Here is a 57,671-nt window from a genome sequence, read left to right on the forward strand (position 1 = left end):
GCGCCTACATCGTCATGGGATTGCTCTACGGCAATGGCGACTGGTACAAGACCATGACCTATGCCACGCGCGCCGGCCAGGATGCCGACTGCAATCCGTCCAATGCCGCCGGTATTCTGGGAACCCTGATTGGCGCGCACGCGATCCCGAAGGAATATACCGAACCAGTGCACAACACGTACTGGAACAGCACGCTGGCCGGCCTTCCTGACTCGTACGAAGTAGACGTGCTCGCGGGCGATACTGCGCAGGTGGGCCTGAAGATTCTGCTGGAGAATGGCGGAGAGGTTGCGTCACGTGCGGGCAAGCTGGTGTTGCTCATTCCGCAACAGCTCCCGGTTCCGCCGGCGAAACTCGAGCAAGTGAAGTGGGACGGCGACCGGGCGATCTTCTAGCGCGCGGAACAGGCTCCTCCCGTCGAATGCCAAGTCACGGCCGCAGGAGCGGCAGATCTCCTGCGGCCGAGCCATGGGTATTCGCACACGTGCCAATTCCTCACATCAGGCAGCTTTCTTACTTTCCTCGATCGCTACCTTTCTTAGGTCGTCACGAAGATTCGCAAGCCTCGGGTACACGGACATCGGGCAGTTCTTCTGCGGGCATATCGGAGCTACCTTTCGCGCCATGGCCCCATCGATATTTCGATAGAGTGCCTTCCCCAGGCAATCGAACCGGTCCGCCAAATCATGTATCCCTTCGTCGGTGAGTTCGGCGAAGATTTCTTCCAGCAGTCCGACTTCGCGCTTGGTTAAGCGGAAGCCCCAATCATCCAGTGTTTTCACAGGTTCTTTCAACAGCTTCTCGCGGAAAACGGAATCCGCTACTGCATTGCCAATAACTGTGATGAGTAGATCCATAACTGCCTCCTTTTTTGATGGTGTGTACTGCCAGGCCCGTCTTGCGGTTGAGTTCTAACGGGTTATGTTTTGCAGGGATAATTCCTGCATTTCGCGTCTAGCATCGTTGAGCAAGGGAAGCTCGTGGGCATGCTGCCGCATGCGCAGAACTTCCGTGTAGTGTTCGCTTGCAAGGTCATGTTTGTTCATCGCTCGATATACGCGAGCTAGTTGAAGATGTGCATCGACAAGATCGGGTGGAAATCCGCCCTGCAAGGTTTCCCCTTTGTTGTGGAGAACCTGTTCCCACTCGCGGGCAGCAAGCTCCCATCGCGATTGCGCCTGGTAGGCGCTGGCCAGGCCGGCGTGAGAAAAAGCCTGCGGATACTCTTGCAGCGCCGACGTGAAAGACCTCTCAGCTTCAAGAGGCATATCGGCGGCAAGCGAGATTTCTGCCTCGAGGTTGTGAAGGCAGCTCAGGTTCCAGGCGCTGGGAACGGACGTGCGGGAGCGATCCAGGCGGCGAAGAATCTGTCGCGCTTGATCGATCCTGCCCGCTCGCACGTACAGAATGCCGGCATTCAGCAGGTCAAAGGTCTGCAATCCGTTCCCCGGTTCCTGGAGGATCAGTCCGGCCTGAGCGATTGCCCCGCCGACATTGCCCTGACTCAGATGAATGCGGCCGAGTAGATACCGCCGAATAGTTTGCAGCCCGCCACTCCGCGGGGGCGCCGCTTGGATTTGTTTGGCCAACATGGCTTTGGCCGAATCCAATTTTCCCTCATAGAGATCCGCCACCACCAGATTGAGTTCCTGGAGTTCGCGGTCTGTCTCCGTCGCCCGGCCGATTCGTTGAAACTCATGCCGTGCGGTGGAAACTTCGTCCTCGGCGAGGTAGGCCAATCCCAGTCCCCAGTGCATTTGGGGCGGATCGATCCCGCGTTTCTGCGCTTCGCGAGCGGCGGCAATTGCGGCCTGGTTCTGGTTGCTATGTGCCAGATAGAACACCAGGCTCCGGAAGGCGGGTGCGGAGTTGGCGTTGAGTCTGAGGACTTCGCGCAGTTCGAGGATCGCCTTATCGATTTGGCCGGTGTCGTAGTAGGCAGCGGCGAGTTCGCGATGCGCCTCCTCATCATCGGGGTAGAGGCTGACGAGGATGCTCAGCGACTGGGCTTCGTCTTCGTATCGTTCCTGAAGGCCGTAATATCCAGCTTCGATCCTGTGCTGCTCCCGCTCCATCAGACCTTGGCGCAACTGGTAAGCGCGCTCGAGTTCCGTGACCGCTTTCTCGTTCTTGCCAACCGCTGCCGAGTAGAACTGCCCCAGCCGCAAATGTGCCATGGCAAAATCCGGATCCAATTCCAAGGCACCTCTTAGCAAGCCTTCAATTTGTTCGTCCCTGCCTTGATCCTGAGCATCCTGGGCGCGCGAGTAAAGTTGCAGAGCCGCAAGTGAAGGCGTGGTGACTCGCGCCAGGGGGCGGCTGTTTTTCTGGATGTGGTCCAGGGATTCTCCAAGATCCTTCCGTATTTTTTTCGCCAGACTGTCTGCTCTGTCGAAAAACTGGTCTTCGCGTTCGAACCGCTCGAGTTCTGCAAATAGAAATGTGCCTTGTACTGGATCCATGGCTCGCACCGTGATCTGGAACACCTGTCCTCTCCGTTCGGTGCTTCCGGTGAGCAACACCTGCAAATTCTCGCGCTGGCAGATTTCGCGGCCCAACCCTTCATCGATCCGCGGACTGCCATCTTTCTTCATGCGCTGCAGGACCTCGTATATCCGCGTTCGTGAAAAGACGTTGACGTAGCGGGATTGCTGGAGTGCGATGGTCAATCCCTCGCGCACGCCCTTGTCGGGAATGGCTCCATTGCCCGAAGTATCGAAATCCGAAATCAGCATCCACCCTCGTTCGGCAAGTGGAGGCGTCGAAGGCGGACTCGGGTAAATCACGATGGCTACACCGACCATCAGAATGATGGCCGCCGCCAGCCAACGTTTCCTCTTGCCCGGTTGCGGCAGCGGTGTTGGCGTCTCGACTTCCCTGGAGAAGTCGCCTGACTGTATCCGGTGAAGATCGCCAAGTAGTTCGCGAGCATTGGCATGGCGGTGGGCCGGCGCCTTTGCCAGCGCCTTCATGATGACGCCCGCCAGCGGCTCCGGCACCAGGGGATTGAACACGCGAATTGCCGTGGGAGTTTCGTGCAGGATGCGTTCGCTCGTAGTTACGAAATTGCCTGTGAAGAATGGTTGCTGCAGCGTCAGCATCTCGTACAACACAACGCCGAGCGAGAAAACATCAGTGCGCACGTCCGGCATCTCTTCCAGCAACACTTCCGGCGCCATGTACCCGGAGGTCCCTGCTAAGGATCGGCAGGACTCGAACGTGGAACTTCGATCAGAACGCGGCAGGTGCTTCGCCAGCCCGAAGTCCAGGATCTTCACTTGCCCTTCGGGAGTCAGCATGATGTTCTCAGGCTTGATGTCGCAGTGCACAATGCCGTGGTCGTGTGCCGCGACGACGGCGGCCACGCATTGAGTTGCGATCGGGAAGAATTGCTCCAGTGTCAGAGGCTGCCGGAGCCGGCGCCGCAGAGTCTCTCCCTCGACGTACTCCATGACGAGGAAGAGTTCGCCTTGTTCTTCCAGGACGTCGAAAATGGCCGCGATGTGTTCTGAGGCAAGAGTGGAAGCGTGCTGTGCCTCGCGAAGAATTCGACTTCTGAATACCGGATCACTCCCTAACCGGTGAGCGACACGCTTCAAGGCAACTGGACGATTCAGTTTGGTGTCTTCCGCGTGGTAGACCTCACCCATACCACCGACACCAAGCTTGGAACGGATGACATACCGGCCCACCTTGCTGCCGGTGAGGTCCTCGGGGAGAGGAAACGGTATCGGCGCTCTGCGATCGGTGCTCATAGTGCCGCACCCGCATCAATGAACCCTGTGGAGCCGTCCCCGGTGATTCCGGCAAATCAAATATGGCCACGATTCAGGCCAGTACACGACGTGCGGATGATTTCCTGACTTGTCAGTCAGCCGGCGGAACAACGGACTTCTTCTCGCGAAGGATGCTCGCGGGGGCAGGAGGAGAAACACTTCCGCCGTCCGGCCAGCACAGGTATAAGACTGACCCTGCGGACACTGCTAAGCAGTGACCTTCATCACATTAGCTTGTGCGGAGAAACGCAGAGTGCCGATCCAGGAACTACAACGAGTCGCCACGACAATCACCCGGCAGTCAGACGCATCAGAAGCTGAACATCGCTTGCAGTTCCACGCGGCGGTTCGACGGTCCACCGGAGAATGGTCCACCCGCGAGGCCGTTCGATTTTCCAAAGAGTGGGGAACTCAGGTTCCCGTTCGGGGTCGACAGGTTGACGCGGTTGAGTAGATTGCGCGCATTGATGCTGAACGTCAGACTGTAACGCCGGTTACTCGTCACACCGAAGCCGGGCCCGCCTCGTCCGCCGCCGCCCCCGCCGCGTGGCGGCCCGCCGCCGCCCCCGAATGGCCCCATGCTCGGCCCGCCTTGCGCTCCTGCCGCGCCTTTCTTCTCCGGCCCGAATCCAAATGTCTTCGATAAGCGCATGTTGAGCGTGAAGCGGTCCGGCCCAGTCAGCGAGTTAATCGGAATCGGAACGTACGATTCGCCCGGAACTGCGTAGTGGCAGGGGTTAGTCGGCGACAGGCAATCGCCCGAGATGCCCGTCGCGAGCGCGGGCCGCTCGTTGAAGATCGAGTCATTATTCAAATCCTTGCCGATCGTAACGGTGTACGGTGAGCCGGAGTTGAAAATCATGAAGGGGCTGATACGGAATCCATAGGGCATCCCCACCGACCCTCCGAGAAACAGCCGATGGCGCGTATCGAATGAGGCGCGCCCGTAATCGAGGCCAATGTCGTACGGATTCGAGGAAAAACTGGACACCCCTCCAGCATCGCTATTGGCGTAGCTCAGTGAATAGAACCCAAATAGATTCAGCTTTGTGCCCGCGCGAATATTGAAGTTGGTAATCAGTTGGTTCTGCTTGAAGAGTCCTTCGGAAACATACTGATAAATGTTCCCCGCCAAAGGGTCAGGCCGTGGCCCGTTGGAATACGGCGTTCCCGGCGTCGGCGCATTCGCGTTCACCGAAAGAAATTGGTGGACTCCCCGCGCATTGAGATAGGAGACGGCAATGTTGGCGTTCTTGGTCAGTTGCCGCTCCACGCTCACAGCGCTCTGCAGGATGTACGGCGAATGCAATCGCGAATTGATCTGGTAGATAGTTGGGACCGTCTGTGATGCCGGTAGATCACTCGGCGCGGGTACAGTCGGGAAAAAACTGATCGGCGCCTGGGTATCACTCACGACGTACTCCTGCTGGATCACGCCGTTCTGACGGTCGGCGTTGAGAACCTCCCCTTGGGGAAAGCGATCGTAGAAGATTCCGTAGCCTGCGCGGAGCACGGTCTTGGCGGCATTCTTGCCGCCACCACCGATGCCCCATGCGATCGCCACGCGCGGTGCCCAGTCCGCATGGTCATGAATCGCATTCTGCGTCTCAAAACGCAATCCGTAACTGAGCGTGAGGTTAGGACGAAGTTTCCATTCGTCCTGGATATAGAGGCCCGCGTCCGCGACAGTCACAGGGATGGTCGGCACAGCGCCGGTGGGCGAGGCCTGCAGTGAAAACAGAGTCGCTCCCGGCGCCTGGGTCGCGCCGGCTGCCAGGGCTTGCAATGCTGTCTGATAGGAATAGGTGCATGGGTTGGGCTGGCAATCTTCAACCGTAAGCGCCGGGAAACTGAAAGAACCGTTATACCCCGCACCCGAAGTATCTTCCTCGTGCACGATTCGCAGCCGTCCGCCAAATTTTATGAAGTGATTGCCCTGGGCGACGGAAGTGTAATTTTGAAATTCATAATGACTCGTGATGTCCTTCTGTAATCCGTCACTGTTCCCGCCGCCATTAAATGCGCCAATCACCTCGATCGATGGCGCAAAGCTCAACGGATTTTGCCGCTCGTTTTCCCGCATGTATTGAAATCGGGTTTCGTTCACGGCCTTCGTCCCGAGAACCTGGGTGTCGCTGACCTGGAGGGTGTGTTCGCTGGAAGCAGAATTGTACCCCGCCTCAGGCAGCGTGAATCCGCCTACTCCGGCGTTGTCTTGCGCTTCTCGAACATACTGGTAGCGCGCCGTCAGCGTATTGTTCTTGCTCACCTGATAGTCGAAGCGCGGGCTGAGATTCGTGCGCGTACGCGGGTTGGGAATATTCTCCGCCAACGTAAACGGCTGCAGATTTGCATCCAGCGCCGGCGTGTTTACGATCGCCACTTCATTGATATTGCGTCTCTGAAAATCAAAAAAGACCGAGGCTTTCTTGCCGAGTGGTCCGCCGAAGTTCCCGTTGTAGGTGGTCGTGTAGTAAGAAGGTTTTTCCTTCACAAACGGATTGCGGGCGTTGAACGCCGAACTATTGCCCTCGACGAAAAATTGCCCGTGATATTTGTCGGTACCGGGCTTGGTGAAAACTTCGATTCGGCCATATCCCAGCCGGTCGTATTCCGACGAAAAAGGATTCTGGTTGACCCGGATTTCACGAATCGACGATTTGGGTGGAAGTTGCCCACCGGTAAATCCATCGATATAGATCTGACCGCCGTTGGGTCCGGCGGAAGGTCCGGCCAATGCCTGCAAGTCCTGCGAAAGTTCGTCAGGATCGTCCGACAGCGCATCCAGATCCGCTCCCTTGAGTACGATGGAACTCGCGTTGTTCGACGGACTAACCTCAACCTGCGAACTGTTCTCTTGGACGTCGATCTTCTCTTGTTGCACCTGGATGTCGAGAGGAATATCGAATTGCTGCGCCGCCCCAGCGGTGATCACAAAGCTGAGTTGCGTGAACGGTGCGAATCCACGGGCGTTTGCGGTGAGGGTATAGGTGCCCGGGGGCAATGAAGAAATTTCGTAGACTCCGCCCGTTCCGCTCTTCGCGGAGTACACCTGCCCGTTCGAACCTGTCGCAGTCACCGCAGCATTCGTGACGACAGCTCCCGAGGGGTCCGTGACTTTGCCGCGGATCGCTCCAGTCGGACTCTGTGCCCAAACCGGAACCGCGACCACCACTAGAATTGCCAGCCAGATCAATGAGAAACGATGCTTCACCGAACACCCAATTTCTTTCTTATGAATTCTTTAGTTGCATAAAAGTTTACGGAGTCGAGTCGCCCATTCCTCCCCCGTTACCCAACGACCACGGAGAGAGCGTAAAAGAGTTTTTATTGGGGGACGCCGTGAGAATCGGCTCGACTCCTGCCAGAACCGTGATCGCAGTGACGGCGCCGGCATCACCGCCCTGCGTGGCCACGATCATGACCGCATCGCCTTTTTGCAGATCAATCAATTTCGCGTTGGGCAATCGCCCCAGAAAACGCTGCAGGTCGGGAGTACCGTTGCCGTTCGCAGCATTGCCGCCAGACCAGCCGGAGTTTTGCCCAGTGCCGCCGGTCGCTGTTCCCGGAGGTGGCCCCGAACGCTGTTGTCCGGTAGCGGCGCCAGCACCACCCTCTGCTCCCGGAACTCCCTTCAATCGCATTGCGATTCGTTGCGCCATCTCGGCAGGTAATTTTTTGATTTGCGAGTCGGCAGTTACTTTCACCGACACGGATGCTTTTCCCATGGCATCTTGCACCGTGATGGAACTTGACGCGGAGTCAATCGCCGTGACCGTGCCGGCGACATTTCGAAAGCTGCCAAAGACAATGTCTTCCGCTGTCAGTTCGCTTCCGTCGGCGTTAGATGTGCCACGTGCGCGGAGCTGGTCGCCCGCTTTGATCTGATCAATCGATGCAGAGCGCGCGTCGTCGAATTTCACGGAGTCCGGAGCATAGCGGCGGGTTTTCGTCTTCGGAGTCGAGTGAATTGCGATGTCGCGTTTTCCCGCCAAACCGGCGGACGAGATCGTAATCGTGCCAGCCGTTGCATCGACCGCCGAAACCATGCCGCCCACTCCGCGCTTCTGCCAGTCCTCGCGATCATGCTCTTTCCTGGCAGAAACATCCGACTGCTTCATGACGATGACGGCCAACGCGGCCAGCGACTTGCCGTCCGCTGAAGCCTGCCCCCGCACCAGCACCCGGTCCCCCGGTTGAAGATCCTGTGCCTGCAGTGGAGTGGCATTTTTCAAGTCTGTCTCTCCGGGCGGGACACGCAGAATTTTTGTGGTGGCGGTGAGATTCGCGATTACTTCACTGCCGGAATCGGGCGTGAGCACGAGTGAATCTCCTTGCGTGCTCTTGATCGTGCCGACCGCCCTCGTGACTTTCACATCTTGAATCTGCGGACTTGGGCTCTGCGCAACCGCGCGATACGACAGAGCAGACAACGCGAATGCAACACAAATGCTCACCGTCCAAGCGCGAGAGAACGAGAACTCCATAGCTTCACTGTAGCATCGCGAAGTCCGCCATTTATCAGCCTTTACGAACTTTTACTCACTTGGAATTGGCCGCATTCGCGGACCCCGCGAAAAGCGGCAGTCCAATTTCCTGCCGGCCGCTCATCCTACGGTGTCCTACCGTACATACCCTTCCGGCCTTTGCCCTTCCGCTCCAGACCCGCGAAGATAGTAATGGAGGCATCCATGGGCCGCTGGTGGTTCGTTTCCTTCCTGCTTGCGTTGAGCGTGATCACAACCTCTTGCGGCACAACATCTTCCGCCGGCGGCAATGGCGGAGGAGGAGGTGGTGGTGGTGGTGGCGGAGGCGGCAACAGCGCCTGTAGCCAGATGAGCGCCGGAATTGGCGGCAGCCTCAACGGGTTCATGCCGTTCCCGTCGAGCAGCTTGTGGAATCAGGACATCTCCGCCGCGTCCGTGGATTCGAATTCGACGGCCCTCATCAATTTTATCGGCGGGAACACCGCCGTCCATCCCGACTTCGGCGCCGGACTCTACGCGGGAGGCAAGATCGGTATCCCGTATGTCGTCGTGAATTCCAGCCAGAGTCCCGTGACCGTAAACCTGCTGGCCTATGCCGACGAGAGCGATCCGGGCCCGATGCCGATTCCCGCCAACGCGCCGATTGAAGGCGATCCCAACCCGAGCGGCGACCGGCACGTGCTCGTGCTCGACAACAGTCAGTGCTGGCTCTACGAATTGTTCAACGCGAGCGCAGCCGGTGGTGGCGCGTGGAACGCCGATTCCACTGCCGCATGGGATCTACTGTCCGACGAGCAGCGTCCCTACACGTGGACGTCTGCCGATGCTGCCGGGCTCCCCATCTTTCCTGGATTGGTTCGCTATGACGAAGTTGCGGGCGGCTCGATCAAGCATGCCATCCGCTTCACATTGCAGCGAAGCCGGGCTGCGTTCACCCCACCCGCTTCTCACTGGGCCGCGAATTCGAGTGATCCGAACGCAGCGCCCATGGGCATGAGAATGCGTTTGAAATCAACCTTTGATGTTTCGGGATTCTCGCAGAAAAATCAGGTCATCCTGGCCGCGATGAAGAAATACGGCATGATCATGGCCGATAACGGCAGTTCGATGTACATCAGCGGAGCGCCCGACGATCGCTGGGACAACAACGATCTGCACAATCTAGGAACGCTGAAAGCTTCCGATTTCGAAGTCGTGCAGATGAGCCCGGTGTATACGCAATCGAATGTGCCGACGGGAAACGCTCCCGCGATTGCGAGTTTCACAGCCACGCCCGCCACGGCGTCATCCGGCCAGACGGTAACGCTCAGTTGGAGCGTCAGTGGCTCGTCGTATTTGATCATTTCGCCAAACGTTGGAGCCGTTCGCGGTACCAGCGTTCCCGTGAAGCCCACGCAAACGACAACCTACACTCTCTACGCGACCGGCCCGTTCGGACGCTCGCAGAAGACTGTCACCGTAACCGTGCAGTGAGTGCCAAGACAAAATGATCCGTAGAGACGCGGCTTGCCGCGTCTCCGGAGGCGGGTGAATATAACGCGTCAAAGCCCCGCACGCCGCAACACTCCCGTAACTTTTCCTCTCCCCTCTCGAATGCTGCAATGAACGAGCAATCGACGGAATGATCCCATGAACCTGAAAGCTGTGCTGGTCCTGGCAGGCATGTTCGCGGCGCTGTGGATCCTCAAGCGCATTCCGACGACCTTGCTGATGTCGCGCGCGACTCGCCAGAAACTGGCGGAAGTGGGAACCCACGTCCTCAGCAAATTGCCGGAATTTGTCAGCCTGGTGCGGGCTGAGGATCCGCAGTGGTCACACGAGCAACTGATTCGCCAGCAAGCCGAGCCCCTCATCGCACGCGGCTTTCAAGATCTCGGCGTCTATCGCGTCGACAAGATACCCAACGTTCTCATTCGCGTTTTGTGCCAGCCGCAAACAAGTGTGGCTGCGCATATTCACGACCACGCCCAGCGCGGCGTGTGGACCGAGATGGTCACGCGTTACAACGACGGCAGCACGCACTCCATCAGCACGTTGCCACCGACCGGACTGAATCGCCCGGATTGGTTCCGCGTGATGCAAGCCTCCAAGGGAACCCCGACCAACCAGATCTACCAGCGCTACCTGACGGAACGGCGGCAACAGGGAATCAAGCCAGTGGCGCCGAGCGATGTCGTCCGGGAGTTTGAAGAAGTCTTCCATCGACTCGCAGCCTGGCGCAAGGAAGCCGGCATCTCCGCGCAGGAAGTTGCCAACGTTGCCGAGAAGCGCATTTACAAATCCAAGGGAAACACGGCAGGCGCGTAACGAACTTCTTCTCTGGCCGCAGCGCGAACCCATCTCCCCGCTGTACAATCACCGTTACGCCAGTAACTTCGTAGTTATACCTGCTGTCCATTATTGTTTACTTGGATAGCATTTTTCTCCCCCGTGCATCCCTGCGCGGATCCTGACCGTCTGTAAGCGAATGCTTGTGACCGAGAACGGACAACCAGAGCCCGCGTACCAGGAACTTCTGAGCCGGCCGATTCGTGAACTTGGCCTTAAGCTCGAAGGTTCGCCCGTGGAGCGCTTTGTCGAGCAGCTCTACCGCGAACTCGATGCCCGCGGTCTGACGAAATTCCGGCCCGCCTGCTATCTGACTGACGAGTGGGGATGTCCGTCCGGCGAGCCCGTGATCGGCATTCCGTTTTACCTGGCGCACGCTGGCCTGGCGGAACTCGAAAAAGAAACGCACGACCTGGAAGACGCGCGAGAAATCATGATGTATCTGCGCCACGAAGCCGGACACGCTTTTACCTACGCCTACCGCCTGCACAAGGCGCCGGAGTGGAAGAAGCTTTTTGGACCGTTCCGGCGGCCGTATCGCGACAACTACCAGCCTGCGCCATTTTCCCGCGACTATGTCCGCCACTTGCCGGGCTGGTACGCGCAAAAACATCCGGACGAAGATTTTGCCGAAACGTTTGCTGTGTGGCTCACGCCGCGTTCCAACTGGCGCAAGCGCTATCGCGGATGGAATGCAATCGAGAAGCTGCGTTATCTCGACCGTTTAGTCCGCAAGGTCGGACGTAGCGATCCTCCGCGCCGTCGCGGACAAACCGATATCACGGTCGACGAAATGGAAACCACGGTTGGCGAGTTCTATCATCAGTCCGCACGCGAAGAAGTTGCGGTAACCGAACTCGCGCCGGACACGGATTTGCGCGACATCTTTCGCGTTTCGAAGCGGCGCAGGACGGCGCGGCCGGCACAGGACTTTCTGCGCAAGCATCGCAAGTCGATCATCGACAAAGTGGCGCAGTGGACCGGAGCACAACGTCCATTGATCAAAACACTGCTGGCGACCATCGAAGAACGCGCCGCCAAACTCGATCTAAGGGCTGACCGTGATCGCGAGTCCGAACACCTCGCCGAAGTGACCGCGTACACGACGGCTCTGGTCATGACATATGTAACGAAAGGAAAGTTTATTCAGCCGTAGAAAGACAGGTGTCAGGTCTTAGGTGTCAGGTGTCAGGAATGCCGAATGTTCATCGGATCCTGAATGTCGCCGGCTCTTGAAACCTGAGACCTGACACCTAACACCTGAGACCTGATTTTTATGATCAACGCCAAACTCAAAGTCGCATTGCTGTATGACGTCTGGAACGAGGATCCCGTTGCCGCGGCGGCCAAGGAAGATGAACCGCCTGCTCGCAAGACTCGTCACAAGAAGACGAAGAAGAAACGCAAGGAAATGACCGACCGCGAAGAGATCTTCGAGGCTCTCGCAAAACTCGGCCACGAGCCGTCGTATTTCGAACTGGATGGGCGTCCCCAGTCTCTGCATTCGCTCTCGCGTTGCGATGCCGACTTGATCTTCAACCTGACTGAATCGTTCGATGGTGACGACACCAAGGAAATGAACGTGGTCGCCTACGTCGATCTGCTGGGCATCCCCTACACTGGCGCGGGGCCGCACGCGATCTTCCTCGCGCAGGATAAAGCCGTCGCGAAGAAGATCTTCGCGTTCCACAACATTAAGACCCCATTCTTCGCCACCGCCTACCGTGGGCACATTGAGCACGCGCACGATATTTCCTTTCCCCTGATCATCAAACCCGCGCTCGAAGACGGCTCGATTGGCATCGACGTCGGCTCCCTCGTGACCAACATCAAAGAGATGATGGAGCGCATTCAATACATTCAGGATGAATTCGATTCTCCCGCGCTGATCGAGGAGTACATCGAAGGCCGCGAGATCTACGCCGGAATTCTGGGCAGTTATGAGAGCGCGCAGGTGCTGCCTTTGGTAGAACTCGACCTCTCGCGCCTGCCCGAAGGCACGCCGAAGATTGCAACCTACGATGTGAAGTTCGAAAAAAATACCGAAGTGTACAAACTGACCAAATCTGCACTCGCCGAAGATCTGGACGAAGCGACTACGAAGCGTTTGTCTGATACCGCGCTGGCCGCGTATCGTGCTCTGAAGTTGCGCGACTATGGCCGCATCGATATGCGCCTGGCGCCGAATGGCGACGTCTACGTGATCGAAGCGAATCCGAATCCATGGCTGGCCAGCCGCCAGGAATTCGCCATGGCCGCCCGGGCTGCCGGACGCTCATACACAGAGTTGATTGGAGAGATCTGCGAACTGGCGATGGCGCGGTATCCGAAAGCCGGATTTGCTAACGGCGCGGGTGGCTAGCGAACGTTAGGGGCTAACCTGCGTGCTCGCCTTGTTGAGTCGTAGTTGGTGCGATGGCTGTTAACAACATTCACATTGCGGCACAATAATGGTGCGCGACCTTTTCTGCGGGAGACGTTCCATGCCGATGTCCCGAATACTTGCAGTCACACTCCTTCTTGTTCCGTTCCTCATTAGCCAGCAGGCCCAAAAGGCCACTTCTTCAGACTGCGACAAGACGGCCCAAACCGAAAGCGACCTGACCGTATGCGCCAGCCATGCCTACAAAGGGGCTGATGATGAATTAAACCGGATATATCAGAGCCTTCTTAAGAACGCCGCAAATGATCCAGTTGCTCTGGACAAGATCAGAGCCGCCCAAAATGCATGGGTTGTCTTTCGCGACGCACAACTTGCTGCGCTATATCCAGCCGAGGACAAGCAGAGAGAGTACGGAACAGTTTTCCCGATGTGTGCGAATCTGGCATTAGCGGACCTGACAAGGCAGCGAATAGATACGCTGAAACACATGCTCAATCGTGTTGAGGGCGATGTCTGCGCCGGAGGGTCCAAAGTAGATCAGCAGACATCATCTGATGAAGAGCATACGGAATGGATATCAAACGTGATGCGTTCGATTCAGACCATCAAAGTCGGGATGAATCGTTCAGATTTGCTGAAGATGTTTACCACGGAGGGAGGGTTGGAGTTTAAGGATGTAACCACTTCACGAAGAACCTACGTCCACCGAAAATGTCGGTACATCAAAGTTGATGTAAAGCTGGCAATCGCCAATCCCAATGACGACCTGCCCACTGACAAAATCACAGAAATATCGCGTCCCTATCTTGATTGGACAGTGGCGGACTAGAACTAGCTATTGATGAATCGCCCTTTTACAGAAAATCGGCGGAGTGCGTCTGAGTAGTGGTGCTCCTACCTGGCGGCGCCCTTCGCAGCCGGCGTCAGCTTTTCGAAGATTTCTTCCGCCCGCTGAATCGCTTCCTGCACGTTGTCGCAGATATTCTCCCGCCCAATCAACTCCGCAAATTCTGATTGTTGGATCAACTCCAATGGCTGTTCCCGCGCCCCGCAAAGAATCAGTTCCCGTCCGCTGTTCTTGAGAGTCTGGGCTACTTCTTCCAGGGCGAATAGTCCGGTTGCATCGAGTGCGTTCATGTTGCGCAAGCGCAGCACCACTACCGGCGGAAGCTTGTGAAGATTTTCCGTGACGACTGCAATCTTGTCGGTCGCGCCGAACAGGAATGGCCCGTGAATACGGAAGATCGTCGCATAGTAGGGAATGTCCTTGTCCTGCAAGATATGAACGCGGCCGTCTTCAATGTAGTCGTCCGTGACCTGCGAGACCGTGGTCGTCGCGGCCACCCGGCTGATAAACAGTAGCGCGGCCAGAATCATTCCCGCTTGTACAGCGACGGTTAAATCGGCAAACACGGTCAAGGCCAGCGTCACCAGCCACACGCTGATGTCAGTTTTCGTCAACTTCAGCAAGGACGGAATCTCGCGCCACTCGCCCATGTTGTAAGCGACAACCATCAGGATTCCAGCCAGCACCGCCATTGGAACGAAACTCACGACTGGCGCCGCAAACAGAAGAATGAGCAACAGCGTCAGTGCGTGGATGATGCCCGCTACCGGTGACTGCGCACCTGCGCGAATGTTGGTGGCCGTACGCGCGATGGCGCCCGTAGCCGGCAGCCCGCCGAATATCGGTGAGATGACATTGGCAAATCCCTGTGCGACCAGTTCCACGTTGGGATTGTGGCGATCATTGCTCATGCGGTCCGAAACCACCGCCGACATCAGCGACTCGATGGCACCCAGCATCGCCACGGTCAATGCCGGGCCAATCAAACCATGGATCAGCTCTGGACGAAATACAGGAATTTCCAGATGCGGCAGGCCGCTGGGAATGCCTCCGAAGCGCGTTCCAATGGTTTCAACCGGCAAGTGGAAAATGCGGACAACCGCAGTACCGATGGCCATCGCCACAATCGCGCCCGGGATGCGATTCGAGATTCCGCGGCAGATCGCAATCACCAACACCGTGCCCACTGCCAGCGCGGCTGCTTCATAGGAAAGTGTCGGGAAACTTTGCCCGAGCGCCTTGATGCGCAGCCAGAATTCGCCCGGAACTTTGTCCAGATGCAGGCCCAAAAAATCTTTGACTTGCGTGCTGGCAATCAGAATCGCAATACCGTTCGTGAATCCGATCACAATCGGACGGGGAATAAACTTCACCGCCGTCCCCATTCCCGTTAGGCCCATGATGATGAGCATCACACCCGCCATCATGGTGCAGAGAAAGAGGCCATCGATTCCATGCGCGGCGATGATGCCGGCAATCACCACTACAAAGGCGCCGGTCGGCCCGCCAATCTGGGTCTTAGAACCGCCGAGAAGGGAAATGAGGAAGCCAGTGACGATCGCGCAATAGATTCCGGCTTGCGGTGTCAGTCCGGAAGCAATGGCGAACGCCATCGCCAACGGCAATGCCACTAATCCAACCGTGACACCGGCGACCAGGTCGCGCAGGAATTTGTTCAGGCTGTAGTCGCGCAGGCAGACTACGGATTTAGGGAGCCACGCTTCAGATAGGAAAGAACCTGCCATCACATCATCATTATCGCAGTGCGCGGGAGTGCGCGGCAAAGAACGGAGGGGTTGGAACCATCGGAGAACACAATGGCGCGAGAAAAAGCCGCCCGGTCCCGCGGCGGCTCTTTCACTACGGCTCTCTCACTACTAACTTTTACGCGGGCGAGGGCGCCCGCGCCACACTTGCCTAGAACCGGTTCCAAAGGTACTGGTTGTAGACGTCGTGGTGATACTGCACCTCGGGCGCCTTCACAAACGATCCCAGCAATCTCGGGCAACGGTCGGCAGAAGCCTGTTTCAGGTCGGAATAGCGGCCCTTCACATCTTTGCCCATCAGTTTGTCGGTCCAGTCGGCTTTCTGGAAATTGGAGATCGCTGTGTAGATGTTGTCCGGCAGATACCGCTCAGCCTGCCGCAGGTTCTTGATTTTCGACGTCTCGCCTTCCAATCCAGTCCGGAAGACCGAGAGCATCACCAGGTACGGATTCGCGTCCGGCGCCACGGAGCGCACTTCCACGCGCATGCTCTTCTCGTTGCCGATCGGAATACGAATCATCGAGCCACGGTCCACAGCCGAAGCCTTGATCTGATTGGGCGCTTCAAAATGTGGATCGAGCCGGCGGTACGAATTCACGCTCGGATTCAGCAACAGGCAGATGTCATTGCCATGCGTCAGAATGCGATCGACGAATTCCCATCCCATCTTGCTCAGTTTTTCTTCGCCTTTGGCGTCCCAGAACAGGTTCTTGCCATTCTTGCTGATCGACACATTGGTATGCATACCGCTGCCGTTCACGCCCACGACCGGCTTGGGCAGGAAGCACGCCGTGAGTCCCATATTGCGCGCCACCTGGCGGCAGATCAGCTTGTAGAGCTGGATCTGATCGGCGGCGACCAGCACTTCGGCATAGCTGTAATTGATTTCAAACTGTGACGGCGCAACTTCCGGATGATCCTTCTCATTTTGGAATCCCATCGCGCGCTGCACTTCGGCAGTCGTGTCGATGAACGTGCGCAGCGGATCGCCGGGCAGCGAGTGATAGTAGCCGCCGGTATTTACATATTCGAACTTGAGCGTTTCGTGGAACGTGCGCTCCGCATCAGCTGTCTTGAACAGGAAGCCTTCAATTTCATTGGCGGCGTTCAACGTGTAGCCATGCTTCTTGTGCATGCCGGCAGCAAAGCTCTTCAACACGCTGCGGATGTCCGCGGAATAGGGCTCGCCGCCCTTGTCGATCACTTCGCCGAAGACCAGCACCTTGCCCGGCCCAAACACGTCCGCCGGAGCCCAGTAGAATGCGCTCCAATCGATAGCCAGGCGCAAGTCGCTCTCGCGCTGCGCGGTGAAGCCACGAATCGACGATCCGTCAAAAGTTAAGTTGTCGTAGCTCTTGAGGAGAAACTTCTTGTCGTAGTCCAGCATGTGCAGCCGGCCTTCGAGATCGCTGAAAAGCACGGTCAACGCCTTGATGCGCTTTTCGTCGGTCAGGTACTTGAGCCGGTCTTCCTGGACTTTGTGCGCTGCCACGCGGTCGAGGCGCTGTTTCTTCGCCTTCAGGTTCATCTCTTCCAGTTCGTCGTACGGGATCGACAGAAAATTCCGCAATTCGCTTGACATGCGTCTCCTTGAAGTTGGGCTGAGCCCGTCTTATGAGTTTCTATGGCTGGGTAACAACGGACTAGGCTATCGTGTCGCGGCCCAGCGCACAAATAAAAATGCCTTATGCCTTCGATTAGCCGGATTTATCCGGGATGCGTTCCAGCCTGGCTTGGGCGGGACAACGCAGGCATCATCCGCCGTGAAATAATCGTCGGGTGAGCTGCTCTGTCTGTAATGTCCGAAAAGAAAAGCGCTTTTGTCCCGCGCTCCATGAACGCATCTGCGCCCAGTGTTGCGGGGAGCAACGCGAAGTCACCATCGATTGTCCCAGCGACTGCCCATACTTGCAGCAAGCCCGTGAGCACGAAAAGCCCCGCGATCCCAACGAACTGGATCAGGCAGCCCTATTCCCAGATGTCGAGGTCGGCGAGCAGTTTCTGTATGAACGCGAGCATCTGCTGATCGGACTCAGTTTTGCGCTGGCAAAAACTGCGCGCGCCAATCGCGCGCTGGCCGATCGCGATCTGATTTCATCCCTGACATCGCTCGCCCGCAGCTACCACACGCGCGTGAACTCCAACCTGATCATCGAAGACCGCACCGCCAACCTCGCGCACCAGGCGGTCGCATCGGAAATCGAACAGATGGTCAAAGAGTTCCGCGACACCGAACAGAAGCACACCGGCTTTGCCCGCCTGCGTGATTCCGACGTTTTGAAAACTTTCGTGTTCCTTTTGCGGATGGGCGTTTCGCGAACGTCGGGCCGGCCAAAATCGCGGGCGTTTGTGGACTTTCTGTTCGCCCAGTTTCCGGAGAGTCCCGCGGGAATCACAGCTCCGGAAGAAGCAGGCAGCCGGATTATCGTCCCGTGACGATGGTCTTGATTGTCGCGCCCGACTAGGTTCCAGATTCCAGTCGCCGCACAACTTGTCCTGCGGGCAATTCCGCAAGAAGTTCGCGTGCAGATTTCTTGAGCGTTGGATGAATCACATCCGGAGCAATTTCAGCCAAGGGCTCCAAAACAAAGCGCCGTTTCTGCATCGAGGGATGTGGAATTTTCAGTCCGCGCTCTTCGACGACTTCATCGCCATACAAAAGGATGTCGATATCGATGGGGCGCGGACCCTTGTCACGCAGCCGGATTCGTCCCATTTCCTGCTCGATGGCCAGCGCCTGATCGAGTAAATCCCGTGCAGTCAAGCGAGTCTCCAGCGCAACAACACAGTTGAGAAACCAAGGCTGGGCGCGGAGTTCCACGGGTTCCGTCTCATAGAAACCGGAGGCGGCCTGCAGGGTTCCAACCCCTTTTAATCGCTCGATCGCGGCCCGGAGACTAGCACTTCGGTCGCCCACATTAGAGCCGCATGAGAGATAGACGAGTTTGGCCACGGTTACCTGGATCGCAAAAGGTTCATTCTACGGGATTGGTAGGCGCAGTACCTTGGTGACTTTCGCGGGGCGCCAACCCTCGTTAAGATCGAAGGTGTATGACCCTCGAATCGTTACTGATCAGCCAGGACGCCTCTCTGCTCGGAGTCCTGCGTCCGACTCTGGAGAAGTTAGCTGTCAGTGTCGAGGTGTGCTCCGGTTCAAAGACCGGTGGCGAGTTGCTGCAAAAGCGCAAGTTTGACGCGGTGATTGTCGACTGCGACGACATGCCCGGCGGCGTCGATCTACTCACGTCGTTGCGCACGACGCAAAGTAATGCCACCTCAGTCGCGTTCGCGGTACTGAATGGCAACACCACGACCCAGCAGGCGTTTCAGATCGGCGCCAACTTCGTACTGCAAAAACCGTTGACTCCGCTCAATGCCACTCGCTGCTTCAACGCCGCATTGAACTTCATGGTGCGCGAACGCCGCCGCTATTTCCGCCATCCTGTGGAAATGCAAGTTCAGATCAGCCTGCCGGATAGCCCAATTCTCGCCGCTAAGACCACAAACCTCAGTGAGGGCGGAATGGCAATTCAGCTCAAAGGCAAATTACCCAAGGGGATTCTCGCCGGGCTTCGCTTTACTCTTCCAGGGACGGACTCCATGCTCGAACTAAAAGGCAACACTGCGTGGGCGGATGGTTCTGGCAATGCCGGAATGAGATTTGTCGAAGTGCCGCAGAGCGCGCAATTTCAATTGGAGCATTGGCTCGCCGATCGCCTGCAGGATGAATTGCCCGTCCAGTTGCAAGAACATCTCAAAGAGTAGTCGCCGCGTTTTTCCGTTCCCGTCAATATCATGTGTCTCGCAGCCACGAATCCAGTTTGAAACTTTTCGTGCCCTTGCTCCTGTGTCAATCTGGGAGGAGTTCTCCAAAGGGGATTTCCATGATCACGATTGACGAAAAGATCGCGAAAACCGAAAGGTTGCTACGCCGCCTCGAAGCGGACAAGCCGTACCTGAGAGCGCGTTTGTCGGCTCTTGGAGCGGAGCATCGCAAGAGTGCGAGTTCCTTTGCGGAACGTGTGCGCGTCGAAGCCGAAGCGGAACTGCGCCGCTTGGAAGCGCAACGCGCTACACCCTACGACTGGACCGCGCCTCAGCCTGCTGACTAGGATTACTAAATGCTCAGACTGGCCGCCGCGCCGATTGCGGGCGCGGAAGAACTTTCGTCGAGAGAAGTCTCTTCCCAGTAGGATTTATCGCGCAGCAGCCGTGAAACCAGCGCGGTATGCATGGCGTGCCCGGCGCGATCCGCAACCACCGAGCCGAGAATCTGTTTCCCAATCAGGGCCAGATCTCCGATCAGATCCAGCACCTTGTGGCGCACGAATTCGTCTGCGAATCGCAGGGGAGGATTGAGCACCGCATCGCGGCTCAGCACGATCGCATTCTCCGTCGACGCACCGCGAATCAGCCCCTGCTGACGGAGTGCATCGGCTTCATGCATAAAGCCAAACGTACGCGCCGGAGCAATCTCGCGCAGGTAACTTCCATTTGTCAGTTGCACGCAGAACGTCTGTTGGCCGATTTTCGGATGCGGAAAATTGATCGAATACGAGACCGAATAGGTCTCCGCGGGATAGACCGCGATGAACTTGTCGCCTTCGCGCAATTCCACTTCGCGCACAATCCGTAGATAGGTTCGAGTCTTCCGCTGCTTGCGGATCCCGGCGTTCTGAATCATCTCGACAAAGGGCTGCGCGCTGCCATCGAGGATGGGCAGTTCAAGATTGTCCAATTCCACGATCGCGTTATCGATACCCACGCCGATGAATGCCGACAACAAATGCTCGGTGGTCGAGATCAGGACGCCCTTCTTCATCAAGCTGGTCGCATAGCTTACGCGGGCCACGTTGCGGCCGCTGGCCTCGATCTCGAAGCCGTCCAGGTCGGTGCGATGGAATACGATCCCAGTGCCAGCAGGCGCGGGCAGAATGCGCAGCGTAACCGGAGCACCGCTATGGAGACCAACCCCTGAACATGTTACGGGAGCACGAATTGTCTGCTCGTGCGTCAAAGTGAGGAAGACTAAGTGTTTTACTACTCATGAGTTTACCGCTCAGGGTGGATTTCATCACGTGGCAAAAAAGCCACAGTCCGTGGCTAATTCAAGGCGAAAATATCTAAACTATTCAGGATAAAGGCAGATATTTACCGGTACGCTCCGGGGTTCAATCCCGAAAGTACCGTGAATAAGCCGAAATCCAAGGCAATTACTTCTTTTTGACCGGCGCTTTGTACGGATCGTAATCGACCTTGGCCTCGAACAACTCCTCCGGCAACTGCACGTTGTATTTGACGGTATTGATGAAGCGCTGGTGCGACATCTCGCCGTTGAACGTCCGCGTAAACGAGTGCGGCGTCATGATCCCCTGCATCATCCGGTAGTTGTCGTAAACCTCTTCTTCGACGTTCCTCTGCTTATCTTCGGGATCGCGCCAGGTGAAACTGGTTTTCAGCGGCAGATGGGTATTCTGATCGAGGTAGACGGTCACCGCATCATTCGCGCCGTTAAGCACGGTGACTTGATCGGTAGGCTTGCCATCCACAATCGCCAGACCGTCATAGAAGTACTGCATTCCCGGATCGTTGATCCATTTGCGGAGCACTTGTTCGAGCGAATGGCTTCGACGACGCAGATAAGGATCGAGGTCCTCTTTCTCCTGGGCCGCGGTTCCCTTGTTCGTGATTTCGTATCCCTTGTTGCCATTGTGGACGATGGCGATGTCGTCCTTGCCCTTTTTCTTGCTCACCACAATCACGTCGACCGAGCCAAACAGAGGAAGGGGGATGAACACGTTGCCGCGTCCGTAAACCTCCAGCCGATCCTTATCTGGATAGCGGTAGAACATGCGGTATTGCACGCCGATGCCTCCGCCGCTGGAGCCGTGGTGCAAGTGGTACCAACGCCCCTCTTCCGCCCGGTTTTCGTAGGTGAGATAGGCTTGGCCCCCGAGCGCCTTGATGGTCTCATCGAGCAAGGCGCGTCCCTTGCGCGCGCTTTCGACGTCATTCGGATTAGCCGCCGCTGGTTGCGACGAGCCCGAGGGCGGCGCTGCCGGTGCTGGCGGAGACGACGCGACCTGGCCATATCCCAGCGCGGAAGCAAACAGCATCAAGAAGACAAAACGATTCATCCATCGACCTCGGGAATTCTCAAATTCCTAGTGGCTTTGAAAGGGCAGGGCTTCAGCCGTGCCGCATAACGCCGCTAGAAACCGGCTCAAGCCGCTGAGGGAAATCTTTCAAACCTGAACGTTATCAGAGACTCTCTAGTTTAGAAGCCTGCCGGACGATTTTAGCTGTCCCGGCCAGTGCTATCATTCTTCGCATTCCCCAAACTTCGGAGGCGCACGATGAAGACCCTATTCCAAAAAGAGGCGCTGGACGAGGTGCTATCCCGCGTTGACCGGTTGCAACCTGCATCCCTGCGCCAGTGGGGAAAGATGGACGTCGCCCAGATGATGGCGCATTGCTCCGCGGCCCTCGACTTGGCCTCCGGCCGCATCAATCCGCCCCGCATTTTCATCGGGAGACTGCTTGGCGCCCTGGTCAAACCGATCTATACCAATGACAAACCGTTCTCGAAAAACAACCCCACTGACAAGAAACTCGTGGTCTCCGACCAGCGCGACTTTGCACGCGAGCAGGAACAACTGAAGCTCAAACTTCGCCAGTTTTCGGAAGGCGGAGAGTCGCAGTGCACCCGCCATCCGCATCCATTTTTCGGAGACCTCACTCCCGAAGCGTGGAGCCGTGGCATGTACAAACATCTGGACCACCACCTGCGGCAATTCGGGGCATGAAGAGGGAAGCGCGTCAGCGATACCTCTGCTAACGCCCAGAAAGCGCGAAGTTCACGATGACCTGCGTGTCCACGGCGACCGGCTGGCCATCCAGCAAGTAAGGTCTATATTTCCATTGCCTTACCGCTTCAAGGGCTGCCGGAGCTAGTAGCGGGTCACCAGAGACCAGATGGACTTCCCTCATGTCTCCGTTCTTGTCGATTTCCGCCTGCAACACTACCTGCCCTTGAATACCCGCGTTGCGAGCCACTTCCGGATACTGGGGCTGAACTTTGTAGATCAGCAACCCAGTGGAAACTCCCTGGGTGACGCGCACACGTAGCGGAGGTCCACCGCTAGTCGACGGAGTCCCCGGAGTCGAACTGATCATACCGCCGACGATACCCGTGGAAGGGTCGTTCGCCTTGTTCACACAATTGGAGTTGGTTTGATCTTCGCGAAACGAAATGTGCTCCATCGATTTCGCGGCTTCGTCCAGGTCTTCTTTCGACCCTGCCATCGCTGTTTCCCCGATGTAGAAACCTCTGAACTTCGTGTAAATGAAAGCTGTGAACAGAGGTCGTTCATTCATTACCTGCTTGGAGTCCGCGCGAACGAATTGCTTCCCCGCATATTCGACAGTGTTGGCATCTCGAAGAAGTTCGCCGTGCTTGGAATCATCCTTGATAAGCGTTCGGACGTGATTGGAAACAAACTCCTGTGGTGTTACTGGCGCTCCTTTGGCGTCTTCGACGTTGAGGAAGATCCTGTCGGCGAAGGATCCTGGCTTGGGCCGGTCCAGCATCAGCAACACCAGCCCGCCATCGTGAAAGCGAATGGCCTTTCCTTCAGGAGCGACCCCGAGCGTTTTGACTTGCCAGCCTTCAGGGATGGGGAAAGAAAATCCAAAACAGTCGTTGCTATAAACATGGTTGGCGATACTGCCATCTTCATACGCCAACTTGTTCGCGGGAGCGTCACTCGACTGCTGCGCCAACAAAAATGCCTGCGCCACAAGAACGCAAACAACGAGGCCAATCCAACGCCGTTTCATAAGCACTCCTACCCAACCAGCACCGCGCCACCATTCACGTTGAAGACTTCGCCGGTGATGAATCCCGCCAGCGGCGTGCACAAGAACAGAATCGGCCCGGCAATTTCGTCGGGCGTGCCGACTCGTCCCATGGGAATCGTGCCGAAGATTTTCGCTCGCGTCGGAGGATCATTGAGCGCGGACGCCGACATGTCGGTATCCACCCAGCCCGGTGCCACACTGTTGATGTAGATTTTGTCGCGTGCCAGTTCGGACGACAGGCCCTTCACCATGCTGATGAGCGCGCCCTTGGTGGCCGCGTAGTCGCAGTGAAACGCCTCGCCACGCTGGGCGGCGGTCGAACTGACGAGCACGATGTGCCCCGCCGGAGTGCCGCCCTGCTTCTTCATCTGCGCCACCGAGTGTTTGACCAGCGCAAACACGCTATCCAGGTTGACAGCGATCGTGCGATGCCATTGCTCCTCGGTCATCTTGTCGATCGGAGCGTCCTCGGGCGGCCAGATCCCATGATTCGCGACCATGATGTCGAGCCGTCCAAATGCAGAGATGGCCGCCGCTACCAGTTGCTGCGCCGCCGCCGTCGTCGACAGATCGGACTGCACGGCAAGGCAATTCGCCGCACCACATTCGCGGACCAGATCGTCAGCCTGCGCCTTCGCGGACTGGTAATTGAAGACAACCTTGGCCCCGGCTTTGACAAACATCCGCACCGCAGCCGCGCCGATCCCGCGCGAGCCGCCCGTAATCAGAGCAACTTTCGAATTCAATGACAGGTTCATAAGCAACTATTGTAAGCCGTCATAGCCCGAAAACCGCGAATCCGCAGTCCCTGTTGGCGCACGGGTCACACTCCGGGCCGACCCAAGCGGAGTAGTTGGTGCTAACGCCTGTTAGCGACAGTTGGATTTGCGGCCGCAGTCAGGGGCACTTGGGCGGAATGATTCCCCAGCCTGCGTCAGGGTGCTGCTTTAGATACTCGACGGCACGCGGCGCTAGGTCGCAAAACCCCTCACAACCCCGCACGCTACTCAGACACGCGGCATTGAATTTGCGCGATGCCCGAACTTCTTCCACTGATGCGTCCGGCGTGAAAATGTTCTGAATCAACATTCCACCGCCATTTTCCATTTCTAGGATTGCCGAGCCGATAACAAATGCCTTCGGTTGAAGTTCGCTGTGCGGCATGGCCTCAACCAACCGCCATTCGTGGCCGAGCCATTCAGAGCGACCTTCAACCAATACTTCGCCCGAAACCGACTGCACGCGACCACCTCGGATCGCCAAATCAACTGTTGCTCCCCAATCGCGTAACCCAATGATTGCTCGCAGTCGTTTGGGAATTGCATTTGTCACGGTCCTGACGGCCCGAGTCACTCGGTCCCTCTTACCATGACCATCCGTGGTCAGAAGGCCGAACGGACTTATCTCGAAGTCGTACTGGTAATCACTCACATGGTTTCGTCGATAGTCGTATTCGCGGAGGTCTGTTGATTGTTCTCTAGGCGGTAATGGGTCTGGCGTCCACTTGTATCCGTCGTATCGTTTTATCAATGGAAGAACAGAGGCCTCGGTATCGCCGACACCAACGCGGGATGCCTCCGCGAGCATCGATGTTGCGCGATGGACCTCATGCGCAGCGTAGGCACACAGCGAACCCCAGATAGCAGCAAGAATCAGGAATGTGACGATGATTAGGCGCAGCACAACAGTACGGCCACAGGGCATTGCTCCAAAGCTCCAGTACGGCCAGACGTGCACAGGTCGTCGCACCCATTAGTTTAGTCTCCACTTTCCCCGAGAAGGTTCCCAAACAGGACGTAGTTGTTGAAAAATCGCAATTACAGTCATTGACCCGCGGGTCACATTTCGCGTCGGCCCCAATGGAGAGCGAAAAGCACTCCTTTTTCATAACGAGTATCCCGCGGTGTTTCTGCTGGGCCAATAAACAACCTACATGAATTGCGCTGGTCCCTCCGGGACGCATGCTTCTCATTCCGAAATTGAGCCACAACCGACCTTTGCGGTTAATATCTTTCTTCCGCAACAATCTCGATCTGGAGTCGGGAGACTGAGCAAATTGACCATCGACGAAAATCAGGCACGCATCCGCCGCTCCTTGTTGTGGATGGTTCTGATCGCACTGGTGATCCGGCTGGTTGTGATGGTCTTTCTGCTCGACGAGCAACTCGATCCTGCGCGCGATCACTGGCACTTTGGATACGAAACCGGACGAATCGCCCGCTCCATCGCCGAAGGCCGCGGCTTCAGCAGTCCACTGTTCGAAGACACCGGGCCCACTGCCTGGATGACGCCCGTTTATCCCTATCTCGTAGCCGGCGTCTTTAAATTGTTCGGCATCTATACCAGGACGTCGGCGATTGTCCTGGTATCGCTCAACGCGCTGATCGCGTCCCTGACCTGCATTCCTATCTTTCTGATTGCGCGCAAAGGCTTCGGCAAGCGCGTCGCCAAGTGGTCCGCATGGACATGGGTCTTCTTTCCATACGCGATCTATTTCCCCGTCGAGCGTATCTGGGAAACATGGCTCGCAACGCTGCTGCTCTGCCTGATTTTTCTAGTCACGCTCAACCTCGAGCAGGACGACCGCCTGTCGCAATGGGTGCTGTGGGGATTTCTCTGGGGACTCGAAGCGCTCACCAGTCCATCGGCGCTGTCGGTGCTGCCGTTTCTGGCCGCGTGGATTATCTACCGTCGTCATCGCACTGAGCGAAGGTGGTTCGTGCCCAACGTCGCAGCCGCGGCTATCTTCATCGCGATGATTTCTCCATGGTTTATTCGCAACTATGAGGTCTTCCATCGCTTCGTTCCGTTCCGCGACAACGTGGGGATTGTTCTCCGTCTCGGAACGAAAGCAGAAGGCATTCACTGGGCGCACTACGAGTTTGGTCCGTGGCATAACCAGAAGGAATGGGATGAATTCAAGCAGCTGGGCGAGTTGCACTACATGGACCACAAGAAACAGCAGGCCATCGAATCGATCCGCGCGTATCCCGGATGGTATGTCTGGACATCGCTGCGCCGAGCCGTATACCTGTGGACGGGATACTGGAGCCTCGATCGCGCCTATCTTGCCGAGGAACCACTCGACCCGCCCAACATCTTTCTCTGTACCACGCTGACGATACTGGCCCTGTTCGGACTCCGGCGCGCTCTAAAGAGCGACTTCGCGGCAAATCTGCCGTACGCACTCGTTCTGTTCTCGTTCCCGCTTGTCTACTACATCACCAGCCCGGAAGTGTATTACCGGCGCCCGATCGATCCATTTTTCGTGATCCTGAGCGTAGTAGCGGTGTTACCACGCCGAATAAAAGCGTAGAGACGGGGCTTGCCCCGTCTCCCCCAAAAAGAAAAGAGACGCGGCAAGCCGCGTCTCTGCGTTCAGATTCGTTCTCAAAGTCACGAGCAACCAGCAACCAGAAACAGGAAACCGTTTCTAAGCCGTTGCCGGACGCTCTCCACCCTTCACCGGATTCCGTCCCGGCTCGGGCTTGATCACTTGCTGGACGCCGTCGTCATTCTTCGACGGAAGCGGCTTGATGGGAGGCAGGTTCCTGCCATCAACCAGCATTTTGATCTCGGTTGCGTCGAGCACTTCGCGTTCGATCAGTGCTTTGGCGATGCTCTCGAGCGTCTCGCGATTCTCCGAAAGGATCGTCTTCGCCGTGTTGTAGCCCGCGCTCACCATCTTGCGAACTTCTTCGTCAATCTGGATCGCCGTGGCTTCCGAGTAATCACGATGTTGCGCAATCTCGCGGCCCAGGAAGATCTGCTCTTCTTTCTTACCGAAGGTCAGAGGTCCGAGTTCGCTCATGCCCCACTCACAGACCATTTTGCGCGCCAGTTCGGTAGCCCGCTCAATGTCGTTGCCCGCGCCCGTGGACATGCAATTGAGGAACAGTTCTTCCGCCAACCGTCCGCCCATCAGGATCGCGATCTGCGTATCGAGATAATTCTTGTAGTAGTTGTGGCGATCGTCCACCGGCAATTGCATGGTCAAACCAAGCGCCATGCCGCGCGGAATAATCGTCACCTTGTGGACCGGATCCGAGTGCGGCATTTTCGCCGCCACCAGAGCGTGTCCGGCTTCGTGGTACGCCGTATTCTTCTTCTCGTCGTCCGAGAGCAGAAGCGACTTGCGCTCCACTCCCATCAGGACTTTATCTTTCGCGACTTCGAAGTCGTACATCAGAACGGCCTTGCGATTCTGGCGGGCCGCTGCCAAGGCCGCTTCGTTCACCATGTTCGCCAGGTCAGCGCCCGAGAAGCCCGGTGTGCCGCGAGCCAGCACCGACAATTCAACGTCGTCGGCGAGAGGAATTTTGCGGGTGTGGACGCGCAGAATTTCTTCGCGGCCACGCACATCCGGACGATTCACCACCACGCGCCGGTCAAAGCGTCCCGGACGAAGCAGCGCCGGATCGAGCACGTCCGGCCGGTTCGTCGCGGCCATCAGGATGACGCCTTCATTGGATTCGAAGCCGTCCATCTCGACCAGCAACTGGTTCAAAGTCTGCTCGCGCTCATCGTGTCCGCCGCCGAGGCCCGCGCCGCGATGACGTCCGACTGCATCGATTTCGTCGATGAACACGATGCAGGGAGCATTCTTCTTGCCCTGCTCAAACAGATCGCGGACGCGGCTTGCGCCCACGCCGACGAACATCTCGACGAAATCAGATCCCGAAATCGAGAAGAACGGCACATTCGCTTCGCCCGCAACCGCGCGCGCCAGCAAAGTCTTGCCTGTTCCCGGAGGTCCAACCAGCAGTACGCCCTTGGGGATGCGTCCGCCGAGTTTTTGGAATTTTTGCGCTTCGCGCAGGAATTCGATAATCTCGCGCAGCTCTTCTTTCGCCTCGTCCACGCCGGCCACGTCCTTGAACGTGATCTTCTTCTGCTGCATGGAGAGCAGGCGCGCGCGGCTCTTGCCGAATGACAACGCCTTGTTTCCGCCCGTCTGCATCTGGCGGATCATGAAGAACCACAAAGCCGCGAGCAACACCAGAGGAGCCAGATTCAGGATCCAACTCGGCCACGTGCCGTTGCTGATGTCCTTGATATTTACGCTGACGCCCTTGTCGTGCAGCGACTTGTACATATCGGGGAAGTTCGGCGGAACGGTGGTGTGAAACTGGGAGTTGTCGCTCTTATACTTCCCGCGCACTTCCACGCCGATCACCGTCACTTCACGGACAAGGCCCTGATCCACGTCAGAACTGAACTGCGAAAAATTGATTTCCTTGTCTTTCTGGGCGTTGCTCCCGGTGCGCACCACCTGCCAGAGCAGGAATGCCGACACCATAATGACTGCCCAGAACAGCACTGTCTTAACGGTTGAATTCACCTAGAAACTCCTCTGAATCGAGCGCCTCGCTAGTTGTGAGAAAGCGCCACTATCCCGATTAGATGCCGCAGCCCGAAATTCGGATTAAGTAAAGGCCTCGTGACCACATTCTAGACCTTTTCACGGAAAAACGGGGAACCAGGAGGAGGTGACAGAAGTCACGAGGGTAAGCCGCCGAACGTAGCGCCGGCGCCCCGCCGGCAGTCGCGAGGGCAACTTGCCCTCGCACCCACGAACAATATCCCGTTCCAGTAGTGGGAACTCAAACGCGTTGCAGGCTTGGGGATTCCATTGTGCGGGCGGGGGCGCCCCCACGACAGCCGGCAAGGTGCCGGCGCTACAAGCCCTCTACGTTGCCGCCAGATACGGAAAATTCCGGCCGGTCTGCTCCGGAGAGCCCAGCCCGTATCCGCACAGAAACGCGTCATCTACCAGGAACCCGAAATAGTCCGGTTGCAGCGGCACCCGCCTGGCGGATTGCCGGTCGAGCAGCGTAACCAGTTTTACGGAAGCCGCGCCGCGTGAGCGCAGGTCGCTCATCAGATATTCCGTCGTCACGCCCGAGTGGACCAGTCCTTCGACCAGCAGAACGTGCTTGCCTTTGATCGCCAGTTCGTGGCTGAAGAAGATTTCCAGCATCGCCCCTTCGCCCGCGTTCTGCTTGTAGCGTGGCTTGATGAAGGTGCAGACCACCGGCACTTCCAGCGCGCGCACCAGGTCGGCGATAAACATGAACCCATTTTCCAGGATGCCCAGAGCGATCACCGTTTCACCCCGGTAATCGTCGGAAATCTGGCGTCCGAGTTCGCGAACTCTTTTCTGGATTTGATCGGCGGAAATGACCTGGCGCAAACCTGTATTGGGCAAAGCGGTCATAAGTGGAGTGGCGCCTCCGGAACGAGGAATAGTAACAGCACTTGGCACTTAGCGGTTAGCTCTTCGCTGGTGCCCCTATCCCCAATCTGCAGACACCACTGTCCCCATAAGAATTGTCATCCTGACCCCGAGCGAGCCGAGGGGGAAGGACCTGCTGGGCTCAATCAGAGAGGAAAGGGAAGAAAATATCGCAATTGGGATGACCCAGCCGCGCAGCGGCGGAAAGAGAAAGCCCGGCACGGGAGTGCCGGGTAAGCAAAATATGGGAAGGAGTCCCGCCAGGGACGACACTCTCACCCTGAAATTACGGGCGCCCTAGTCGCGCCGCAATATCCGTGACAACGGCTCCGCCTTTGACCGCAATTCCTCGGTAAAGTCAGCGCCCTTCTCGACTGCTTCCTCGAACCGTTCCTTCGCTTCGTCGGTCCAGTCGGAAATCGTGTCGAGCGTGTCGTCGTAGGAGCGGCGTAAATCCTTGCGAAGCTGTTTGCCCGACTTCGGCGCCAGCAATAGTCCCACGGCGGCGCCCACACCCAGACCGATCAGCAGGAAGGAGACAGCGGTGCCGACATTGCTGCGTTCCGACGTCTCATATTTTCCAATGCGCATAAAAACCTCCAAAGTCTTATTTTAGCCCCTCGGCGCGCCGCTGGGCGACCCTTGGGACATGGATACCCTATCGCCTCAATCGCGGATCCCTTGAGGGCCCCCTTACTTGCTCTTGTACCCGAACGTGACCTTGGTCTCTTCGTCCACCACCAGAGGCCGCACAAAATGGAATGCGGTTCCGGCATGGGGGACGTCCACTGCAACCGGCAGCACTCCCGCGACCCGCCGCTGCAGGTTCATGACATTCGAAGAGGGCGAATTCTGCGCGAGCTGAGCCTGCTTCTTCGCACTGCTCTCAAGCTTCGTGAACTCCGAGTAGTTGCGGCCATTGAGCGAAAGAGACTCACTGGTCACCTCAACTGTCTCCATTGTGGTGCCCACGTTCAATACAGTGCTCACCGGACCCGGCCGGTTCGCATCGTAGGCGAAATTCTGTACGCTTGGTTTGAAGCCGGGGGAGTCAACTTTTACCTTCAGCCTGCCCGACGGTAAACCGAACAGCTGCCATTCCCCTCCCGAATTCGTCACCGCATTCATCACCGCTCCCGTGTCCGTCGAAGTGACGGTGATGCGTGCATTGGAAATGATCGCTCCGCTGGGATCGACCACGATGCCTCCCAACTGGCCCGGGAGAGAGAGGTTCAATGGTGCAGACGCAGGTGGAGGCGGTGCAGGAGGAGGCACAAGCCTGGCATCCTCATTGTCCACGCCGGAAATCCCCAGCGCTACTCCTTCCTGCAACGCCGCTGGCACCAGTTCGGCGGACACGACATCGCCGCCAAAATCCTTCACCTTGAATTGTTCGGGAAGAAATACTTCCCACTGCACAAGGGTGATGGGGACATCCATGCGCGGCAGTGACAACTCCGAGCCGCCCTTCTTGGCAAACGGTGCGCCCGAATGCATGAAGACGAAGGAAACCGTGTAAGCATCCGTCGGACGAAATCCCGGCCGCAGCATCGGAACGCGATTACCGTCCGGGCCTTCGACCGGCTTCACCTTTTCTCCAGCAACATCCGCGGACAAGATGCTGGCGCCCGCGGGCAAAGCAACTTTCAGGAACGGCTGTGCCTGGTTTCTGACTTGTAACCGGACTTCCGTAAGCGACTTGCCCTCGGACGTCACCATTGTCGTCACCACCGCGCTTTCGGCCACTGCTGCCAGCACGCTGCTGTCAGGAAAGCGTACCCATTCCAGCGCCAATGTTGGATTTTCGCTGGGCTGCTTGTGATAGCGGAATGCCGCCTGCGGAGGAAAGTGAGCCAGCCCACGCAAGTATGGATTCGTTTCTTTTACGTCCATACGCTTCAGGCCGCCACCTTCGGTCGCGGTCAGTTCGAGTGTGCCGGAACCTTCGACGAGTACTTCTCCGGTCTCGCGTTGTGCGTTCTTGAAACTAAGGAAGGGAGCGTCCAGTTTGGACGATGCCAATGCCAGCGACCGCTCCATGGAAATCAGGAATTCATGATTCCGTTGGCTCGCAGCATTCACTTTCAACGTCAGCACTCCCGCCTGCACTTCGCTCGAATCGAGCGACGCCCCCGTAACTCCGGTGATCTCGTATCCAGCCGGCAAATCAACCTCGAATTGCGCCGGATCCCCTTGCACAACCGTGATGTCAGCCAGCGCCGCTACGGTCAGCTCGGCCTCGCCCACTGAAATCAGAGTCTTCAAGTCGGCGAGATAGCGCACTTCGCGCACCGGAGTGGGAGCGGCATTCTCACGCGTCGCCCACCACAGGTTCGCGGATTGTCCCGGAACCAGCGTGGCTTCGATGATCGTGCGTCCGCCCTCGGACTTCCGATTCGTAATCAGCCCCGGGTTGATGTTCACAGCGGTATGTTCGCCGGGAATCGTCAACGTGAGTGTCGTACTGCCTGCTGACGGAACTGGCAGGCTGACAGCCGCGCGCCCCGCATCGATCCGCAATGGAAGCACCGCGTCAAGCGTCACGGAAAATTCCGCCGGACCCGACAACACCGCCGTCTGCGTTCCATTTTCCAGTTGCAGCGGGAGGCTCTTTGCTTCCTGATGCGCGTCGAGGATTGTCATCCCAGACGACAGCGGCACCTTGACCACACCTTTTTTCAGCACCTCGCCTTGCAACTGAATCGTTCCGCCCACGGTCTCGCTGTCCACCTTGAACTTAAGTTCCGCCCGTTTCATCGAATAGGGCTGCGGAGGCAACTCGGGCTTCTTCGCCGGTTTGTTTGCCAATTCTGTCAAGCGGTTGAATTCATCGAGCGTGAGTGTGACGTTGCCCGGCTCCGGCTCGGGAGGAGTGTTCTTTTCCTGCGCCGCCAGTGCGACCGATCCGATCAGCAAAAGTGCCAGCCAAAATGTTTTCATCGCTTGCCTGCTTTCTTGTCGCGCTCGTAGCTGAGCGCCGCGGCGGGCGCCTGGCCCGCGCTGGTAAGTTCAGAAACCAGAAATACCGAAGGACCGAACGCGGGGAACGAAACCCGAATCGGAAGAATGCCAGTCGTGCGTCCGCCTTGCGATTTCGTGCGAAATTTTTCGACCAGCACCTGGTTGCCATGATCAGCTTTGTCCAGCGGAACCAGGATCTCCGGCGACACCAAAGCACCGTGAAACACTCCACCACCGATGCCACCGGCAACTCCCGGTGATAACTTGAGCAGGTCATATACTGCTCGCGTTTCCGTCAGCACCGCCGACGTCGGATTCACATACGTCTCCGCCCGGAACGTTCCCGTCTCCACCGTGGTTCGATAGAGCGGCGGATAGTAGATCAGCAGTCCCGTCCGCGAGATGGGGAGATCCAGCGCAGGCAAGGCCAGCGTGAAGTTCCCCTTGTCATCCCACTTCGTGCCGCGATTGAAATACACCATCTCGACCGAGAACTCGGGAGCTTCTTCTCCGCCGCGCACGCGTTCGAGCGGCAGCAGCAAGCTTCCGTCGGACGATTGCCCCGGCCGGATCGGCTTCCCCGACAACGCTGCACTCCAGACAAACGCGCCCGGCGGTAGCGTGATCTTGATGAAGTTTCGTTGATTGTTGCGAACCGCGTAGCGCGCCTGCACCAGCGTTTTTCCGTCGTTACTCACCAGCACGCGGTATCGAGCTTCTTCAACGTTCGCCAGCAACACTGCCTGTTGCGTATAGCGCGCGATATTGACGGAGAGCGCGCGCTTGGCGGGATCGCCGGTACGAAACTTAAAAGCTGCCAGTGAAGGTGATTGCCGGTTCGCGACCATTTCTCCCAGGTCGCTGGCGTCGGCCTCTTCCAGTCCCTGCGATTTCAGATCCTTGATTTCGCCCGCACCCAATACTTCGATCGCTGCCCCACCCGTCTCGCGCTCGGTGTTCAGCAGTCGCAGCAGGGGAACTTCAATCGCGCCGTCCCGAGGCAAGCGTGTTTCCCCGGTCAACACAAAGCGTGTGGACTGTTCGACCGGTTCGAGAAACGTCACCACCAGTTCACCGGCTTTCATTTCCCAATCCGCCACCGCTGCCCCTGAAACCTGGTTGATGGTGACTTTCTCCGGCAAGTGGATTCGCACTTCCTGGGTCGCGCCCTGCGTAACCTCGACGGATGCTTCCGCCGAAATCGAACTCGAATCTTCCCCCAGACTTACCAACTCCGTGAGTGTGCCGCGCATACGCAAGGGCTGCGTGCTGCGGTGATCTTCTGTTTTGCGCCGCCAGTTGAACGTAAGCGGTTCGGTGCCGTGTCCATACGCCAGCCACTTACTGCCGGAGTTCGATTCGGATTTCTCAGTGAGAAGCCCGCCACCGACGTGGACATCCACTCCCTGCCGCGGCAATTGCACCGAAGCCCGCGTCACTCCCGACGCGGTCGCCGGCAAGGAAATACTTTCGTTCCCCGCCGAGGCCGCAATCGGCAGCGCAATCTCCAACTGCAACACTGCGCGCCCGGAGTGCGAAAGCAAAGCCGACAAGTGGCCCTCGTTTCTTTGCCCCGGCGCAGCAGTCACGAGCGAGAGAAGTTTGCCGTCCAGCCGCGCCTGGCTGACCAGAAGCCCCGCTGGAATTGAAACTCGCACCCATCCGTCCTTGAGCACATCGACGGTGAGGCTGGCTCGGCCAGTCGCCAGATCTCCATTGATTTGCAGATCGTAGTCGACGCGCGTCAAGGTAGCTTCCACGGGTGGCGGTTCCTGATCGCGTTCGGACGGATATGCCCGCGCGCGCAGTGAGCGATAGTCGTCCACCGAGATCACGACCCATCCGGCTGCATGGGAATTCTCTTGTGCCGACAGGCAAGTTACTGCTCCACCTAAGACCGCAAGTAAGACCAGAAACGCGGCAAATTGCGAGTTACAGCGTGACGAACCGCACCCTCTCCTCATGACTTCCTCCTGCTGCGCGTAGGGTTGTTATTGAAAAGCATAGGCGACCGTGTCTGTAAAGAAAGCTGCCTGCCACGGTACTGGATGGAACAAGTCCCGCTTACAGAACGCGATAACCCGCCTCACTTGCGCCAGACTTGATGTTGTTTGTTGGCGTCGCGGGGGAGGAAAGCGGCGCTCACAACCGATCGATTGCACGTGCGGAGCCGATTCAGTTCTTCGCGCACTTGGCGGTTAAGAGCTCTAATCTGGGAAGGAGCCAAGCCCAAAGCCTCTAACCGCACAGCGGGAAGACGAACGTCCGGCCACTTCCCCGAACTCCCCAACCCTGTGTAAAATAAGTTGTTAACCGCGAGAGCAGCGGAAGGTCCCGTGTTCCCGCCCCGCTGCCGAGAATTTCCAAGTAGACAGCCTAAGGAGATGTAAACCAGCAATGTCGATCCCAGCGACCCAGATGCGTCCCGGCATGATCATCAAGCACAAAGATGATCTGCATTCCGTGTTCAGCGTGGAGCACCGCACTCCCGGCAACCTGCGCGCCTTTATCCAGGCCAAGCTGCGCAATCTGCGCACCGGCGCCATGTTCGTGGAACGATTTCGCTCGCCGGACCCGATTGAAAAAGTCAACGTCGACCAAGTCGAAATGGAGTTTCTGTACGCCGACGGCGACAACTACTACTTCATGGACACTTCGAACTACGAGCAAATGCACCTGACGCGCGAGACCCTGGGCGACGCGGTGGAGTACCTGACGGCGAATCTTCCGATCAAGGTGGAATTCTTTGACGGCAAAGCTGTCGGCATCGAGTTGCCGCAGACCGTAATCCTGACCGTGACCGAAGTCGAACCCGGCCTGAAGAGCGCGACCGCCTCCAGCGTGACCAAACCCGCCACCACCGAAACCGGCCTCGTCGTGCAGGTGCCGCCCTTCATCAACGAAGGCGAAAAGATCAAAGTCGACACCGCGGAAGGAACGTACCTGTCGAGAGCGTAGAGAAAGGTCAGAGGTCAGAGGTGAGATTGCAGAAGTAGATCGCTTCTAGACACGAGCTTCGGGCTACGAGAAAGCCGTTCGCTCGCGGCTCGAAGCTCGTAGCTACCTTGCAGTCTGACTTCTAACTTCTGCAATCAACCATGCCTTCCACCGAAAACGCCGCTCCCCAAACCCGCCGCTTTCTGGTTCGCGGACGCGTCCAGGGTGTAGGTTTTCGTTGGTTCGTCGAACGCGAGGCGCACATCCTGAAAATTGCCGGATGGGTTCGCAACCGCTCCGATGGAACTGTTGAAGTGCTGGCCATGGGTACGCGCGACCAGTTGTCCGGATTGCGTTCCCGCCTGCGTGAAGGCCCGCGCGCCGCGCGCGTCGACGATGTTGAAGAATCGGAAGCGGAAACCGTCAAGGGATTGAATTCATTTCGTATTGAAGGAGCCTGGTAGATGTCGAGCACGAATTGTGATGGCTTGAAGAAATTGATTCGCGAGGTGCCCGACTTCCCGAAGCCGGGAATCCTGTTCTACGACATCACCACGCTGCTCAAAGACAAAGCCGGCTTCGCCACGCTCATCGACTCGCTCTCGGAGAACTACATCGGCAAGGACGTGGATCTGGTCCTCGGCATGGAAGCCCGCGGATTCATCTTCGCTCCCGCGCTCGCTTACCGCTTGAATGCCGGATTCGTCCCGGTTCGCAAGCCTGGGAAGTTGCCCGCGGAAACTTCCAAGCTGAGCTACGACCTGGAATATGGCAGCAACACGCTCGAGATTCACACCGACGCGATCAAGAAAGGTCAGCGTGTGCTGATTGTCGACGATCTGCTTGCCACTGGCGGCACCGCCGCGGCCACCGCGCAATTAGCGCACGGGCTTGGCGCGGAGATTACCGGCCTCGCATTTGTGGTCGAACTTGATTTTCTTAAGGGGCGGGAAAAGCTGGCGGGATACGACGTTTTTTCTGTGCTGCGTTACGACCACTAGAGACGAACGAATCTTGCCGGCGCGGCTGGCTACGCCGGCTCTTGCTTCAATTTAGTCCGGGCAAACTTTCTGCGCGAACTTCTCTTCGCAATTCCTACTTTACGATCTCTCTGACGATTCGGATCAAACCGACCCAGATCGCCATGCTGCATAGTGCGCTGCCTGCAAAAGAGAGAATCGCGGTCCAGTTCGGACGCGTTACTTCATCGGTGTCATTGCGCCACATGGGGGAGGCTCCTAACACTTTATTGGATGCAATTGTGGTGCCGTACGATTGCTGTTCGCAAGTACCTCAAAATATTCGTGAAAGATTGGTTTCGCCAATGTACTCCCGCCAGATGCCGCAAGTCCAAGAAAATATTGCTGGTTTGCAGGGAAAAATCACCCATTTCCATTATTGGGAATTCCGGCCTCCGACCCTGATCGACGTCACTGGACTACGTGGAAACGCATCCGCTAAACGGTACCGCCGAGAGAGTCCGCCACGGGCGGCCCATCTCCTCCGCGGAGTGGCGAACAAAAGACGATTCAAAAGCGTCCGAAGCGCTGCGATTTTTGTCGAGAGACAGTCACACCGCTCGCCAGTCTATTGTGCCGACGTCCCAGGCACCCGGCGATCCCCGCTAGCATCGAGCAGCGTCAATTCGCAGTAGTACAATCCATGGCATGGACGGACTGCTGCAACCGAGTTCCACGACGCAATCGGAAGAATCCAGTCTCCGGCCAATCCTTATCGGCGTATTCATTGTTGCCGTTGTGGTAACAATCCTCGTCCTGGTTCTTCGTTCTCAGCAGAAGCCGCCTGCACCACCACCGCCGTATGCATCCAATTTGAAATTCTCGGAACTGAAAGCGAGTGCTGCCCAGAATTTCGTAGGCGCAACCGTCAGCTATCTTGACGGAACCGTGACCAACACCGGCGACCAGACGGTCATCCATGCCGTCGTGCAAGTCACCTTCAAAGACGACATGGGACAAACCGCGCAGCGCGAAGAAACACCTCTGCGTGTTCTCCGCACCGCTGGCCCCTACGACGAAGCCGTTGATCTGAACCTCTCTCCTCTCGCCCCCGGCCAGAGCAAGCCGTTCCGTCTCACTTTCGAAAGCATCTCCGCGCAATGGAACCATGCTTATCCGGAGATGGTGTTCACGGACGTAAGAACCAGGTGAGCCTGTGGAGGTCGGACACTCTTGTCCGACAGTGTTGAGGTTGGGGTTGTTTCTGATTGCCTTGCTTGAACAAGATCAACTTCAACCGCGTCGGACAAGAATGTCCGACCCACACGATCCTATTTTTCGCGCAGCAACACCACATCGGAAGTATTGTGGGTGCGGGCGACGGCGAGCATTTTTCCGTCCGGCGACCATTCGAATTCAGCGATGCGCTCCGCATTGAAGGTAGTTATCTGGTGACCGGGCGAGCCATCCAGAGGTTGGACAAAGATGTTATCGACTCCCTTGTCGCGAACAATATAAGCGACTGATTTCCCGTCCGGAGTGAAGCTGATGACGTTCGTGAAGGCGCCGGATCCACCTCCACCGGCGATGCGCGGATCGGGTTTCACGAGTCGCGTGGAAGGCTGCGCACCCGGTTCGATGGTGATCAGGGCGAGCATGCTGAGAACGGTTCCCGGTTCGCCGGGAGGGCTCATTTCCGCATTCACCACCAGCAGCTTTCCGTCCGGCGAAATGGCTTGCCCCGCACCGATTCCATACATGCCCGGCACATCGGTCCCGGGAACCGGTTCGGGCGTGCCGCCGTCGGTGCTCACCCGCTTCGTGAACTTCGGGCCTGCCACCCCGCCGAAGTAGACCCATTTTCCATCGGGCGTACACGCCGGGTAGTAATCGAATGTGCCCTTGGTGAGTTGAGTCGGGTTGGAGCCATCGGCATTGGCGCGCCAGATGCCGGCCCGGTTCGTGCCTCCGTGGAAAGCCCAGGGGATCGCGATATAGCGATCACCGCAGCGCGCCATATCCACCATCCACGAATTCGGATCGTTGAGTACGCTGGTCTGTTGCGAACCATCGCTGTTCATCCGTTGTATCGATTGCCCGTCGGAAACCAGCAGCTTGCCGTCCGAAGTCCAGGCAACCGAGCGTGCCTCCGGAATTTGCGCCAGGGGCTCCGGCTGCGTCTTTCCCTGGCCTCCCAGGTTGGAAAACACGCTCAGGCTGCGCGTAGTTCTCACTTGCACGGTGGCCGCGGTTTTGGCATCCGCGGAGAGAGTGAGCGTCTGATACCCGTTGGTGTCACGGGTGACGGGTTGCATCGGTGCGCCGCGGGAGACAACGCCGATCTGCGGACGGAAATAGCTGGGCCCTTTCTCCTGGTAATTGGCGAGGAGCCATCGATTGTCCGGTAGCCAGGAGATTTCGTGAACCAGTTCATCTTTGAAAGCGACCAGAGGCTCGACCTGCTTGCTCGCGATATCAAACACTTTGATGGTGCCAAGCACATCGCCCAGCGTGAATACGCTGTAGACGATCTTCTTGCCGTCCGGAGACCAGCTGATGTTGCGCGGAAAATCCTCGGTCGCGACGCTGTCTGCAATGCGCAGCACGCTTTCTTCGCTGCCATCGAGATTCGCGCTGACCAAACGCCACTTGCCGACTTCGGGGTCGTTGGCGCGAGCGAATGCCATGCGATGGCCGTCGGGTGAAAACGCAGCTTGCGTGTCGACGTCCCGCACGATTACCTGCGGCGTGCCGCCCAGCACCGGAGTACGGAACAAGTCCCACTCCGTCTGGGTGCCGAGTCCCGCTTTGCGGAAGTAGACGTAATTGCCGTCGGGAGAGAAGGCGAGCGAGCCGTAGACCGCAGATGCGGGAGGAACAATTTGCGTGTCGCTGCCTGTGGGAACGTTCCGCAGCCACAGGCTCTGCAGGCCGTTGTCGTCCTGCACGCTCAGAACGTACTTGCCGTCACGCGAAATCGCAGCCTGCAGAGCCTTGCCCGTGCTCGTGACCTGCGTGATCGTGAAATTCTGAAACGGCATGGGGCCGCTGCGGCTCAGGAGCGAGTAGATCCCGAAACCTCCAGCAACAAGCAGCACCAGGGCCACAGCCGCAACGGCGACAACGCCGACCTTATGCTGCTTCGCTACCGCGGACACGCTCGAACTACTCGACATCGCTGTGCCAGACGAGGCCTGCATAGCCGCAGGGCCGCTTCCGCTCGTCGCGGCCGGCGCTTGTTGCCACACCGATGCCGATGCCGAGGCAGGCTGTGCGGGACTGTCTCCCGATTCCTGCTGCGCCACCGGCCGATGTCCAGAACTGCTGTCCCGCTGCAACCGCTTCAGATCGCTGCGGATCTCCGACGAATGCTGGTAACGCAGATCGCGATCTTTTTCCAGCGCCTTGTTGATGATCTCTTCGAGCCGCGCAGGAACATCCGGATTAAGCCGCAACGGCTGCACCGGCGCGCGATTCAGGATCGCGTCAAAGATGACCGCCGAGGTGTCCCCGCGAAAAGGGACAGAGCCGGTGACCATCTCGTACAAGACCGCACCGAAGGAAAACAGATCCGTGCGCGCATCGAGTTCTTTGCCCTTGGCCTGCTCCGGAGACATGTACGCCACCGTGCCGACGGCCATTCCCGGACTGGTCAAAAATTCCTGACTGACGCCCGCCGTGGCTTCGATGGCGGCCGCGTCCTTGCCGGTGGCGGGAGTGAGTTTGGCGAGGCCGAAGTCGAGAACCTTGGCGTGCCCGCGCTTGGTCACGAAGATATTGGCCGGCTTGATGTCGCGATGCACAATGCCTTCGCTGTGCGCGGCGTCGAGGGCATCGGCTATTTCGATAGCCAGCGAGAAAGCCGTTTCCATCTCCATCGGCTTGGAGGCGATGCGGTGCTTGAGCGTCATGCCATCCAGAAATTCCATGGCAATGAACCGCTTGCCTTCGTGCTCGCCAATTTCGTAAATGGTGCAGATATTGGGATGGTTCAGGGCCGACGCGGCCCGAGCCTCGCGGCGGAATCGCTCCAGCGCCTGCGGATCCTGCGCGACGTCTTCGGGAAGGAATTTGAGCGCGACAAAGCGCCCGAGCGAGGTGTCCTCGGCCTTGTAAACCACGCCCATCCCGCCACCGCCCAGCTTCTCGACGATGCGATAGTGCGTGATAGTTTGGCCGATCATGCGGGAAGACGGCTGCTCATGGACGCTTCATCTTACGGAGGCGGGGGCGGGGCGTCAACGCGAGGGGGGTGTTGGTGCAAATGGCGATCTTTCGCCAAATACCGCGGACTAGTTCGTCGGCCAACAGAAGACAGGGCCGTCTACGACTTTGATTTGGGGGGAATTCGTTAGCAGGACAGACACTGGATACACGACTGCTGATTCCCAGATTCCATCAGCCTTTTCATAGCCGCTACAACTGGGGCTATCCGCTTGTTTTATTCCGAAGTCTGTCCTGACTCTGTTCCAGCAATCCGACTGTTCTGTTTTTAAGTCACAACCGGCACGCACGACGCGGAAGTAGGTCAAGCTGGGAACTTGGTCAGTCCCCTTCATGATACTGAAGACATGTTTGATACGCAGTTTCTTCTGATAGTACTCAAGCAACGAAGAGTCCTCAAACAGCTTTCGCCCTGTTCTGACATCAAAGACCCCGAATGGTACACCCCCGTCGTCACCGTCAGCAGCACTAAAGAAAACAAACGTCGCCTTTACGCCCCAAAAGTACCCGCTCCACTCCGGGGAGATGTAAACCCTTTCATCCTTGCTGTGTCTCGATACGCATGCCGCTTGTGTCGAAGGAACAATCGACAACCACTCCGCACCCTTCTGCCCCTCGTCGTACTGTTTCACGGCAAAGCTCGAATAGTAGTAGCACGTCAGCTTTTTCCTAACGTGTTGACTAGGCCTGTAGTACGGGGAGGGGCCGAGGTCTACGACGGTCCTTTTCAATGGCTTATCGAAGCCCTCCTGAGCGTTCAGAGAACCCGCCACGAGGAGCAACAGCACGAATAGTTTCACCTCGACAATGTAACTCTGTAGATGCGTGGTCGCAATCACTGTCGAAATCAGGCGCTAGCACAAGCTTGCGCCACCCGTTCGCCAAGTCGAGACAACGAGTGTACTGGACTCTGACCTTCCCTACCTCCATTTACAATCTCCCCATGTCCGAAGCAAAACCAGTTCGCCTCACAGAGACCGTAAAAGCCGGTGGATGCGCCTCCAAGCTGAGCCCGGCATTGCTCGACAAAGTGCTGGGCAAACTGCCTCGACAGGAAGATCCCAGAGTCCTGGTCGGTTTCGACCATGCCGACGACGCGGGCGTGTACCAACTCACGCCTGAGCATGCGCTGGTGCAGACCGTCGACTTCTTCACTCCCATGGTCGACGATCCCTATACCTTCGGCCAGGTCGCCGCCACCAACGCGCTCAGCGATGTATACGCCATGGGCGGAAAGCCGCTGACTTCGTTGGCTCTGGTTTGTTTTCCCGAAAAATCCGATCTCGAGATCCTGGAACGGATCCTCGCGGGCGGCCTCTCGAAGATGATCGAAGCCGGATGCACCGTCGTCGGCGGCCACAGCATTCGCGACGAGGAGACGAAATTCGGATACGCCGTGACCGGCCTCATCCATCCGCAAAAAGTTCTCGCCAACAGCGGCGCGAAGCCGGGAGACTCTCTCGTCATGACGAAGGCCATCGGCACGGGTGTGATTTCGACGGCCATCAAGAAAGGCGCGGCCGATCCAGCCTGGATCGCGGCATCGGTCGCTTCCATGACGACCCTTAACAAGAAAGCTGCGGAACTCATCGCCAACAAGGGATATCAGGTGCACGGCATGACCGACATCACCGGCTTTGGTGTGATTGGGCATGTCCGCGAAATGGCGTTGGCAAGCCACGTCTCGGTGCAACTATTCTCGAACCAGTTTTCCCTGCTGCCCGGAGCCCTGTTGAGCGTGCGCGCCGGGCACATTCCCGGCGGCCTCAAAGCCAACCGCGAGTTCGCCGAATGTGTGGTCGAGTACCAGGCGAACATTCCGGAGGATCTCAAGACGCTGCTCTTTGATCCTCAAACCGCCGGCGGACTCTTCATCTCAATCGCGCCCCACGAATGTGAAGGGTTCGTGCGCGAGTTGGAGGACTTGGGATTTCCCGCGCGCCACGTCGGCGATGTGATGGAAGCCGCAAAGCCTTTGATTCGAGTGTTGTGAGTGGTCGATCCGATCTGTTGAGCTGCTGATAAATGCCGATGTTGACCTTGTTTTTGGGTGGGGCAGCGGTTCACCGCTGCGGTAAGCGCCCTGATTGAATGCGGCTCGATCCGCTGAGGGCAGAGCGCTCAACATATTGCATTTCTCCCGCGGTCTCTCCACGGGCCGACGTCACCGACGGGTATTACGCGGTGCACATCTCGGGGGCTGAACTCAAAACAAACGCCTCTACCGCAGCGGTGAACCGCTGCGCCACCCAAAAGTCCTTTGTCATCCTTGCAATAACGCCCATATCCACGCCAGGTGATGGTCGTCGTGTTCGGCGGCAAAATACAGATGATCCACCAGTCGCATGGGCTGCCGCAGCCGCGGATGCAGTTTTGTCCGGGCCACGTCCGCCGAGTTCATTGCCTCGATGCGCGTTAGCAGCCGCAACCGCGATGCGCGAAACTCCGCCACAATCGCCTCAATTGGCCGCGCATTGTGATTCGCCTCGTGCGTCCGGCGGTTGGTCAGGTCGGCGGCAGTGAGTTCCGCGCCTTCGGTGAGAAAGTCATCGACACGCGCCAGCCACAGTGACTCCAGATCGAGCAGATGCCCTACATGCTCCTGCGCCGACCACTTTTCTCCTGGCTTCCTCGCCAGAACTTCGCGAGATGCCCCGCGAACCAACTCCTCGATCCGCGCCGGTGTGCCACGCAACCGCGCACACAGATTCGGAAGCAACTCGACCGGAAACGTGAACTCGAACTTCCGCTCAAACCAGATGGGTGCCTGTTTCATGAGGACTCCAGAGTTTTGCCTGTCACGGAAATGATGCCGCAGAGAAGCGTCCCGATTCACCATTTCCCGCAACGGGCACGCCGGTCCACGAATCGATTAAACTGGAAGCCGACGATCCACTCCTTGAACCCTGCTACCTCCCCGAAAGGAGCCCTCATGAAGACCCGTAAGCTCGGCCGCACCGGCCTCGAAGTTCCCGCCCTCGGCCTCGGATGCATGGGCATGTCGGAGTTCTACTCCGGTCGCGATGACGGCGAATCGATTGCCACCATTCACCGCGCGCTCGAACTGGGCATGAATTTTCTCGACACGGCCGACGTCTATGGCCCGCATACGAACGAAGAGTTGGTCGGACGCGCGATTCGCGACCGCCGTGATGAAGTTGTCCTCGCCACGAAATTCGGCATCGTGCGTGACCCGAAGAATCCGCAGGCGCGAGGCGTAAATGGCTGTCCCGAGTATGTGAAGCAGTCTTGCGAAGCGAGTCTGAAGCGCCTGGACACCGACCACATCGACCTTTACTACCAGCACCGCGTCGATCCCAACACGCCCATCGAAGAAACCGTCGGAGCACTCGCCGAACTGGTGGAGGAAGGGAAGATTCGCTACATCGGTCTGTCCGAAGCCAGCGCCGCCACCCTGCGGCGAGCCGTGAAAGTCCATCCCATCGCCGCATTGCAGACGGAATATTCCCTCTGGACCCGTGACCCCGAAGCGGAGATTCTCCCCACCTGCCGCGAACTGGAAATCGGCTTCGTAGCCTACAGTCCGCTCGGTCGCGGATTCCTCACCGGCCAGTTCAAGAAATTCGAAGACCTGGAGGCCGACGACTATCGCCGCAACTCACCCCGTTTTCAGGGAGAAAATTTCCAGAAGAATCTCGACCTCGTGAAACAGGTCGAACTGATGGCTCGCGAAAAGGAGTGCTCACCCGCGCAGCTTGCGCTGGCATGGGTACTGGCGCAGGGCGACGATGTCGTCCCCATCCCCGGCACCAAACGCCGAAAATATCTCGAGGAGAACGCCGGGTCGCTGGAGATCGACCTGACCATCGAAGACCTCCGCCGCCTGAACGAAGTGTTTCCATTGGACGCAGCAGCCGGACTGCGTTATCCCGAGGCCATGATGAACCTGGTGAACGCCTGATCCGGCTTGGTTGGAGAAGAAGCGTTTACTGTGACGAGGCGTCAATGGGAAAGAAAGTGCATCTCAAACCTGTTCATTCCCCATTACTCAGCGGCGCAGTTGCGGAACGCGTGGAAGCCGACCATGAGTAGACTCGGACTCTGGTTCGCGGTTCGTGATGAGCCACGATCCCATCAACCATTCGGTAGTCTTTCAAAGACTCCAATGGTCACCCGAGGTTCGTGTCAAACTATTTGGGAGTGTCACGGGAAACCGGCCGAATCCGCTCGGCTGGAACGATCCCTTCCCCTTCCAGCAGAGCATAGAAGCGATCGGCGGCCAGGTTCGTGATCGTCTCAATTTTCCCGGAAGGCCAGCGGACCTCCAGCGACTCAATCTTCTCTGCCGACCCCAGCCCAAAGTGCAAACGAAAATCGTTCTGGGAGATGTAGCTACCGCCACTGTGAACCTCGTCGGTCTGCGTCATCCCTCCGGCGACGACCTTGACGCGCGCCCCGATTGCCATGCGATTGCTCTTCGTACCCGCCAGTTCCAGACTCACCCAGTGCCGGCCGGGAACACCGTGGTTCCGCAGGATCATCGGCGCGCTATCGAGATCCTCCACCACGACGTCCACATTGCCGTCGTTGAACAGATCCCCGATCGCCAGGCCCCGTGACACGCGCTTTTCTTGCAGAGCCGGTCCGGCCAGATTGCCGGCATCACAGAAGGTGCCATCTTTCTGGTTCATGTGGAGCAGCTTCGGCTGCGCGTAACCACCGCTGGCAGGAACTTTTTCCATTTGCGGATAAACGTGACCGCTCACCGCCACCAGATCCAGCCAGCCATCGTTGTCGAGATCCACGAATGCATCGCCCCACTTCACAAGAGGAAAGGAGGGCAAGGCTACCCCTGAAGCATAGGAGACATCCGTAAACATCCAGTTCCCGTCGTTGCGATACAGGTCGCTGTAGTCGTCGCCGAAATTTGTTACGTAGAGGGAAGGACGGCCATTGTGCAGGTAGTCGCCGAGAGCAACTCCCATGGAGGCTTGCTCAGATCCCGTCTCGCTCAACGCGGTGCCGGACTCGAGTCCCATCTCAGTGAACTTGCCTTTGCCGTCGTTGCGGTAAAGAAAGTTAGGCAGCGTGTCGTTGGCCACGTAGATGTCAGGCCAGCCGGTGTTGTTGAAGTCGGCCCAAACGACACCCAGACCGAAGTAACCGTGTGGGTCATCCACGCCGGCGGCCTTGGAAACGTCGGTAAACGTGCCATCGCCGTTGTTGTGGAACAGCGAATCGCCCGCGCCCTTCAATCCGCGCGGTCCGCAATAGACATCGATACCGCGATATTTGCAGAGTGACTTGCCGCCAAACGGGGGCAGATGGTCGAGTTGGAAGTCGACATAGTTGGCCACCATCAGGTCCACGAATCCGTCGCGGTCGTAATCTCCGAAAGCCGCACCCGCAGACATGCGGCCGTCCGCAACGCCGGCTTTCGCGGTGACATCCGTAAACGTGCCATCCCCGTTGTTGCGAAACAGCACATTTCCGCCGAGACACGTCAGGTACAGATCTGGCCAGCCGTCGTTGTTGTAGTCGGCCACTGCGCCGCCCATGGCGAAGCAAGGCGCTGCCAGGCCTGACTTGTCCGTCGCGTCGCTGAACGTGCCGTCGTGGTTGTTATGGTAGAGCGCTCCCCGAGCCGATTCCTTGCGCAGGGCCATCTCGACGGTAGGCGCGTTCGTGAAATAGATGTCCAACCAGCCATCGCGATCGTAATCCCACAAAATGACGCCGCCGCTCATCGACTCGACAATGTATGTGCTCAGCGGATTGGCGGTATGCCGGAAGCGAATACCGGCCTTCTCCGTGATGTCCTCCAGTTGCGGTACTGGACGTCCTTTGCACTGAACCTTTTTGGCGTTCGGCGGCGGCGGAGGCGCGGCCGGATGCTGCTCCTGACTCAAAGCCATCGGTGCAAGCAGCACCGCTGCGCCGACGAGTAGGACGCGAATGCAACGTAATGGTTGCGGATTCAATTGATGTCCGTCGCGCTCAAGTTCATGGCTTCTTGTCTTCCTTCTTTTGCGGAACCTGCGCGGGGACAGTCGCCCCCAGTTCTCGCAGAGCCGAGCGAGCCGCATCATCACCCGGAGCAAGTGCCAGCGCCTTTCGCAAGGCCCGGATTGCTTCTGGCTGGTTCCCGGCGCGATAGGCCGTGAACCCGAGATTGCGCATCAGGTTGGGTACTTTGGGATCCCATCCCTCCGCTTCCTGGTAGTGTCCGAGAGCTACGGCATACCGCTTCTGCATTGCTTCGATCGTGGCCAGATCATTGAAGGCAACGCCCAGAACAGAACGCAAGAATTCCTCCTGGGCCGCTGCCTGTCTCTTCTGGTCCTGCGTCAGCTTGGCGTGCGACAGCGCGTTGCTGCCTAACGGCGTGGCCGCATCCTTGCCCGTCGCTCCCAGAGGAACCGGCGGCTCGTTTTGCGCAAGGCTGGGGACATCGGCTGAAGAAACTCCGGATCCACCCGAATCACCCATGCCGCTGCCTTCCTGGTTGTCGGCGATGATTTTTTGCTGAATCGCGCGCGCCTTTTCGAAGTATCGCTCCCCTTCCGCCGCTCGTCCGGAAGCAATGAGGATCCGGCCAAGACTGGTGTAGGCTTTCCGGATATCGGTGTGAGCGTCTACGCCGCTACGCTCGGCGAGTGCAATTGCCTTGCGGAAGAGCCGCTCCGCGCTCTGATTTTCCTTGCGGCGGTAGGCATTCAGTCCCAAGTACAGCCAGGCTTCCGATGAAGACGGATTCAATCTCGCCGCCTCCCCCAGATAGTGATCCGCCTCCTGCGGCTGGTTCGAACTGAACGCCGTATAGCCCAGGAGATAGTTCGCGAAAGAATTTCCAGGGTCAACTCGCAGTTGCTCGAGAAATTGGCGGCGGGCCTCCGGCGTGAGCACCCATTCGTTCTGCATCAAGTAGGTCAGGCCGAGAAAGTAGTGGCCGTTTGGAACCTTTGGATCGAGTGAGAGCGCACGTTGGAACTCCCGGATAGCGTCGTCATACAGGGAGGCATTTCGATAAGCGACGCCGAACAAGAGATGCAGGCTGCTGCGATCACCGGACGCCACCGTGATCTGCTGGAAAATGGCCGCGGCCTTTTCCTTCTCTTTCAATCGGAGCAAACAACTGGCGAGACCGTAGCTGGTTTCGCGGTCAGGACGAATCTCGAGGGACTTCTGGAAAGACTCGACCGAGGCGCGGTAGTCCTTTTTCTTGACCTGCGCCTGGCCCTGAATGGTCCAGGCCGCGGCGTTGCGCGGATCGGCGGCAAGAGCCTGGCCGATCTCTTTGAGTGCTTCGTCCAACCGGCTGGTAAACAAGTTGGCCGCGGCGAGATCGACGCGCGCATCGGCAACATCCTCGAACTCGAGGGACCTGCGGGAGAACCGGGCGGCCTCGGGATATGCGGCTTCAAAGAGGCGCAACTTTCCCATTTCGCGGAGTCCGAGGGCGACGATCTTCTCGCTGGCGGCAGCGACAGCGGGCATGTCTCCCGCCTCCTTCGCCAAGTTCACAGCGGCAAATCGCGGCTCAAATTCGTCGACGAGTGACGAGTGCTTCTGTTGCGCGCTGGCTTGCAGGCACCCCAAAACGGCAAGCAGGAAAAGGCACCCGCCCCGCGCAGACCGTCCCCAGAGAGTGAAGTTAGAAGACCGGGAAAGTGGGGTGTGGATCAAAGCCGAATGTCCCAGGTTGGTACCTAAAAGTACACGCTTGGTGGCGAGTTGTTCAAGTCGCGGGATTGGGCAAAAAAACGCCTCTCTAACTAATGTCGCAACAGGAGTCACGGCGGCATCGATGATCTGATCCGATCAGTGTGCGGATCGCCCCTGTTTAAGCCGTTGAAGACCGAGGATACCGCTTAGGAAGAACAACGCCGTGAGGCTACTTAGCGCAATCTTCGAGGTGAAGGTCATCTCGTGCCACCAGGCAGCAGGGTCCCACAGCGGGACCTCCTTAAAATCGGGATGCTTGTCGGACAGAGTCTCTGCCGTAATCGTACGAGCACGCCCTGACTTCTTGTCCAGCGCGGCTGCAGTTCGTTGCAGCAGCTTTGTGACGATCTTGTCGTAGGCTGCCACTTTGGCCTTTCTGCGCTCCTCCCACTCAACCTTGCGGCTGGCGTCGTAGTGTGGCAGTTTGTACTCCGGGATTGATTGCACCTCGAGTAATGCCAGAGTCTCTATGAGGTTGTGAGTAACCGGCCGTCTCGGATCTTCGATTGCCGAGTTAAGTTCCTGAATAGCGATTTGACGATGGGGCGACGCGATCAAGCCCGCTTCGAAATCCCAGTCGTCTCCCTCAAAAATTCGAGGCCAGAATCTTCGCGCAAGCTCACGGGTTGCAGCCTCCGAGCCGAGGAATCTCAAGATTCGCGCCGCATGTTGTGCCTGCTCCATCAGTACTACGGATACACCGGTCGAGTGTGAGCGATCGAGCACGGAAGTTGCGAGCGTGAGCTGCCTGGCCTGCCATTCGGGGGTCGCGGCAATGACTTGAAACGAAATGGGGTTGGAAACTACGAAGACGAAACCGATGATAGATCCTGAAGACACTGAGTGCGGCGTGTCGACTCGGTGACTGACGACCCTTAATGTATAGCTGCCCGGCGGCAGCGTCTTCCATTCGTTCAGCTCTTCCTCAATGACCAAGGGCTTGCGGCCCAGCACGCGGTCTGGGGCACTGAGGCCGCCAGCGCCGAAGTTGCTCCAGATCCCGGATCCGTAATAGTCCTCCAAAAGATCACGACCGACATCGGGGGTGACGCAGAACGTTTCCATGTTCAAACGCCCGCTGCGGTCGCCGAGGCGCGTGCTGGCCGTGTATTTCCGATTTGAATTTGACGTGAAGGCGAGGTTCATTGGGACGATCTCCCCTTCGTGGTAGACGGTCTTGCCATCTTTAAGGGACAGTCGGAGGATTACGTCCTTGGCAATAGGTACATACCAATCTCGTATTTTGACAACTGCGTTTGACGATACGCCAGTAATTCCTTGCGACGCCAAGGTACAAAGAGAAACGTCAACCTCTGCTTTTGCCGGTAACGCCATCCAGCAGTACGACAAAAGGATGGCACTGTAGCAATACCGTTTCGGCTTCCCGATCATACTTACCAACTTCCGGCGAAGAACCACGCCCATCTTCAGGAGCTACTCGTTAACACTATGCGACCGTATTGGAAGTTTTGATATAGCACCTTAATGCCAGCGCGCCACGTTACGGTCCGTTAGAATCCTGCAAAGGCCGACCAATGAATATTCGCCCTGAGAGCCTCCGTGCTGACTTGAGTCAACTTGCTGAACTCCTGCACCGGTATGGTCACGATGGTCAGGCCGCCGTGGTGGACGAAATTCTGGCTACTCTTGAAACGCCAACCCCGGACTACACACACTTGGCGAGTATCGACATGTGGGGAGGCTCAGGAGCGGTCTGGGAGGTGTCCCTCATCCCCTCCACAATGCAGGCGGCAGTCCGCGCCGACGAGATAATCTTCCGCAACGCGATCATCCGAATTGCAGCCGCTATGGATCAGATGAAAATAGGAACTGAGCGCACTCGTTTCATTGCGAAGACATTCCAAGGATGGCTGGACAAGGGCCTCTGAGCGTGCCCAATACGGACGAGGGTTAGAAACTGTAGTTGGTGAAATCGCCTGATTACAACCGTTAAGACAACGACCGCTTTGCTAGAGAGACCGCTGCGGCTGATTGTCGGCCGGAAAATGCCTCTTCCACATCCACGCGCCGAACCAATAGCCCCCTGCTAGCCAGATAGGCAGCCCGACAAGGAGGCTAAAGCCGATTTCGTGCGGCGGCGGCAGGGTCCATCCGAATTTGTTGTGCCATTGGTGGATCGTCGTTATGACGAAGCAAAATAGGCCCCAACCCAATCCCCTCGTGAGTATGAACTTCTTGCGACCTTCGGCGAGAGTCTTGATGTGCCATGCGATTTGTCTCGAACTCAGTGGCGACGAACTAAATAGTCTCATGGGGTTAGTTACGAAATCCTTTTGGCTCTTGACCACTCTATGACGACGCGATTGTACACGCGATGGCAACTCGGGTCACTTGTTGGAGTAACATCGGCGGGTGGCCCAGACGCTCGAGGGGCACCCCTCCTCCGGAGTTAACTGGGCCACCCGTAGGCCTCCGATGCGGACGACTCCATGAGTGTAGTCGCCAGTTTCCGTCACCTATCTAGGACTTGGAGCAGCCAACGAGATACCTTGGCGTATACTTTCCGAGGCGAAGAGTATGAAATTACAAAGGGTTTTTCGCTGTCCCGCTTGCAGTGGCGCGCTGGATTCGCGCATGATCACCCGCATGCTCTTTGATTGCCCTCACTGCGGCGAGACCATTCGAGTGAACCGGTGGCGCGGGCTTCGATTGATGTCTGCAGCGATTCGAGCTGCAGTGTTCGCTGGGATGGTGGTCGCTGCAGCCAAATTGCGGGTCTATCACTGGTCGTTTTGGCAGATGTTTGCTGCTTTCTTCGGGGTCTTAACGCTTTCCGACGAATGGGATTCCATTGCTTTCGCTCTATTCCCACCCTCTGGTCTCGAACGTGTCGAGTCACCCATATTGACTCTTCAAATAGGTCGGACCACTTAGCGAATATGGCTTTGCTGGCTGCGGGAGTCGTTAGGACTATCTGGAGACTTCGCAGTAGAATTCTGCTCGTCGTGAATGTTGTCTTTCGCCGTCGACTTCATTGCTGCATCGTCGCCACGATTCTCTGCGCGGCCCCGTGTGCCCTCACTGAAATCAACCCACCATTAGAGGGCCCCGCCGAAACCTGGTTCAATGGACCCGAACGCCAAGACTTCCCGTGGCGCGTGAAACTCAGCCAGACCGAATTGACGTTTCAGCAGCGGCATTATGTTCGAGTCGGAATTGGTTTTCGTGTTGCCGACTTGATTCGGGCGGGCGCTTCTTTCAACGATCTCTACCTGGTCGTCAGGTTGTCAGACAAAGATGGACACTGGCTTCCCGGTCAGTCCTATGGCCATTTTCATGTTCCTGCCGACGCTTCGCCGAAAGATGGCCTTCAGTCCACAACCCACCTGTTTGTCCGCGCAGGCGATTACAAGATCGCTGTCATGGCCTACGACTCCGTTCATCGTCGCGGAAATCTTTGGAGAGGGGACCTTCACGTAAGCACACCCGGGAGTGATCCTCTGCCGGGCATCGAAGAAGATCTGCCAGCAGTACAGTTCCTGACCTCGGATGCACTCACACGGCTACCACCCGAAACCACAATCTCTTCCGTGGTCAGTCTGTATCCCCGGCCGTTGGGTGAGGGAGAACTTCGGCTGACCGTGGCGAATGCTCATCCAGTGCTGGTTGACATCGTCGTCGTAAATCCGATGTCCTACCTATCGGAGCTGGTCCCCATCAGCAATGTGCTATCGCAAATGCGGTTGAAATCGGGGTGCGTTCGCGCCAGCGCGCTTGATCTTTTCAGCCGCATTGTTCTTCCCGATCGCCAGGACGCGCGCACAGTCGACTGGGCGATGGTTGCAAAAGCGATGCCTCCCTACCCCATTTCACCGTATGCGAACGATGCCAAAGTGCTTATTGGCGAGTCCCAGGAGCCAGCGTTCTTTGTTCATAGTCTGGAACAGTTATCCGACACGTCGAAGGCTTGCCAGATAGCCGATCCCGCGCCATTGCACGTTCTCATCATCGTCAGTGAGTCGTACCATTTCGTCCAGAGGGCCGAAAGGCTACGGGTAAACCCCTCGCGACTGCCGGGGGTCCTGTGCTACAACCTTAGGCATCGCGCTGATGCAGTGTTTGGCTGGGAGGAGCTTTCGAAGGTTATCGAACCATTGCATCCGGTTACTCTCACTGTCTCCAACCCCTTGCAATTCCGTAAGGCCTTAGCCAATCTCATCGCCGGAATCGAAAGAGCATCCCGGGAACTGCCGCCGGCGAAACGGTGACCCTCACTGCTGACACGTTCCATTTTCAACTTCCATGCCTTGGGCGGGTGGCCCAGACGCTCGAGGGGCACCCTCCAAAGTTAACTTGGCCGCCCGCCAATCCGCAGTCGGCAAAGAGCCAATGCGTAACCTGTTAATAACAGTTAGTCAAAAGTGGTGATACGCTACCGTTCATGGCAGAGGTGAAACGCTTCGCAGTAATTCAATTGCCAGAGTTGAAATGGTCCGCACCACTTCAATTGCCCTCTAGCCGGTTTCGTCTATTTGTCGCCGCCGATAGCAGCGCCACTAGCACCGATGCGATTTCCGAATTTACCTCAGCGGCTCTGAGCAGAGGGATGGTCTACTTTTGTGCTTGGGGCCCCGGCTGCGAGAGGTTTCACGACATCGTGGACGAGGTTATAGTCATGGACGACATTGACGAGCGTAGATTCGTCGGGCCGACCGGAAGTGACCATGTGATGACTACTTGGCACAACGATCAATCCTTAGAAGTAGCGCTCGATTTCTTTGCAACTTGGGCCATCCCCACGGACGGTTTCAAGGTCGATAGCGGTTTTCGACTCGTGATATGTGTGGGCAACCAAGTCTGGGCAGAAACTGCAACCCGATTTCTTCAATCGATCGAGTCTTTCGCTTAATTGTTGAAATATCGCGGAGTTATCGCAAACTGTTCAAGCCAGCATCTTGTTCATCTCGGCATGCGGCACTCCGCTGTCGAGAGCACTATACGTGCCGGACGCTTTCAGTTCTTCGGCCATTCGCACCAGCAGTCCGAGCGTAGCGCGCATCGGCCCTGAGCCCAGACTCACCCGCGCCACGCCGAGCGCTTCGAGTTCGGGGATCGTCGGCGATCCCGGCATGGCCAGAATGTTCACTGGACATTGCAGGTCTTTCACCAGCCGTCCTATTGTCTCCGGATCAGTCACGCCGGGGGCGAACACGCAATCCGCGCCGGCATCGCGATACGCGAGTAACCGGCGGAGAGCCTCGGGATATTGGATCTTCGGATCGCCCGCTCCCTGCAGGTACACGTCGGTGCGGGCATTGACCACGATCGGCACGCGCATTTCGGCAGCGACCACGCGCACCGCTTTGATCTTTTCGACTGCCACGGGAATCTCGAGCAGCGACCGGTCCGAATCGCCTGTCCGATCTTCAAGGTTCATTCCAATGGCTCCCGCATCAATTAACGCGCGTGTCGTGCGTGCTGCGTCCTCGGGTGTCCGCCCATAGCCTGCCTCGATATCGGCGGAAACCGGCAAGTCCACGGCGCGGGCGATCCGAGCGATCCGGGCAATCATTTCTTCGGGCGAAATCTTCTGGCCGTCGGGATAGCCCAGCGAAAACGCAATGCCCGCCGAAGTCGTAGCCAGCGCTGGAAATCCAGCCGCAGCGATGATGCGTGCGCTGGCCACGTCCCACACGTTAGCCAGCACCAGTGCGCGTGGACCGCGATGCAACTGCCGGAACTGCAGAGCTTTTTCGGTTTGCGAACTCATAGGGATGTTGATGTCAGGAATGGCCGGTCGGTTTCACTTTCCGCCAATGTTGATTGCTGGGTTCGCGAGATTGGTCTACTCGCCGCGCGCTTTCTTTTTCATGCGCTCGACAAAACTCGGAACATGCACCACCGCGCGGCCAACCGTTCCGCGCCCGATTTCCTGCACTCCGTCGTGCGCCTCGACCCGCATGATGTAAAACCGTCCATCGAACGATTCCAGTTCGGCCGTCGCTCGTATCTGCATTCCGATGCCGCTGGCAGCACGGTGTTCCACGTGGATCGAAATGCCGACTGTGATTTCCCCTTCGTCACAATATGGCTGGAGCGCTTTGAAACACGCCGTCTCCATCAGCCGGATCATGTCAGGAGTGGAATACACCGGAGGCAGTTCCGGATGATGCGCGGACAAAGTGTGCTTGAGTTCAACAATCTCCCGAGCCTCAGCGCGCGCACGGATTGGAATCGGAACCGCCATAGCCCTACACCACCACCCCCTGCTTGAGTTCCTGCTGTTTCGCGAATTTACAGAGGATCGGCAAGGCGATCAACCCCACCATTAGATCGTAAACCGCATGCACCATGATAGCCAGGTAAAGAGACTTAGTTGCATACACGAGCGCATGCATAAGAAGAGCCATGACGGCAGTTGTAAGAATTCCGCGCCACCCTTGGATTGCATGCGCCACCGCGAATGCGAGTACGCACAGCGACAAAGCAAGCCAGAACGAGCCGTTGTTGCCAGTCAGGAATCGCATGGCCAGGCCTCGATAGGCGCATTCCTCCGAAATCCCGGCCATCGCGGAAATTACTACCCACCACGGTATTTGTGAAGGATGATCGGGAAGAACCAGACGAGCTCGTTCCAACCACAGTGGACTCAGATTGGCCCGCACGTGGCGCAAGCGTAGGCCCATGATTGCCAAAGTGACAACAGCCAGCACGCAGAAAATCGCGCTGGGAAATGGACCCGACAGAAGCGACACTCGCTCCTCCCGCGCGGCCAAAAGCGTGACGACCAGAAACACGACCTGTCCCACAACCGCGCGGCGATGACGGAATGGATAGGGACGGGGTGCCTTCTTCCCGCGAGTCTGGATGTAGCGGAAAATTTCAAATCCGGGTATTAAAATCAACACCCAGATCATGAACTGCTGGCCAAAGAATCCCAGTTCGGTGGTTGGCATCGAAACGGGGCTCCGCAATGCGGTGAATTTGATCTAAGCTGCGACTTTCGACTGCCGCCGCGCCTCGATCCCGTCGAGTGCGCGCCACAATGCTTTCGCAGCATTCTCAGCCGCCGCGATAGCTTTCTCCGCCGTTTCCGGATTCGCCTGAACGCGCTTCTCCAACTGCTTGCGCCAGACCTGCGAGTGATAGACGTCGGCAGTTGTATGCAGAGTGAAGTAGGTGCGAGTCTTCGCGTCCGCGCCGTACAGGTCGCGCAGGCCGCGATCTTTTTCCGCTGCAATCCGTGGCACCTGCGACTCGTAAGCATAAAACGCCGCGAGCGCTTCTTCTGGAGTCGCTTCTGCCGCCACGTCCTGAAAATGCGCAATCAACGCGCGAATCTCAGCGATCGGCTGACGATGAGGAAGCCGTCGTCCGCCCATGCCCTCGACGAAGTCGAGCCACAACTCCGCGTGTGAAGTTTCTGGTTCGCCAAAAGAATTCTCGCCGCCTTTTTCGTCCGTCATGTTCGCAAGCACGGCGCGGCGCAGATCGCCATCTTCCAGCCGGATACCCAATTCCGCCAGGTACATGGGGAACGCTTCCACATGATGGTAATAATCTTCGGCATATTCCCGCAGATCGTCGCGCGTCAGCTCACCCGCTGACCACGCTTTGTAGAAAGGATGGCAAAGTAAATCATATTTATGAATGGATTCGTCGAGTCGAGAGAGAAAAGTAGCGCAGTTCATAGTCACCTCAGGAGTACCTCATTCTACGGACGGTCCGCCGGTCTGACAAGGTATTCCCAAAACCGTTGAGACGTACCGAGATACCGGGCGTCATAATCTATTTTGCGGCACGCTTTTCTCTTACGAAGGCCCAAACAACCCCTGTCCACCGAAGATTGTTACAATCGATGCACAGCTTTCCCTCCTTGTTGTGGACCCTGGGAATCGCCTCAATGCAGCCGTTCAACGAACATTTCGATGTGGTCGTAGTCGGCGCCGGCCATGCCGGATGCGAGGCCGCGATGGCTTCCGCGCGCATGGGACTGAAGACCGCCCTCTTTACCTTGAACGTCGATCTGATCGCGCAGATGTCCTGCAATCCCGCCATCGGCGGTATCGCAAAAGGACACCTCGTCCGCGAAGTCGACGCTCTCGGCGGCATCATGGGTGAGATTACCGACGCGGTGGGAATCCAGTTTCGCCTGCTCAATACTTCCCGCGGCCCCGCCGTCTGGTCGCCGCGAGCGCAATGCGACAAGCAAGCCTACCGCCTGAAAATGCGGGAAGTTCTCGAATCGCAACCGAATCTCAGCATCAAGCAGGCTGAAGTAGCGGATGTGATTCTGGAGTCGTCGTTGGTCGATCGTCCTTCGCCATTCGCGGATCCTCCTCAGCACAGTCATCCCGATCGAAGCGAAGGATGTGCAGGAGCGAACAGCGAAGGGCGAACAGCGAACGACGCTCTAGGCGGCCGCATCATCCGGGGTATAGCCCTGCGCGACGGCCGCCGCGTGGCTGCGCGCGCCGTCATCATCACCACCGGCACGTTTCTCAACGGGCTCATCCATTGCGGCGAACAACAATATCCTGCTGGACGCTCTGGCGAGCCGAACGCCGTCCTACTCGGCGAAGCATTGAAGAATCTCGGCCTGCGTGGATGCCGCCTCAAGACCGGCACTCCGCCCCGCCTCGACGGGCGCACCATCGACTGGTCGAAGTTCGCCGAGCAACCCGGCGACATTGATCCCACGCCCTTCAGCTTCCGTACCAAACGCGTAGCGCATCACGACACGCAAGTCCCATGCTTCATCGCGTTCACCACCGAAGAAACGCACAGGGTCATCCGTGAAAACGTTCATCGCTCGCCGATGTATAGCGGGCAGATTCAATCCGTCGGACCGCGTTACTGTCCCTCGATCGAAGACAAGATCGTAAAATTTCCCGACAAACTCACGCATCAACTCTTCCTCGAGCCGGAAGGCCTGAACACGCACGAGATCTACGTGAACGGCATGAGCACGTCGCTGCCAATTGACGTGCAGCTGGCGATTCTCAAGTCGATTCCCGGCCTCGATACCGCCGAGATGATGCGGCCCGGTTACGCCATTGAGTACGACTCGATCGATCCCACCGAACTGCATCGCACGCTCGAGACGAAGAAAATCTCCGGACTCTTTCTCGCCGGGCAAATCAACGGCACCTCCGGATACGAAGAAGCCGCCTGCCAGGGACTGATGGCCGGAATCAACGCTGCCCTGCAAGTCAAAGCGGAGCCGCCGCTGATCCTAGATCGCACCGAAGCCTATACCGC

Annotated in this window: 47 protein-coding genes (2 of these 47 running past the window's edge); 20 read left to right on the forward strand and 27 right to left on the reverse strand. The window is 57.6% G+C overall.

Annotated elements, in window-relative coordinates; genetic code table 11:
- Positions 1-395, forward strand: the 3' portion of a protein-coding gene (locus tag HY010_14715; GenBank protein ID MBI3476981.1) for an ADP-ribosylglycohydrolase family protein. Its footprint begins 991 nt before the window's first position; only the last 395 of its 1,386 coding nucleotides appear in the window; its start codon lies beyond the left edge, outside the window; it ends in the stop codon at positions 393-395.
- Between the two features lie 105 nt (positions 396-500).
- On the opposite strand, the gene HY010_14720 is transcribed toward HY010_14715, so the two are convergent.
- The 4 genes from HY010_14720 to HY010_14735 all read right to left on the reverse strand — a co-directional run bounded on the left by HY010_14720 (position 501) and on the right by HY010_14735 (position 8,152).
- Positions 501-857, reverse strand: coding sequence for a hypothetical protein (locus HY010_14720; GenBank protein ID MBI3476982.1), 357 nt, complete (start codon positions 855-857; stop codon positions 501-503).
- Between the two features lie 54 nt (positions 858-911).
- Positions 912-3,755: a protein kinase gene (locus HY010_14725; protein ID MBI3476983.1), complete on the reverse strand. Its 2,844-nt coding sequence runs from the start codon at positions 3,753-3,755 to the stop codon at positions 912-914.
- 331 nt (positions 3,756-4,086) lie between these two features.
- Complete coding sequence (locus HY010_14730; GenBank protein ID MBI3476984.1) at positions 4,087-6,990, reverse strand: carboxypeptidase regulatory-like domain-containing protein; 2,904 nt, start codon at positions 6,988-6,990, stop codon at positions 4,087-4,089.
- A gap of 46 nt (positions 6,991-7,036) precedes the next feature.
- The gene (locus HY010_14735; GenBank protein ID MBI3476985.1) at positions 7,037-8,152 is read right to left on the reverse strand and encodes a hypothetical protein; all 1,116 of its coding nucleotides are present in this window, start codon (positions 8,150-8,152) and stop codon (positions 7,037-7,039) included.
- A 315-nt stretch (positions 8,153-8,467) separates the two neighbouring features.
- On the opposite strand from HY010_14735, the gene HY010_14740 reads away from it, so the two are divergent.
- The 5 genes from HY010_14740 (at position 8,468) to HY010_14760 (ending at position 13,803) form a co-directional block, all read left to right on the forward strand.
- On the forward strand, positions 8,468-9,736 hold the full coding sequence (locus HY010_14740; GenBank protein MBI3476986.1) for a hypothetical protein: 1,269 nt from the start codon (positions 8,468-8,470) through the stop codon (positions 9,734-9,736).
- A gap of 156 nt (positions 9,737-9,892) precedes the next feature.
- A complete protein-coding gene (locus HY010_14745) occupies positions 9,893-10,570 on the forward strand; it encodes a hypothetical protein (protein MBI3476987.1) in 678 nt (225 codons plus the stop codon).
- Between the two features lie 160 nt (positions 10,571-10,730).
- The gene (locus HY010_14750; protein MBI3476988.1) at positions 10,731-11,747 is read left to right on the forward strand and encodes a putative zinc-binding metallopeptidase; all 1,017 of its coding nucleotides are present in this window, start codon (positions 10,731-10,733) and stop codon (positions 11,745-11,747) included.
- A 120-nt stretch (positions 11,748-11,867) separates the two neighbouring features.
- Positions 11,868-12,953 carry a D-alanine--D-alanine ligase gene (locus tag HY010_14755; GenBank protein MBI3476989.1) on the forward strand — a complete coding sequence of 362 codons (1,086 nt, stop codon included), beginning with the start codon at positions 11,868-11,870 and terminating at the stop codon, positions 12,951-12,953.
- Positions 12,954-13,074: 121 nt separating this feature from the next.
- On the forward strand, positions 13,075-13,803 hold the full coding sequence (locus HY010_14760; GenBank protein MBI3476990.1) for a DUF1311 domain-containing protein: 729 nt from the start codon (positions 13,075-13,077) through the stop codon (positions 13,801-13,803).
- 65 nt (positions 13,804-13,868) lie between these two features.
- Here the strand turns inward: HY010_14760 and HY010_14765 are convergent, their stop codons facing one another.
- Both HY010_14765 and HY010_14770 read right to left on the reverse strand, forming a co-directional pair.
- Positions 13,869-15,566, reverse strand: coding sequence for an STAS domain-containing protein (locus HY010_14765; protein MBI3476991.1), 1,698 nt, complete (start codon positions 15,564-15,566; stop codon positions 13,869-13,871).
- 172 nt (positions 15,567-15,738) lie between these two features.
- Positions 15,739-17,169, reverse strand: a complete 1,431-nt coding sequence (locus HY010_14770) for a glutamine synthetase (protein MBI3476992.1) — start codon at positions 17,167-17,169, stop codon at positions 15,739-15,741.
- 326 nt (positions 17,170-17,495) lie between these two features.
- Here HY010_14770 and HY010_14775 point away from each other — a divergent pair, with 326 nt between their 5' ends.
- Positions 17,496-18,023 (forward strand): hypothetical protein, encoded by a 528-nt coding sequence (locus HY010_14775; protein ID MBI3476993.1) that lies wholly within the window; start codon positions 17,496-17,498, stop codon positions 18,021-18,023.
- A 25-nt stretch (positions 18,024-18,048) separates the two neighbouring features.
- Here the strand turns inward: HY010_14775 and folK are convergent, their stop codons facing one another.
- Positions 18,049-18,540 carry a 2-amino-4-hydroxy-6-hydroxymethyldihydropteridine diphosphokinase gene (gene folK / locus HY010_14780; protein MBI3476994.1) on the reverse strand — a complete coding sequence of 164 codons (492 nt, stop codon included), beginning with the start codon at positions 18,538-18,540 and terminating at the stop codon, positions 18,049-18,051.
- 98 nt (positions 18,541-18,638) lie between these two features.
- On the opposite strand from folK, the gene HY010_14785 reads away from it, so the two are divergent.
- Together HY010_14785 and HY010_14790 are read left to right on the forward strand one after the other, a co-directional pair.
- A complete protein-coding gene (locus HY010_14785; protein MBI3476995.1) occupies positions 18,639-19,352 on the forward strand; it encodes a PilZ domain-containing protein in 714 nt (237 codons plus the stop codon).
- 119 nt (positions 19,353-19,471) lie between these two features.
- Positions 19,472-19,699: a hypothetical protein gene (locus HY010_14790; GenBank protein ID MBI3476996.1), complete on the forward strand. Its 228-nt coding sequence runs from the start codon at positions 19,472-19,474 to the stop codon at positions 19,697-19,699.
- A 5-nt stretch (positions 19,700-19,704) separates the two neighbouring features.
- On the opposite strand, the gene HY010_14795 is transcribed toward HY010_14790, so the two are convergent.
- Together HY010_14795 and HY010_14800 are read right to left on the reverse strand one after the other, a co-directional pair.
- Positions 19,705-20,604, reverse strand: coding sequence for a UDP-3-O-acyl-N-acetylglucosamine deacetylase (locus tag HY010_14795; GenBank protein MBI3476997.1), 900 nt, complete (start codon positions 20,602-20,604; stop codon positions 19,705-19,707).
- A gap of 196 nt (positions 20,605-20,800) precedes the next feature.
- Positions 20,801-21,724, reverse strand: a complete 924-nt coding sequence (locus HY010_14800; protein ID MBI3476998.1) for a hypothetical protein — start codon at positions 21,722-21,724, stop codon at positions 20,801-20,803.
- 219 nt (positions 21,725-21,943) lie between these two features.
- Here HY010_14800 and HY010_14805 point away from each other — a divergent pair, with 219 nt between their 5' ends.
- Positions 21,944-22,393 carry a DUF1569 domain-containing protein gene (locus HY010_14805; GenBank protein MBI3476999.1) on the forward strand — a complete coding sequence of 150 codons (450 nt, stop codon included), beginning with the start codon at positions 21,944-21,946 and terminating at the stop codon, positions 22,391-22,393.
- Between the two features lie 28 nt (positions 22,394-22,421).
- On the opposite strand, the gene HY010_14810 is transcribed toward HY010_14805, so the two are convergent.
- From HY010_14810 to HY010_14820, 3 genes are all read right to left on the reverse strand, one after another.
- Positions 22,422-23,426 (reverse strand): energy transducer TonB, encoded by a 1,005-nt coding sequence (locus HY010_14810; protein MBI3477000.1) that lies wholly within the window; start codon positions 23,424-23,426, stop codon positions 22,422-22,424.
- 8 nt (positions 23,427-23,434) lie between these two features.
- Positions 23,435-24,205, reverse strand: a complete 771-nt coding sequence (locus HY010_14815; GenBank protein MBI3477001.1) for a glucose 1-dehydrogenase — start codon at positions 24,203-24,205, stop codon at positions 23,435-23,437.
- A gap of 139 nt (positions 24,206-24,344) precedes the next feature.
- Positions 24,345-25,151, reverse strand: coding sequence for a hypothetical protein (locus HY010_14820; GenBank protein ID MBI3477002.1), 807 nt, complete (start codon positions 25,149-25,151; stop codon positions 24,345-24,347).
- Between the two features lie 352 nt (positions 25,152-25,503).
- Between HY010_14820 and HY010_14825 the strand changes: the two genes are divergently transcribed.
- Positions 25,504-26,763, forward strand: coding sequence for a glycosyltransferase family 39 protein (locus HY010_14825; GenBank protein MBI3477003.1), 1,260 nt, complete (start codon positions 25,504-25,506; stop codon positions 26,761-26,763).
- Positions 26,764-26,880: 117 nt separating this feature from the next.
- Here HY010_14825 and HY010_14830 read toward each other — a convergent pair whose 3' ends face one another.
- The 5 genes from HY010_14830 to HY010_14850 all read right to left on the reverse strand — a co-directional run bounded on the left by HY010_14830 (position 26,881) and on the right by HY010_14850 (position 34,607).
- On the reverse strand, positions 26,881-28,788 hold the full coding sequence (locus tag HY010_14830; protein ID MBI3477004.1) for an ATP-dependent metallopeptidase FtsH/Yme1/Tma family protein: 1,908 nt from the start codon (positions 28,786-28,788) through the stop codon (positions 26,881-26,883).
- Positions 28,789-29,136: 348 nt separating this feature from the next.
- Complete coding sequence (locus HY010_14835) at positions 29,137-29,664, reverse strand: hypoxanthine phosphoribosyltransferase (GenBank protein ID MBI3477005.1); 528 nt, start codon at positions 29,662-29,664, stop codon at positions 29,137-29,139.
- 315 nt (positions 29,665-29,979) lie between these two features.
- Positions 29,980-30,273 (reverse strand): YtxH domain-containing protein, encoded by a 294-nt coding sequence (locus tag HY010_14840; protein ID MBI3477006.1) that lies wholly within the window; start codon positions 30,271-30,273, stop codon positions 29,980-29,982.
- A 102-nt stretch (positions 30,274-30,375) separates the two neighbouring features.
- Positions 30,376-32,622, reverse strand: coding sequence for a carboxypeptidase regulatory-like domain-containing protein (locus HY010_14845; GenBank protein ID MBI3477007.1), 2,247 nt, complete (start codon positions 32,620-32,622; stop codon positions 30,376-30,378).
- On the reverse strand, positions 32,619-34,607 hold the full coding sequence (locus HY010_14850; protein ID MBI3477008.1) for a hypothetical protein: 1,989 nt from the start codon (positions 34,605-34,607) through the stop codon (positions 32,619-32,621). Before HY010_14850 ends, HY010_14845 begins: the two co-directional genes overlap by 4 nt.
- Before the next feature lie 433 nt (positions 34,608-35,040).
- On the opposite strand from HY010_14850, the gene efp reads away from it, so the two are divergent.
- The 4 genes from efp to HY010_14870 all read left to right on the forward strand — a co-directional run bounded on the left by efp (position 35,041) and on the right by HY010_14870 (position 37,751).
- The gene (efp, locus tag HY010_14855; GenBank protein ID MBI3477009.1) at positions 35,041-35,601 is read left to right on the forward strand and encodes an elongation factor P; all 561 of its coding nucleotides are present in this window, start codon (positions 35,041-35,043) and stop codon (positions 35,599-35,601) included.
- Positions 35,602-35,741: 140 nt separating this feature from the next.
- Positions 35,742-36,044 carry an acylphosphatase gene (locus HY010_14860; GenBank protein ID MBI3477010.1) on the forward strand — a complete coding sequence of 101 codons (303 nt, stop codon included), beginning with the start codon at positions 35,742-35,744 and terminating at the stop codon, positions 36,042-36,044.
- Entirely contained in the window at positions 36,045-36,581 is a 537-nt protein-coding gene (locus HY010_14865) for an adenine phosphoribosyltransferase (protein ID MBI3477011.1), read from the forward strand.
- A 666-nt stretch (positions 36,582-37,247) separates the two neighbouring features.
- Positions 37,248-37,751, forward strand: coding sequence for a DUF2393 family protein (locus HY010_14870; protein ID MBI3477012.1), 504 nt, complete (start codon positions 37,248-37,250; stop codon positions 37,749-37,751).
- Positions 37,752-37,870: 119 nt separating this feature from the next.
- Here the strand turns inward: HY010_14870 and HY010_14875 are convergent, their stop codons facing one another.
- Both HY010_14875 and HY010_14880 read right to left on the reverse strand, forming a co-directional pair.
- A complete protein-coding gene (locus HY010_14875; GenBank protein MBI3477013.1) occupies positions 37,871-40,723 on the reverse strand; it encodes a protein kinase in 2,853 nt (950 codons plus the stop codon).
- A 108-nt stretch (positions 40,724-40,831) separates the two neighbouring features.
- Positions 40,832-41,602, reverse strand: coding sequence for a hypothetical protein (locus tag HY010_14880; protein ID MBI3477014.1), 771 nt, complete (start codon positions 41,600-41,602; stop codon positions 40,832-40,834).
- Between the two features lie 104 nt (positions 41,603-41,706).
- Between HY010_14880 and selD the strand changes: the two genes are divergently transcribed.
- The gene (selD, locus tag HY010_14885; GenBank protein ID MBI3477015.1) at positions 41,707-42,756 is read left to right on the forward strand and encodes a selenide, water dikinase SelD; all 1,050 of its coding nucleotides are present in this window, start codon (positions 41,707-41,709) and stop codon (positions 42,754-42,756) included.
- A 270-nt stretch (positions 42,757-43,026) separates the two neighbouring features.
- On the opposite strand, the gene HY010_14890 is transcribed toward selD, so the two are convergent.
- Positions 43,027-43,539, reverse strand: a complete 513-nt coding sequence (locus HY010_14890) for a DinB family protein (GenBank protein MBI3477016.1) — start codon at positions 43,537-43,539, stop codon at positions 43,027-43,029.
- A gap of 156 nt (positions 43,540-43,695) precedes the next feature.
- On the opposite strand from HY010_14890, the gene HY010_14895 reads away from it, so the two are divergent.
- Positions 43,696-44,685 (forward strand): aldo/keto reductase, encoded by a 990-nt coding sequence (locus HY010_14895; GenBank protein ID MBI3477017.1) that lies wholly within the window; start codon positions 43,696-43,698, stop codon positions 44,683-44,685.
- A 229-nt stretch (positions 44,686-44,914) separates the two neighbouring features.
- Here the strand turns inward: HY010_14895 and HY010_14900 are convergent, their stop codons facing one another.
- The 3 genes from HY010_14900 to HY010_14910 all read right to left on the reverse strand — a co-directional run bounded on the left by HY010_14900 (position 44,915) and on the right by HY010_14910 (position 49,595).
- Positions 44,915-46,639: a CRTAC1 family protein gene (locus HY010_14900; protein MBI3477018.1), complete on the reverse strand. Its 1,725-nt coding sequence runs from the start codon at positions 46,637-46,639 to the stop codon at positions 44,915-44,917.
- A gap of 88 nt (positions 46,640-46,727) precedes the next feature.
- Positions 46,728-48,221: a tetratricopeptide repeat protein gene (locus tag HY010_14905; GenBank protein ID MBI3477019.1), complete on the reverse strand. Its 1,494-nt coding sequence runs from the start codon at positions 48,219-48,221 to the stop codon at positions 46,728-46,730.
- 324 nt (positions 48,222-48,545) lie between these two features.
- Positions 48,546-49,595, reverse strand: coding sequence for a hypothetical protein (locus HY010_14910; protein ID MBI3477020.1), 1,050 nt, complete (start codon positions 49,593-49,595; stop codon positions 48,546-48,548).
- Between the two features lie 389 nt (positions 49,596-49,984).
- Between HY010_14910 and HY010_14915 the strand changes: the two genes are divergently transcribed.
- Both HY010_14915 and HY010_14920 read left to right on the forward strand, forming a co-directional pair.
- The gene (locus HY010_14915; GenBank protein MBI3477021.1) at positions 49,985-50,338 is read left to right on the forward strand and encodes a hypothetical protein; all 354 of its coding nucleotides are present in this window, start codon (positions 49,985-49,987) and stop codon (positions 50,336-50,338) included.
- 1,230 nt (positions 50,339-51,568) lie between these two features.
- Complete coding sequence (locus HY010_14920) at positions 51,569-52,678, forward strand: hypothetical protein (GenBank protein ID MBI3477022.1); 1,110 nt, start codon at positions 51,569-51,571, stop codon at positions 52,676-52,678.
- 674 nt (positions 52,679-53,352) lie between these two features.
- On the opposite strand, the gene HY010_14925 is transcribed toward HY010_14920, so the two are convergent.
- The 4 genes from HY010_14925 to HY010_14940 form a co-directional block, all read right to left on the reverse strand.
- Positions 53,353-54,180: an isocitrate lyase/phosphoenolpyruvate mutase family protein gene (locus HY010_14925; GenBank protein ID MBI3477023.1), complete on the reverse strand. Its 828-nt coding sequence runs from the start codon at positions 54,178-54,180 to the stop codon at positions 53,353-53,355.
- Positions 54,181-54,255: 75 nt separating this feature from the next.
- The gene (locus HY010_14930; GenBank protein MBI3477024.1) at positions 54,256-54,657 is read right to left on the reverse strand and encodes a thioesterase; all 402 of its coding nucleotides are present in this window, start codon (positions 54,655-54,657) and stop codon (positions 54,256-54,258) included.
- Between the two features lie 4 nt (positions 54,658-54,661).
- Positions 54,662-55,366, reverse strand: coding sequence for a CPBP family intramembrane metalloprotease (locus HY010_14935; protein ID MBI3477025.1), 705 nt, complete (start codon positions 55,364-55,366; stop codon positions 54,662-54,664).
- Between the two features lie 33 nt (positions 55,367-55,399).
- Entirely contained in the window at positions 55,400-56,101 is a 702-nt protein-coding gene (locus HY010_14940) for an iron-containing redox enzyme family protein (protein MBI3477026.1), read from the reverse strand.
- Positions 56,102-56,313: 212 nt separating this feature from the next.
- Here HY010_14940 and mnmG point away from each other — a divergent pair, with 212 nt between their 5' ends.
- A protein-coding gene (gene mnmG / locus HY010_14945; GenBank protein ID MBI3477027.1) for a tRNA uridine-5-carboxymethylaminomethyl(34) synthesis enzyme MnmG crosses the window boundary here: on the forward strand, positions 56,314-57,671 show its 5' portion. The gene runs 859 nt beyond the window's last position; 1,358 of the gene's 2,217 nt are visible here — the first part of the coding sequence; it begins with the start codon at positions 56,314-56,316; its stop codon lies beyond the right edge, outside the window.

This window comes from Acidobacteriota bacterium, assembly GCA_016196065.1.
Classification (GTDB): domain Bacteria; phylum Acidobacteriota; class Terriglobia; order Terriglobales; family Acidobacteriaceae; genus Acidiflorens.

Coding starts and splice junctions, on each gene's coding strand:
- HY010_14860 (MBI3477010.1), top strand. CDS start 35,742: ATGCCTTCCACCGAAAACGCCGCTCCCCAAACCCGCCGCTTTCTGGTT.
- selD (MBI3477015.1), top strand. CDS start 41,707: ATGTCCGAAGCAAAACCAGTTCGCCTCACAGAGACCGTAAAAGCCGGT.
- HY010_14845 (MBI3477007.1), bottom strand. CDS start 32,622: ATGAAAACATTTTGGCTGGCACTTTTGCTGATCGGATCGGTCGCACTG.
- efp (MBI3477009.1), top strand. CDS start 35,041: ATGTCGATCCCAGCGACCCAGATGCGTCCCGGCATGATCATCAAGCAC.
- HY010_14815 (MBI3477001.1), bottom strand. CDS start 24,205: ATGAACCTGTCATTGAATTCGAAAGTTGCTCTGATTACGGGCGGCTCG.
- HY010_14835 (MBI3477005.1), bottom strand. CDS start 29,664: ATGACCGCTTTGCCCAATACAGGTTTGCGCCAGGTCATTTCCGCCGAT.
- HY010_14865 (MBI3477011.1), top strand. CDS start 36,045: ATGTCGAGCACGAATTGTGATGGCTTGAAGAAATTGATTCGCGAGGTG.
- HY010_14770 (MBI3476992.1), bottom strand. CDS start 17,169: ATGTCAAGCGAATTGCGGAATTTTCTGTCGATCCCGTACGACGAACTG.
- HY010_14890 (MBI3477016.1), bottom strand. CDS start 43,539: ATGAAACAGGCACCCATCTGGTTTGAGCGGAAGTTCGAGTTCACGTTT.
- HY010_14745 (MBI3476987.1), top strand. CDS start 9,893: ATGAACCTGAAAGCTGTGCTGGTCCTGGCAGGCATGTTCGCGGCGCTG.
- HY010_14800 (MBI3476998.1), bottom strand. CDS start 21,724: ATGAATCGTTTTGTCTTCTTGATGCTGTTTGCTTCCGCGCTGGGATAT.
- HY010_14820 (MBI3477002.1), bottom strand. CDS start 25,151: ATGCCCTGTGGCCGTACTGTTGTGCTGCGCCTAATCATCGTCACATTC.
- HY010_14905 (MBI3477019.1), bottom strand. CDS start 48,221: ATGCCCGCTGTCGCTGCCGCCAGCGAGAAGATCGTCGCCCTCGGACTC.
- HY010_14870 (MBI3477012.1), top strand. CDS start 37,248: ATGGACGGACTGCTGCAACCGAGTTCCACGACGCAATCGGAAGAATCC.
- HY010_14840 (MBI3477006.1), bottom strand. CDS start 30,273: ATGCGCATTGGAAAATATGAGACGTCGGAACGCAGCAATGTCGGCACC.
- HY010_14910 (MBI3477020.1), bottom strand. CDS start 49,595: ATGAACCTCGCCTTCACGTCAAATTCAAATCGGAAATACACGGCCAGC.
- HY010_14925 (MBI3477023.1), bottom strand. CDS start 54,180: ATGAGTTCGCAAACCGAAAAAGCTCTGCAGTTCCGGCAGTTGCATCGC.
- HY010_14895 (MBI3477017.1), top strand. CDS start 43,696: ATGAAGACCCGTAAGCTCGGCCGCACCGGCCTCGAAGTTCCCGCCCTC.
- HY010_14755 (MBI3476989.1), top strand. CDS start 11,868: ATGATCAACGCCAAACTCAAAGTCGCATTGCTGTATGACGTCTGGAAC.
- HY010_14765 (MBI3476991.1), bottom strand. CDS start 15,566: ATGGCAGGTTCTTTCCTATCTGAAGCGTGGCTCCCTAAATCCGTAGTC.
- HY010_14915 (MBI3477021.1), top strand. CDS start 49,985: ATGAATATTCGCCCTGAGAGCCTCCGTGCTGACTTGAGTCAACTTGCT.
- HY010_14785 (MBI3476995.1), top strand. CDS start 18,639: ATGACCCTCGAATCGTTACTGATCAGCCAGGACGCCTCTCTGCTCGGA.
- HY010_14805 (MBI3476999.1), top strand. CDS start 21,944: ATGAAGACCCTATTCCAAAAAGAGGCGCTGGACGAGGTGCTATCCCGC.
- HY010_14720 (MBI3476982.1), bottom strand. CDS start 857: ATGGATCTACTCATCACAGTTATTGGCAATGCAGTAGCGGATTCCGTT.
- HY010_14810 (MBI3477000.1), bottom strand. CDS start 23,426: ATGAAACGGCGTTGGATTGGCCTCGTTGTTTGCGTTCTTGTGGCGCAG.
- HY010_14875 (MBI3477013.1), bottom strand. CDS start 40,723: ATGATCGGCCAAACTATCACGCACTATCGCATCGTCGAGAAGCTGGGC.
- HY010_14725 (MBI3476983.1), bottom strand. CDS start 3,755: ATGAGCACCGATCGCAGAGCGCCGATACCGTTTCCTCTCCCCGAGGAC.
- HY010_14760 (MBI3476990.1), top strand. CDS start 13,075: ATGCCGATGTCCCGAATACTTGCAGTCACACTCCTTCTTGTTCCGTTC.
- HY010_14850 (MBI3477008.1), bottom strand. CDS start 34,607: ATGAGGAGAGGGTGCGGTTCGTCACGCTGTAACTCGCAATTTGCCGCG.
- HY010_14790 (MBI3476996.1), top strand. CDS start 19,472: ATGATCACGATTGACGAAAAGATCGCGAAAACCGAAAGGTTGCTACGC.
- HY010_14740 (MBI3476986.1), top strand. CDS start 8,468: ATGGGCCGCTGGTGGTTCGTTTCCTTCCTGCTTGCGTTGAGCGTGATC.
- HY010_14930 (MBI3477024.1), bottom strand. CDS start 54,657: ATGGCGGTTCCGATTCCAATCCGTGCGCGCGCTGAGGCTCGGGAGATT.
- HY010_14750 (MBI3476988.1), top strand. CDS start 10,731: ATGCTTGTGACCGAGAACGGACAACCAGAGCCCGCGTACCAGGAACTT.
- HY010_14900 (MBI3477018.1), bottom strand. CDS start 46,639: ATGGCTTTGAGTCAGGAGCAGCATCCGGCCGCGCCTCCGCCGCCGCCG.
- HY010_14940 (MBI3477026.1), bottom strand. CDS start 56,101: ATGAACTGCGCTACTTTTCTCTCTCGACTCGACGAATCCATTCATAAA.
- HY010_14935 (MBI3477025.1), bottom strand. CDS start 55,366: ATGCCAACCACCGAACTGGGATTCTTTGGCCAGCAGTTCATGATCTGG.